We start from the raw sequence: 57,671 nt of genomic DNA, 5'->3' as shown, positions 1-57,671 counted from the left end.
ACCTGCTCCAGCAGATCTCCCTCGGCGTCAACCACCACGGTGACCCGGGAAATACCAGGAACTTCGGTGGGGCCTACAGCCAGCGAGTGGATATTGAAGGCGCGACGGGCGAAGAGTCCTGCCACGCGGGTCAAAACGCCCGGGACGTCTTCGACGAGTACGGAAAGAGTGTGACGTGCCATTGGATTCTTAGTCCTCTTCTTCCCACTCGGGCGTCATGCCGCGAGCAATCTGGATCTGGTCATTGCTCACGCCGGTGGGAACCATTGGCCACACCATTGAGTCTCGGGAGACAACAAAGTCAATGATCACCGGGCGGTCATTGATTTCCAATGCCTGCTTGATCGTTGCATCAATGTCTTCATCACGTTCGCAACGCAAGCCAACACAACCATAAGCGTCGGCGAGCTTTACAAAGTCAGGGACGCGCGCTGTGCCAGCACCGGTGTTCAAATCCGTGTTTGAGTAACGCGAATCGTAGAACAGGGTCTGCCACTGGCGGACCATACCCAGGGACGAGTTGTTGATGATGGCAACCTTGATGGGGATGTTATTGATGACGCAGGTAGCAAGCTCCTGGTTGGTCATCTGGAAACAACCATCTCCATCAATGGCCCACACGACGCGGTCGGGATTGCCGACCTTTGCGCCCATGGCAGCGGGTACCGAGTAGCCCATGGTGCCCAGGCCGCCGGAGTTCAGCCAGGCGTGCGGGCGTTCGTACTTGATGAACTGTGCTGCCCACATCTGGTGCTGGCCAACGCCCGCAACATAGACGGCTTCGGGACCGGTGAGTTCACCAATGCGCTGGATCACGTGCTGCGGGGCCGAAAGGCCGTCCTGGGTCGGGGTGAAACCAATCGGGTAAGTCTCACGCAAGCGTCCAATGGTGTTCCACCATTCGCTCAGATCCGGTGCCCCACCCTCGGCGAAGCGTGCACGGCAGGCCTCGGTGAGTTCAGGGATGATTTCCTTGACCGAACCAACAATCGGGATATCAGCTGTACGGTTCTTGGAAATCTCTGCCGGGTCAATATCCGCGTGGATGACCTTGGCGTTGGGTGCAAAGGTATGCAGCACCCCGGTGACGCGGTCATCGAAGCGAGCACCAAGGGTGATCAGCAAATCGGACTGCTGCAGCGCGGTAACCGCGGAAACCGAGCCGTGCATGCCCGGCATGCCCACGTGGAGTTCGTGGGAATCTGGGAATGCGCCACGCGCCTGCAGCGTGGTGACAACCGGTGCACCAACGAGCTCTGCGAATTCCTTGAGTTCGTGTGCCGCGTGCCCCTTGATGACGCCGCCGCCAACGTAGAACACCGGCTTGGTGGATGCGGCAATCAGCTTAGCGGCCTCGCGGACCTGCTTGTTATGTCCACGCACTACCGTCTTGTAACCGGGAAGATCAATCTTCGGCGGCCAGGAGAACATCATCTTGGACTGCTGTGCATCCTTGGTGATGTCGACAAGCACCGGGCCGGGACGACCGGTTGAGGCAATGTAGAAAGCGCTTGCGAGCATGCGCGGGATGTCCTCGGCCTTGGTGACAAGAAACGAGTGTTTGGTGATGGGCATGGTGATGCCAACAATGTCTGCCTCTTGGAAAGCATCGGAGCCAATGAAGGCACTGTGAACCTGTCCGGTGATGGCAACCATTGGCACCGAGTCCATATGCGCATCGGCAATGGAGGTAACAAGGTTTGTGGCACCCGGGCCGGAGGTTGCGATACAAACACCTACCTCGCCGGTGACCATGGCGTAGCCCTGTGCCGCGTGGCCTGAGCCCTGTTCGTGGCGGACCAAGATGTGGTTGATCTTGGTCGAATCCATGAGCGAGTCGTAGGTCGGCATGATTGCGCCGCCTGGCAACCCAAAGACGTCTTTGACGCCTAGTTCTTCCAGTGAACGGACGATGGCTTGTGAGCCAAGCATCTCGGTGGGAGCAATGATGTTATTCGGGCCCTGTACGAGGCTCGACGCTTCCACGACGGAAGAGACAGTGGCATCCTTGCTTCGGTTGGCGGGTTTTGCCACCAGCGGTGCGCCGGTGGGAGTTCCGTTACTCATGGGGATTATTCCTTCTCTATCTCTTCATACTCTGCACATAAAAAAACCCCAATGACACCTTGCGGCGAATGGGGTTTGCGCGTCACCGAAGCCCTCCTAGGTGTCGGAGGGACTCAAGCTCAGCGCTTGATAACTAGTAGTACTTCGGTGCGGATCTGCATAACTCCAGTTTGGTCGCCGCCGCAACCGGAGTCAAACAATCACACCACTTATCTCACAATGTGAGACAAGTGTCCGAGGGGTGGACGCTTTAGGGCATTCATCCCCTCGGTTGCGCAGTCAATTAGCCACAGTAGGCGCCGGTTGAAGCCGACTTAACCAACTTGGCATATTTCGCAAGAACACCCGTGGTGAACTTCGCCGGCAATGGCTCCCAGCCAACCTTGCGCGACTCAAGCTCCACGTCATCAACCAATAGATCAAAGGAGCGAGCGGCAATATCAACGCGGATCTTATCCCCGTCCTTCACAAACGCGATCGGACCGCCATCAACGGCTTCGGGGGCCACGTGACCAATGCACAGCCCCGTGGTTCCACCGGAGAAGCGGCCATCGGTAAGCAGCAAAACATCCTTGCCCAGACCTGCGCCCTTGATGGCACCGGTGATTGCGAGCATTTCACGCATACCCGGGCCACCCTTGGGGCCTTCGTAGCGGATGACCACTACATCGCCCGCCTTAATTTCACCGTTGTCCAATGCGGCTAGGGCACCTTGTTCGCGTTCAAACACGCGCGCGGTTCCCTCAAAGACATCGGCATCAAAGCCCGCTGACTTTACAACTGCTCCCTCGGGAGCCATCGAACCGTGAAGAATGGTAATGCCACCGGTCTTGTGGATCGGGTTATCCAGCGCGCGCAGGATCTTGCCATCAACATCCGGTGGATTGATTGCCTCGAGGTTTTCGGCAACCGTCTTGCCGGTTACCGTCAGGCAGTCCCCGTGCAGCAGGCCGGCATCCAACAATGCCTTCATGATTACCGGAACGCCGCCGATCTTATCCACGTCGGTCATGACGTAGCGGCCAAATGGCTTCAGATCCCCCAGGTGCGGGATCTTATCGCCAATGCGGTTGAAATCGGCAAGGGTGAGATCAACTTCTGCCTCACGAGCAATGGCCAGCAGGTGCAGCACCGCGTTGGTTGAACCACCAAAGGCCATGGTCACGGCAATTGCGTTCTCAAATGCCTTCTTGGTCATGATGTCGCGAGCCGTGATGCCCTTGCGCAGCAGGTTCACAACCGCTTCGCCGGACTTGCGTGCAAACTCATCGCGACGGCGGTCTGCAGAGGGTGGGGCAGCCGAGCCCGGAAGGCTCATGCCGAGGGCTTCGCCAATGCAAGCCATGGTGTTTGCCGTGTACATACCGCCACAGGCACCCTCACCGGGGCAGATTGCCTTTTCGATACGGGTGAGATCTTCCACGCTCATCTTGCCAGCGGCACACGCACCGACCGCTTCGAAGGCGTCAATCAGGGTTACTTCTTTTTCGCTTCCGTCTTCGAGCTTGACCCAGCCCGGCATGATGGAACCGGCGTAAAGGAATACCGAGGCAAGATCCAAACGGGCCGCTGCCATCAACATACCCGGCAGCGACTTGTCACAGCCGGCAAGCAATACCGAACCGTCAATGCGCTCGGCCTGCATCACTACCTCAACCGAGTCGGCAATGACTTCACGTGACACTAGTGAGAAGTGCATGCCTTCGTGGCCCATGGAAATTCCGTCGGAAACGGAAATGGTGCCAAATTGCATGGGGAATCCCCCGCCGGCATGCACGCCCTCCTTGGCACCCTGTGCCAAGCGGTTGAGCGAGAGGTTACATGGGGTGATTTCATTCCATGAGCTCGCGACGCCAATCTGTGGCTTGGCGAAATCATCATCGCCCATGCCTACGGCACGGAACATGCCACGCGCCGGAGCGGCGTGGATGCCGTCCGTAACTACCCGACTACGAGGTTTGATATCTGGAGTTGTGTCCTGGCTCATGCCCTTGATTCTAAGGCTGATAACTCTTGCCAACGAACCCGTGACGAGTTAATGACATATTTCGCCAAACGAATACAAGATATATCCCCGAAACATACACGGGCTAGTGTGGGAGGCATGGAGAGACCCCAAGTTGAATCCACCGACCAAAGCCTCAAAAAGCTTTTCCATGAGGCATTCGATTCCCAGATCCCAAATTATGGAAGCTACAACCTTGTTGCGGGTTCCGGGACTTCTGGATCCGCGGGACTAAAAGTCATTGGCTATCGGCGTGAGCCGGCAGAGCTAATCATTTGCCCGCTGAGCCCCAAAACATTGAAACCAACACAGCGCGGTGTTGCGGTGAACAATACAAACGTTTCCCATGTGGCCCTGGTCAGTGATGGCAGCTATGAGGTTGGAACCAGCACCGGGACCGTATATAGGTTCACCATCCCGGCGCACCCAACACTCGATATCCCCACCGAAGGGACCGCGGCCGCTCAGCGCGGCACCCTGCGCCAGGATCAAGACGCCGAAGACTTTGCCGATTTCATGAACAATTTCATGGATCAGCTAGATATGGCTCTTCGCGCCGCGGAAACAACGGAATAGTTCCGAGCTGCTCCGGATTGATTGCCGGAAATGGCTTGTGATTCCTATGGAAACGCACGCCATTTCCTTTTATGATCAGGCTTACCAACTACTTCGAGAGTCACCCCCCACCCCTCACTGTGATTCGAAGGCTGTTTAGTTGCCACAAGAACCGCCGCACCCCAGGTGATCAGTCGTCAGGAGACCATCCGTTTCAGGTTCATTTCATGGTCTCCACAACGCCAAAGCACCTGCAGCGAAAAATGATGGAAAGGCATGGATTTCAAATGTCTGACGATTTTCCAACTTCACACGAAGACGTTCCACAAGAGACTACTCCGCCATCCAATTCGTCTAGAAAAGCGAAAAATGAAGGCACTCGCGCGGCCATTGTTTGGACGTTCACGGTCGCTGCCGTCTTGGTTTTGATTCTGCTAGTCATATTCATGGTGCAAAACCAGGGCCAAGTCACAGTCTATTTTCTTGGCTTCCAAGGGCAATTGAGCTTAGGCATTTCAATGCTCATCGCCGCCGTCGCTGGAGCCGTAGTCGTAGCGATCTCTGGGGCAGTACGAATCATCCAATTGCGCAGTAGAAACCGGACTTCCATAAAGAATGCCGGTCACCCAAAGCCCTGAACTCTTTTCTCTTCCGAGATAAGGGGCGCAAATGCCGTCCCGCGAGAAACACGAGGGACGGCATTTGCGTCGGTCGTTGAGTAACGGTGATTCAAGACCCCGTACTCATCGTTCCAAGGCAATGGGCTAGCCACCAGGAGCTTTGAAAGCATGGGGCATCCGCGGAAAGAACGTCAACCAAAGAATTACTGAGGCGATCTCCGACCTGCACGTGGCCAATATGCCTCGACCCTCACCGACTCATAATTGCTTATTCCCCGGCCTTGAAAACCAGGTTCTCTGAACCTTCGCCGGCTGCCCAGGCAACGACCTGACGCTTGAGCAATGCACTCATGCGCGGCATGAACGCACCGGTGTTTCCACCATTGTGCGGAATGATCAACGCATTGGGAAGCTTCCAGATTGGATGGTCTGCGGGCAACGGCTCAGGGTCAAAAACGTCGGAGGCGCAACGAAGACGACCGGACTCAAGTTCTTTTACCAACGCGTCGGTGTCAACCACCGGACCACGGGCAACGTTGACGATTACCGCGTGATCCGGAAGTGCCGCGAGTAGCTCCGCATCCACCAGATGATGGGTTGAACCGTTGTGGGGCACGATTAGAATCAGCACCTCAATATCTTTTGCATGTGCCTGCAAATCTTGCACGGCAAGGATCTCACCGTGCGCATCGGTGCGTGCACGCGTGCCAAAGCGGCTCAGCTCCACTTCAAAAGGGACCAGACGCTTACGGATTTCTTCACCAATGCCGCCAACACCGACGATTGCTACCTTACGGTCAGCGAGCCCGGGCCACTGACTAGGGTTCCAGTTACTCATGGCTTGGTCTCTGACCGATTCACCAATTCCGCGTAGCGAAGCAATGGCCAGGCCAATGGCAAGTTCCGCCGTTGAGGCAGCATGAACACCGTGCGCGGTGGCTACCGAAACGTTTGGGCCAACCAATTCACGGATACCGTCAAAGCCGGTGGTCTGGGTTTGAACCAGTTTTAGATTTGGAGCACTAGTTACATCTTGCAGGTCGGAGAACTTGGCCATATAGGGAAGAACCGCAACTTCAATCTCCGCGAGCTCCACACCGACCGGAGGGGAAACGAAGTCCCAGAGACCCACCTTCATACCTTCGGGCAATGGGCTTGTTGCTTCAAGAAGTTCGACACTAGGAAACGTAACAACACTAAAAGGCTTCATGCATTCACCCTACGACCAGTCTCGCAACCCAACCCAAGAAATGAACTGGCTCACGTCATTGACTAGTCACATGCTCTTATGGGGTTAAAAACCTGCTCAAAACACCCAATTCAGGCCAATGCTTGTGACCTCAATCCCAAAGCTCCCTTTCGGTTTGCAATCCCCACTCAAGCTGGTAGAGTTTCATGTCGTTGCAGAGCGCAGGAGCCACAAACTCCGAGCAAAACAACAGATGCGCTTTTAGCTCAATTGGTAGAGCAACTGACTCTTAATCAGTAGGTTCCGGGTTCGAGTCCCGGAGGGCGCACAAAATATAAAGACCCGGTTGCCAAAGCGACCGGGTCTTTTGCTTTCTCCCGCACATTCAGCACCCCCCTGGCGTAGCCCGGCCCTATTCTCGAATAGGTTTATTTGCACCGGCAGGGCCAAGCTACCGGAGCCGGGAACGAAACTTACGCCAAGGCAATGCTCGACACCATCTGGCAAGAGCTTCGACATGTCGCCAAGTGTCCCTTGTCATCTAAGTTGAAGTATTCTCACCTAAAATGACGCATTAGACCATCAGGTGTGACTTCAGGTAACGCATCCTGCCTTTTGTTGTCACCATAGTTGAAGCATGGGCCACCAGCAGGCTCTATCCGAACTAGCGGTCGAGCGATCCGTTGTCGAGGGTACCCTGAGCTACAAGGCGCATTTATCGTATGCCATAGCCACCGGACTGCTCTCAGATTCCTGGGTGACCTCGTTTGAGGATTCTCTGCCGAACCGCAAGCTTTCGGCGTTCAAGGGGCAACGCAATTTTGTGGGCTTCTGGTGGTGCGCAACAAATCTTCGCCATGCTGGCCTCGAGTCCCGCCACGAACACAACCAGCTCTTTGGTTACATATCGCCCACCCGGCGCAGCGCGAGCGTTCCCTGAAACGGCTCAGTCAAGAAGCCACCGATGGCTGGATGCCACAGGGCGGTTCCGACTCACTACACCACTGACTGGAAGCTAAAGACGGGTCAGCACGTGCCGACACTGGCACCAATATTCCGCCCGAAAGGACCTGATCTAACCTCCGCAAAACGATGCTTCGGTCGGAAGTGAATTCGCGTCCCGCATAAGGCACTCGGGGCGTTTCCGGCCCTAGCCCTGGTGTCACTCAGAGTCGGTGCCATCGTCGCCGAATCCGTAGTCGTCTTCATCTTCATCAAGTTCCTCGGAGCCGGCTACTTGATCTACCTGGGAGTGCAGGCGATCCGCCAGCGCAACGAACACACCGAAACCGACACCTCACCACGGGCTCGACCGTCATCCTTCCGCCTCATCCGTGAGGGATTCTTGGTTGGAGTAACCAACCCCAAGACCATCGTGCTCTTCGTCGCCGTGCTCCCGCAGTTCGTCAGCTACGAAAACGGGGCCATCCCGCTGCAGATGGCAGCCCTCGGGATGATCTTCTTTGCCATTGGCGTGGCCAGTGACAGCGTGTGGGCACTCACGGCCGGCACCGCACGAACATGGTTCGCCCGTAACCCCAAACGCCTCTCACACATGGGTGCCGGTGGCGGCGTGGTGATGATCGGCCTTGACGGGGCTCTGGCACTCACCGGCAGCAAAAGCTAGTCTCTCATCGAACGAAGCTGCCTCATCGGGCGCGCCTCAGCCGACACCCACTTTCCGCAATCTACGGCTGCCGTGAATTGGGGTTGCCCATGGCGTCCAATGGTCCATCACACGTCCCGCAAGGTTCCCCTGGCGGGCTGTCCGGGTTGTGCAGATCTCTTGGTCTGAGCGATTTGGATGGGACTTCTGTAGTTGATGTTCTGGCGTGTGGGTGGGTGATCATAGTTGCTTGAGGAATGTTTGGTAGTCCTTTATGACACCCGGGGCCAGTAGTGCTCGGGGCCAAAAGACACCGGTGATGAGGCCAATGAGCTCAGAGTCTTCCATGATTGGTCGTGCCATCGAGTGCGCGGCGTTGAGTGTTGTCGTGGTGAACTGATCATCCAGGATTCCTTGGTAAACGCGGGCGGTTTCTGTCATATCGACGTTTCGATCGTGCTTGCCGGCCATGAGGTGCCAGGGGATCTGTCGCTGAGCTGCTGCACGTAGATCGTGTTCTGCATCGGAGCGGAAATTCCGAGAGACGAATGTCCAGCGCTCGCGCGTCATGGGGTCGGTTTCGTGAGCTGTGTCGCGATATTCTTCGTAGTTTGCACCTCGTTCAAGGAGCGCGTTTGTTCGGGCGCTTTCCTCTTTCGCGTTCCAGCGTTCGGTATCATCCGCGACCTTATGGTCAAGTTCTGCTTGGAGATTGTATTGGCCCTGGCGCAACCAGTTCACTGCAGTGCCAACGGCCACGACACCTGCGATGTCTTCGTTGTGGGCGACGATGGCGGGGAGCACCCACCCGGATTGGCTTGCTCCCCAGAGCACGATCCGCTGTGTCGGAATATCGGTGTATCCCCGGGCCCAGTTGACCACTTGTTCCGCCTCGGCGGCCCGATCTGCCATGGACTGTGCCAGCCAGTCGCCTGAGGAACTACCGACGCCGGGTTTGCTCCAGGACAGCGTCGCCCAGCCCGCTTCGGCCGCCCCCTCAAACCAGGGATTGTATAGCCCGCCATGGGTGGCGTCGATTGGGCCGTCTCCATGAAGCATGACTACCAAACCTTGCGCATCACCTCGCTCGGGTGTGGTCAGTACGCCTTCCAGCGTGCCGCCGTTACTGACCGGGATCGTCACCTCTCGCGCATCGAAGCGATAGTCGTTGCCAATGGCAGCAACACCAACGCTCGCTGCGACCAGGACCATGATTGCCAAGGATGCTATGGCCAGACGAATCAATACTCTCTTTTTCTTCACGATCGTATTGTATGCGATAGTTTTATATGAGTGAATTGCAGATCGAGGATGGTTTGATCGAGCAGGACCGGCCATGGGCCTCCTCGTTGTATTGGGAAGCGTTTCGTAGCAAGCTGCGGCCTGCTTTCGGCGGCGAAGACGTGGGTAAGGCAGTGGTCAGGACGTCGCTGCGACCAGATCGGATACTGGTCGCCCGAGTCAACGGATCGGTGGTCGGCGTCTGCGGCTACACCGCGGACGGTGTCAGTGCGGTCGACCTCTCATGGACCTCGCTGCGTTCTCACCTCTCTAGACGCGGCGCGACACGAGCCATCGCGATGCTCGCAATTCTGGCCCGCAGCTCGAGTCATGAAGCGCTCGTCCTCGACGGTATCTGCGTTGCTGGCAACCACAGAGGACTGGGTATCGGCACGTCCCTCCTCGATGCTGCGGGCTCCAGGGCTCGAGAGTTTGGGTTTCGGGCAATGCGGCTCACTGTCGTTGACACTAATCCGCGTGCGGAGGCCCTGTATCGACGCCTCGGCTTCGTGGCGGTGGGTGGCGGGTCGCTTGGGGTCCTGTCTGTCGTGTACGGTTTCGACCGGTACACCACAATGGAGAGGACCTTTGAGCGATGACCGCAACGATTGCACCTCGTACCATCATCGAGGCATTCCTGCCCGCTGCGGGCGCCGTTGAGCTTTCCACCATTTACGCTGCGGCGAATGCGCTCGGAATCGCAGATCAGCCGCTTCGATTGGCTCTTCGACGAATGATCATCAAGGGCCTCATTAGCCAGCACGGGCGTGGCCGCTCCGGGACCATCATGCTGACTGCCGAGGGGCGTGGACGGATTGAGCAAGACCGCCTCGGACTTCAGTTGGCCAGACTCCAAGACACCGGGGCCGTTCGGTGGGACGGGCAGTGGCGGCTTATCGCTATCAGCGTGCCAGAGCAACAACGATCCACCCGTGACGCGATCCGTCGAGGGCTGCTGGCCGCAGGCGCCGCGAATCTCGCGACCGCTCTTTTTGTTAGCCCGCATGACCTGACCCAGATGCTCGGAGAGTCGGCCCTTCCCCAACTCGTTACTGCTACAGCGACAGACCTGACGGTTCGTGGCCAAACCAAGGCCGCAGACATCGCTGAAGAGTTGTGGCCAACAGCTCCAATCAACGCCGGCTACGACATGCTTGAGCAAGCACTCGACGACGACGACACCGCCGAAACCTTTTCAATGCGCAAGATCCGTCTTGCTGACGCACTCGAACGCGCAATCCGTAACGATCCTCTCCTGCCGCCAGAGCTCCGTCCCGAACCTTGGCGACCCATGCGACTCCGCATCGCCTGGACGAAACTGTGGAACAGCATGCCGACCGATGGTGAGCGGCAACCATACGCCGGATGGCTGCCCTAACAGACAGTCCAATGCTCATCCGTCAGGTGGGTCTTGCAGTCAATGACCTACTTAGTGTCAGCAAGCCAACGACACTGTGAACCCTAAGATAAGGCGGTTGAGTCCCGTTCAAGGTTCCCCTTACGGAACTGTTTCCAAGGAGCGCAATATACGGCCTGAGCGCGAGCGAAGGCAACATTTAAGGATTTGGTGCAACTGTAATGACTGTGAGAACAAAACCGTTTCACTACAGTTGAACCAAAAGCCTAGATGTCGGGATTTTTGTGCTTCAACTCAAATGACAACGGACACCAAGTACCGTGCCAAATACCTCGAAACAACCAGCAACGATATCCGACCCCCTCCCGGCTCGTTACCTGGAAGAGATTCCCGTTACCAACCATTGCTACCACCCCACCTCAGCAAACCCAGCCTTTCCCACCCATCGCTGGATTCTCAGATCTAGCAAAACACTACGAATCACGAGTTCTTTTTCCGACACTCCCTTCACACCCCCTGTCAGCAAAGCGCCAAGATCACCCGGAATGACTTCCCGCATTAGTCCTGAATGAGGGAAATCTCAGAAGCACCGCCCCTGCCTTACCCCTTGGGTCATCGAATGGCAGCTAGCTATGAACTGTTTGCCGAACCAGAGATTAGCCCATTGCGATCATGCACCACTGCCCTAACACCAATTCGCGACCTTCATCTTCACGTAGAGGGCCAATCATCTGAGCCTGCAGGAAATTCTCGCGCATGGCATTGGAATGATCATCCGCCAGGAAACGAGCAGCACGGACTATCCACGCACTTTACTCGCGCGCACCTCCTCGCACGTTTCGCTTAGACACATTCCACACCCATTGCCTGTGTATGTGGAGGGCTCAAACCTTCCGACCAGTAAAGTCACCGAGTCGGTGTCATTTGTGAATCCAGAACGTCCGGAGATTCATCATCAGATTCAATTGCACACCATTTGGCATGCGTGGGCACCAGGCCTCTCCCACCCAGAAACCTTGAATATTTAGGAACCAGAACCCGAAACAATCCAATGTGCCCACGATCACAGAAGTAAATTTCTGGAAAACTCTGTCAAAACGCCTAGAAAACACTCCTAAAAGTCTCTGCATTCCTTGCAAATTCAGGGTTTTTGGCACACCCTGTGCGGACCTAATCGACGATTTTATTTCTAAGGCACTTTCTGGTTATGATTATCTGCGTCGCAAGGACGGGCTCCGCATGGAGCGCTGACCGACACGACATAAGCGCTTTTAGCTCAATTGGTAGAGCAACTGACTCTTAATCAGTAGGTTCCGGGTTCGAGTCCCGGAGGGCGCACAGTTCAAAAAGTCCCGGTTTGCGAAAGCAACCCGGGACTTTTGCGTTTGAGGAAAACGCACAGTCAGAAGAATCGCTGGCCAGCATCGGCAAACCGGGGTGCGGTGCCTGTTAGTCTCCATTTATGGATGAACAGCTGACCTCCTTCTTGAAGCACTTTGCCACGCTCTCCCGCCTTGCGAATGAATCGACCGAATCCAATGGCGGAACTCCGCTGATGCCGGTACTCACCGAGCATCTGGGCATAGACCCCGGGAGCATGCCGGTAGTTGTTGAACCCTTCGCACCACACCGCATGACAGATGTTGCACTCATTATGGAATCCCACATCCAAGCCGATCCACGTGCGCAAATTCTGGGGCTGGCCGGGCCCCAGCGCCACCACATGGATTTGGCAGATCTCATCTCCGTGCACGGCAGGCATGCAGCCTGGGTGGGTGAGCCCGATTATGAGACGGTTGCCGTGGGCCCGGATGCTGAAAGACGCGTTGTCAGTTTTGGCCTATACCTCTTCGGCTATCAAGAGACCGCTTTGGCAGTTCTGGTCAGGCAGGCAAACCAACAGTATGGCCGCGACCGGGCAACCCTTGAGGTTCTTGGCATGGACGCACAAACCGTCGATTCTTTCCTCAAGGAATTCAAGGCAGCACTACGTGAGAATAGTATTTTCCGTGGGCATGTTATTTCCTTCACTGCAAATGATTACTCATCTTCGGTTGCTGGAGTCACCTTCCACCGTCGCGCGAGCGCAAGCCCCGCCGAGGTGATTCTGCCCGAGGGCACCTTGACACGCATCGAGGCTCAAGTGCTCGGCGTGGGAGAACATCGCGAGCAGCTCCTTGCCCACGGCGCTCACCTCAAGCGCGGAGTACTGCTCTATGGTCCTCCGGGTACCGGTAAAACTCACACGGTGCGCTATCTAGCTTCCACTGCGGCAAAGCATACGGTGATCTTGCTTTCGGGCAATACGCTTAGCTACGTTAGTGAAGCGGCTCGGATGGCACGTGCGTTGCAGCCGGCGATAGTCGTGCTCGAAGACTGCGATCTGGTGGCCGAAGACCGTAGTTTTGGCCACGGACCGCAGCCACTGCTCTTTGAACTCCTCGATGCCATGGACGGCCTAGACACCGACGCAGACGTTGCCTTTCTCCTGACAACAAATCGCGTAGATCTGCTTGAGGAAGCGCTGGTACAGCGCCCCGGGCGCATCGACCTTGCCGTCGGCGTTCCTCGACCGGATCTGCCTGCTCGCCGCTCACTGCTCAAGCTGTACGGCGCCGAGCTATCACCCAGCCACGAGACCATCGAAGAGATTGCCAAGCTCATCGAGGGCACAACAGCTTCCTTCACCAAGGAGCTCACCCGGCGAGCCGTCCTACTGGCTGCCATGGCTAACGAAACGCCCACCGATGAGCACCTGTTGGCCGCCACAACTGAACTTATGTCCGACGCCGCAACCTTGACGCGCAGCCTATTGGGTGGGACAGGAGAAGAAGATACCGCCGCGAGTTCAGCTGGCGAAGAGGGCGACCGCTTTGGCCATGTTGCTGGTTACTCCCCCGGGCTGGCCACGGGCTATTCGTCGAGCATCGGTTTCGAAGAAGACTAACGCACCTACCAGCCACTATATTCTATCGCGGCACGAGTGCGTGCCGCTCGTGACCCCAGGCGATTTGTTGATCCGGTACGGTGAATACGCGCGCCTTGGTCATCGTGAGTACCGGCCGCCCCGGAGCCGGCAAATGCCACGCGTTGTGACACCAGTTCTTCCGGTAACGCGAAGCCCGCGTAATTCTTGACGCGCTTTCGTTTAGTCATGACAACACTTCCCCTCTTTAGTGATTGGTGTTATTCAATCACTAAAGGGGAGCGCTCGCAAACACCCGCGAAGCGGAACGGTGCGGAGCGCGCTAACACCGCCATCCACATTGTGAGACAGTCGCGTCCACTTCTTGACACACTTTTGTCTGTGAAAGCAAAGTTGAAGGTTGAAAACCACTTTGACTAGCTCCTTTTTGAAAACATCCAGATAGCTCGGCACTCCGCTATGAGTCCGATATCCGAACAATTCAAGAGTTGGATTACTGGCAGCCGCGGGCTCTTGCACTGCCACAAACATTGAAAGCACCACGTGATCGACCAAGCTCCAACATTGCAAGCGCATCCGTCTCTCGAGCAGAAAAGAAAGGATGCCCGCAAGGCTGTCGTTGCGGCCTCCATTGGCAATGGCCTTGAATGGTTCGACCTGATCGTCTATGGCTCCTTCGCCGTCACCATCTCCAAACTGTTCTTCCCCACCACCAATGAGAATTCCTCGTTGCTGCTGGCATTCGCATCATTCGGTGTCTCATTCCTCATGCGCCCCTTGGGTGCCGTCATCATTGGGCGCTACTCGGACCAGGCCGGCCGCAAGGCGGGACTCACCCTTTCCATAGTTCTAATGTTCCTGGGCACGCTCATGATTGCGGTAGCCCCCACGGCGCAGAGCATCGGAGCTTCGGCGGCAATCATCATTCTTGTCGCCCGGCTCATGCAGGGGTTCTCCGCCGGCGGTGAATTCGCCTCCGCAACCGCTTTCCTCATCGAGTACGCCCCCGAGCGTAAGGCCTTCTACGGCTCCTGGCAGGTAGCAACTCAGGGTGCAGCAATCCTGCTGGCCGGCCTCTTTGGGTTTGCCCTGAATACCTACCTCTCGACCCAATCGCTTGAGTCATGGGGCTGGCGCATTCCATTTATCTTTGCCCTGATGATTGGCCCGGTCGGTTGGTACATTCGCACCAAAATGGATGAAACTCCGGAATTTTTGGCTACCGAACCCTCAAAGGCTCCGCTGACAGAGGCATTTATTGCCAACCGCGGACGACTCTGGGCAGTGGTTGGCGTCGTTGCGCTCTGCTCGGTAGCAAATTATTTGGCTCTTTACATGCCCACCTACGCAATCGTGAACCTAAAAATGGATGGGGCTGCGGCATTTGTGGCAACGCTTGTTTATGGTGGAATGATGTTCGCAGGTGCACCCTTTGTTGGCGCCCTTGCCGATAAGTTTGGCCCGGCACGCATCATGACTTATGCAGCGATTGGTTCACTGATCGCGGCGCTCCCCATGTTCATGTTGCTTGTTGCATACCCTTCCGTTCTAATGCTCGCTGGCATCGAAGTGGTCTTTGGATTGTTGGCAACCGCCTATTTCGCACCGCTACCGGCGCTTTTGGCATCAATCTTCCCACCGCAAATCCGCACCACGGGAATGTCGCTTGGCTACAACATCGCCATGACAATCTTTGGTGGCTTCGCACCCTTCATCCTGACCTGGCTCATCACCACCACCGGCTCTCTACTTGCGCCAAGCTTCTACATGCTGGCAATAGCCTCACTTTCGGTCGCCAGCATTTTGGTGGTCCGCAGGAAATACAAGCAAGACTAAGACAAGCTCAAATGAAAGTGCTCGGCGTTATGGTGGCCCCACACAAAGGGGGGCTCGCCACAACGCCGAGCACTTCTGCCTAGGCACAGATTCCGACTTTATAAAACCAATCACCAACAGATCTCTCCCACGCCACGCGTACCCGCCGCGCTACAGCCCAATGGGGCATCGTCCTCAGGGAACGCAAGATACTTGACGTTCTTTTCCCGATATACCATCGGGCACCTTCACGGCTGATGACAGGCGCATTTTGCGGCCACAGGGGCCAACATAGGACGGGGATGAAGAATCAACCGACCGGCTTAGCTAGGCTTGAAGATAAGAAAAAATCCAACCACGCGTGGCGCACCACAAACCATGCGCCGCGTGAACCTACCCGGAAGCAAACCAAAACTCATGAGTGAAAACACCACCACCGAAGCCATCCGTCTAGCAGTTGGCGACACCGCACCGGATTTCATACTGCTCGATTCCAACGGCGAAGAACTGGCCCTGAGCTCACTGCGCGGCAAGAAGACCATCGTGTACTTCTACCCGGCAGCATCAACTCCCGGCTGCACCAAGCAAGCCTGCGACTTCCGCGATTCACTTGAATCACTGCAGGCCGCCGGTTACCAAGTTGTCGGTATCTCCCCCGACGCCCCAGCAAAGCTCGCCAAGTTTGTTGCCAAAGAATCACTCAGCTTCCCGCTACTCTCCGATGAGGACCACGCGGTTGCCGCGGCCTACGGAGCCTGGGGCGAGAAGAAAAATTACGGTCGAGTTTACGAAGGCTTGATTCGTTCAACTATTGTTTTGGGCGAAAACGGTGTCGTCGAAGTGGCCCAATACAACGTGCGCGCCACCGGTCACGTCGCTAAACTGCAACGTGATCTGGGTCTCGATTCCAAATAATTTTCGCCCACAGCCCAAAAGTGGGAAAAATGGCCTGCTGAATCCGCTACACTGATTCATGCTGAACCACGCAAGTGGTTACTGCCTTGCGAGCGTGGCGGAATTGGTAGACGCGCTGGATTTAGGTTCCAGTGTCTTCGGACGTGGGGGTTCAAGTCCCCCCGCTCGCACCACATGCCTGTAAACGGTATTAGTTACCACAGGCAATCAGGCAAGGCCCTCGGATTTTTCCGGGGGCCTTGTTTGTTAGTACCACCATGTAGCGGCATGCAGTTTTGGCGCAGCCTCTAACACCTCAAGGAGTCTTCGGTGCCCACGCAGCCACACATGAAAGTACCGACAGAATCCTCGCGGCGATCATTCCTTGCCGGCTCTCTGGGTCTTGCGGCTCTTTCGCTGACCGCTTGCGTCCCCCAGAAGAGCACACCGACACCCTCGGAAACCCCTGCCGAACAGCTCTTCACACTAGGCACCGCAGCCAACCCAGCAACGCTGGACCCGGCACTCTCCGGGGATAACGAAACTTTTCGTGTCACCCGACAAATCTATGAAGGATTAGTGGGTGTCGATCGGGAAACCGGTGCCGCCGTGCCGCTACTTGCCACCGATTGGATTTCAAGCCCCGATCGCTTGCAATACACCTTCATCCTGCGCAGAAACGTGAAGTTTCATGATGGAACCGACTTTAATGCCGAAGCAGTGGTACTGAACTTCCAACGCTGGGCAGCACTACCCCTGAGCGCACGCCAAGATTCCGATCAAGGCTTCACTCAGGTCTTCCGCTACAACGATTCACTGCCGAAACTTCCAGACTCCCTGCCCGAGCCCAAACCAGTCGAAGGACCAGACGGCACCGAGAGCATTGATCCGGCACTCGAGGCGCAGCACCAGAGCGCCATGGAAGAACTTGAAAAGCTGCGTGAAGATCTTCAAATCAATCCCTTCCTCGGGGCAAGCACCGGAGCCAGCGCCAACTACTTTGGCTCCATCAAGGCAGCAGACACCCATACGGTGGTCCTCACGCTGCGTAGACCCATCACCGGGCTGATTGAGGCCCTGACCCTGCCGGGCATGGCCATTGCTTCACCCAAGGCCCTAGCCACCGCACCCACGGACCCCAAGCAGCTCTCCTGGTTAGCCACACACCCGATGGGCACCGGACCCTATGCATTCTCCTCATGGGAAAACTCAACTGTCACGGTCAAACGATTTGATGGTTACTGGGACAGTGCAGATTTCACACAAAATCCGGATGCACCAACAATTATCAATTTCAAAGAAACAAGCACCCCCGCACGGCGATTAGGCGATCTACGGCGCAAAGAAATTGATGGCTTTGACATGGTGACGGTTAGCGGCCTGCGCGAGCTAGTTCGAGAGGGCAATCTGATAGTTGAGCGCGATCCATTCTCGGTCGCCTATCTGGGAATGAACCAAAAGAATAAATGGCTTGCCAATCTTAAGTTCCGTCAGGCCGTGGCACACAGCATTGATCGCACCAAAATCATCAATGAGTTTTATATCAAGGGAACCAAGGAGGCACGTAGTTTCTTACCCGCTTCCCTAGGCATTTCACCCTCGGATACCTATTACGGGCCCGACACCCAAAAGGCCAAGGATCTACTTGCCGAGTCCGGCTATGACGGCTCCCCCATTCCTTTCTTGTACCCACTGAATATCTCCCGGGCTTACCTTCCCTTGCCCGAACTTACCTATGCGGAAATTTCGCGTCAGCTTGCATCAAATGGAATTAACGTTCAGCCCATTCCCGTGGAATGGACTAATGGGTATGTAGCACGGGTGCGGGCGGGAGACTCACCAGGTTTCCACCTCTTGGGCTTCAATGGCGGCTACCGAGACCCCGATGATTTCCTAGGTGGGATTTTCTCCGAGACATCGAGCCAGTTCGGTTACAACTCCCCCATCTTGCAGGCACAGATCCTGCTGGCCCGCTCGCTTGAAGTTGGAGAGGAACGCTCAACGGCGTACCAGGAGATTTCTTCAACGCTCGCCCAAGATCTTCCGGCTTTGCCTCTGACATTCCCAATTTCTGGGCTCGCCTTCAATGACACGGTACGCAATTATCCTTCGTCTCCGGTGCTTGACGAGGTTTTTTCCGGCGTCAAACTAAACATCAAGTGACATACCAGTCATGACTCCAATTTCATAGAGCCAAGGCCTGCGGGCTATTCTTGCTACAGTCTAGAAGAACTTTCAACGGAGATACCCTGTGCCTTCTGAAGCCACCAGTCAATCATTTGACGTCGTCCTAATCGGCGCCGGTGTCATGAGCGCAACGCTCGGAACCCTCATCAAGCAGTTGGAGCCGGGGTGGAGCATTGGTCTTTTTGAAAACTTGGAACAGGCCGGCCTCGAGTCTTCGTCGCCATGGAACAACGCTGGAACCGGTCACTCGGCGCTTTGCGAACTGAACTACACCGCCGCTTCCGCCGATGGATCTGTAGATCCGTCCAAGGCCATCGGCATTAACGAGCAGTTCCAGATTTCGCGCCAGTTCTACGCACACCTCGTGAAGAACAAACACGTTGGTGACGCCAAGAGCTTCATCAACCCCCTGCCACATATGAGCTTCGTGCTCGGTGATGACCACGCTAACTACCTCAAGACCCGCTATGAGGCGCTGAAGCCTCACGAGCTATTCAAAGAGATCGAGCACACCGAAGACCTCGACACCATCAACTCATGGACTCCCTTGGTTGCCAAGGGCCGCGATGGTTCACAGCGTGTTGCAGCATCCCGCGTAGTCTCGGGCACGGATGTTGACTTTGGTTCACTGACCGGTCAAATGACCAAACACCTCGCAGCGTCCGGTGTTGAGGTTAACTTCGGTCACAAGGTTAGCGGCATCAAGCGCGAGGGTGCGGGCTGGGCCATCAAGGTCAAGAACAACGCAACCAAGGAAAAGCGCACCGTCAACGCCAAGTTCGTCTTCGTGGGCGCCGGCGGCGGTGCCCTGGGTCTGTTGCAGAAGGCAGGCATCGAGGAAATTAAGGGCTTTGGCGGCTTCCCGGTCTCCGGTCAGTTCCTGCGTTGCACCGATGAGACGATCATCGATCAGCACCACGCCAAGGTTTACGGTCAGGCCTCGGTGGGTGCCCCGCCCATGTCCGTCCCGCACCTTGATACCCGCTTTGTTGATGGCAAGCGCTCGCTGATGTTTGGCCCTTACGCCGGCTTCTCCACCAATTTCCTGAAGACCTCATCCTTGTGGGATCTTCCGGCTTCCCTGCGCCTGCACAACATCATCCCGATGCTTGCGGTGGGTAAGGACAACATGTCCTTGACCGCGTACCTGATCAAGGAAGTTCTGAAGTCACGCCACAAGAAGGATGACGCTCTGCGTGAATACTTCCCCGAGGCAGTGGGCGAAAACTGGGAATTGATCACCGCCGGACAGCGTGTCCAGGTCATCAAGAAGGATAAGAAGAAGGGCGGCGTGCTGCAGTTCGGCACCGAGGTCATCACCTCGGCCGATGGCACCATCTCCGGTCTGCTCGGCGCTTCCCCGGGAGCTTCCACGGCAACCCCGATCATGCTCAACCTTCTTGGCCGTTGTTTCCCTAAGCAATTTGCCGGGTGGGAATCCAAGCTCAAGGAGATCATCCCGTCCTACGGTGTGAAGCTGAACGAGAACCCCTCGCTCTACGCAGAGGTTCGCGCGGAGACCGATAAGGTGCTCAAGCTTTCCTAAGCAAAAAATATCTCACCGGCATCCGTTGCCGCAGAAGATGGAAGCCCGGTAGTTCTTCTCCTTCCCACATCGCGTGGAGGGGAAGAGCCGCCGGGCTTCTTCCGTCTCTAGTTCGGGCAACACGAGGGAACCAGGCACTTTCTGTTGCCTACGGAAGTGGGGCTTAGATCACCGGAACGGACCACGGGGGGCACTTTCCTTGGCACATTTCACTGCTTCTATTCCTGACCTCCGGCGTCCCTTCGAGCACAAGCGTGCATCGGTTGGTTTCTGTACCTCTTTACCCCTGCCCGGATTCAATCCATACTGAGTTCATTACTTGGGAAGTATGTACATCATGGGGATTATCTCCGGGTCTTGACTCCTCCCGGAGGTCGCTTTGCAACTTGGGGAGGTTGAACCGGCCGTGCCTAAATCTTGGGGAAATCGCGCTAAACCGCGCCATCATGGCATCGATCTAGAATCCATCGAATCGGATGCCGAAAAACCATTGATCTCACGCCGCACTTTGGGCATCACCATTGGGTCTGCTCTTGTCCTGGGAAGCGCCGGCATGACCGCCTTGGCAGTTGCCTTTGCCGGATCAGGTCCCTTGGGGACCACCACTATTCGTACCTGCTTTGGACAGGCACGGATTTCTAAGGCTGAGCGTCAGGCACGCCTGCCTTCCAGTAATGCGGCACCGGCCGGCCATGCCGAACACCAGCCCGCCGTGGGTGGTGAACGCCAACCAGTAAACATGACATTCGGCGATCATCTGCTGCTTCAGCTCGAAGTCTTCAATGATAGCGAGCAGGAGCAGATGTTTTCGCCCGGGCAATTACGGGTGAGGGGAAACAGCCAGCCGTGGCTTGTGGTCAACCGCTGGAACAATTACCCGCCGGGTCTTTTGCTTCCCGGAGCCCGAATCATGGCCAACATCAGTTTCTTGGTTCCCTCGGACGCCACGGAATTCACCGCCGTGTTTGATGACATCACCAATCCGGGCACCGAACTGCTAGAACTGCCACTGCCTGCTGTGAGTTGGCGTCCCGGATTCTTGGAGGAAGCTCATGTCTAGCGAAAATACGCCTGCCATAACACCCAGCTCTGTCTCCGATACCGATAGTGCGTTGCACCCTGTCGAACCCGGGATCAACAGATCCACACTCCTAAAATTTGGGGCGGCTACCGCTTGGGGGACCGCCGTGGCCATGGGAGCGGCGGTTTCTCCGGTCTCGGCCGCCGGAGTGCCGCGGGCCCATGGACGATTTACCGCCTCCGCGGTGCCGCTTCCCGGGGTGCTCGACCTCTATATCAACGAGGGGTATACCAAAATGGTCGATGACTCTTTGGTCTATCAACGTGGCTTCGGTGACCGGCCTACCGCGCTACGGGACGCGAGGCCATCCCTGCGGGTCGTCCCCAAAATCTTCACGCGCGAAGGGCAGGTTGTCGAATCCAGAACCTATCCATTAGGGGCCGCAATACCACCCAACGGAACGCCCGCACCGGCAGGAGCGGATCCGGCAAACCCGGGCCAATTCTTTATCAGGCGCAACCACTGGGCCAGCTTCTTCCCGCAACGCACCATCATTGTCGAAAGTGGCGCAACGGTGCGGCTACGTGTGTTCAACGGGCTTGCCGGAACTCACCAACTCACAGTCGCCCAGGCGGCGCACGGCCGCAGCGATCTGAGCACCGGCCCCATAGCCCCGGGCGGGCAGGCATTACTTGAATTTGATGCTCCCTACGCCGGAACCTACATCTACTACGATCCAACAAATGCCCCGGTACAACGCGCGCTGGGGCTCTTTGGCACAATTCTTGTGATGGATCCGGATGATCCCTGGCGGGTAGCCCCGAACCAAATGGCATTCGAAAGGCAATGGCTATGGATGACCCACGCCATCGACACCACATGGGCACGCATCGAGGCGGCCGGCGGAACCGTCAATCCGCTGACCGACCCCGCGGTGCCCCGCTATTTCATGCTCAACGACCGCAGCGGGTATGAGGCACTTGGCCACTCACCAAACCGAGAACTCAATCGTCTGGCCCACGAGGAATCACTCATTTCCGGCTACCCGCGGCAGGTAGATATCCGGAACTTCGGTGAGGATCTGGCGCTGGGTACCCTGCGCGGCGGCCAAGCCGTAAGAATGGTTAATCCGGGGATTGCCAGCCACCAAATGCACTTCCACGGAAACCACCTGTGGACGGTGCGGCGCAACAATGTTGAATGGCCGCGCGAATTTGGCCACGTCGACGCGGACGGGCACGTGGTGCTGCAGCAATGGGAAGACGTCATCGAGCTCCCACCCATGGATCGTAAGGACTGCATCATTCCTTTGAAGCGACCACCGGATGCCACAGACAAGGTTTGGTACAACAGGACCGAAGACTGGAAATATCCCATGCACTGCCACGCCGAAATGTCACAAACAGCTGCAGGCGGTATGTACCCCGGCGGGCTTGTCGCCCACTGGGAACTCAAATCACAGGTGAATGGAGGCTAGGACCATGCGACTACGAGGTTGGGCCGCACCAAGCGCGACCGTGGTTTCGGAAGGCAAACGGCGTTCGGACGACGATGATAAGAAAAAATCCTCCACCAAGCGTAGGGATGACAAGTCGCCCGGACCCCGGGAGCGGCAGAAACCAAAACCTTCACCCAGCAAGAGCCCACGTCCACAGCCTTCTCGCTCCGCGACCCCCAGCTCCCAGCCCTCAGCAACGCGCTCGGCGACGCCGAGCCCAACGCCCGCACCGGGCACAACGGGGCCAACTCCCACCCGGTCGAGCACACCAACACCACGGCCAACTCGACCATCACCATCATCGGATGACGACGGCGAGGAACGCGAGTATGACTCGCAAGCCGACTTTGCATCACACCAGATGCAGCAGGATGCCCCCGAGACGCACTTCCTAGAAACGCCGCAGCTATCTGTCGATTTGGATCTATCCAGTCGCGATCTGCGTTTCCCAGACGGCGCAAAGTTCAAGATGTGGGTATTCCACCAAGACAGCTCGGGACGCGGATTTCCCGGGCCTACCCTGCGTCCGACGGAAAAGGGTATTTTCCATGCCCGGGTGGAGCCCAGCATGGGCCCACACAGTATTCACTGGCATGGCATGGAACCGGACCCGCGAAATGACGGCGTGGGACACACCTCATTTGAGATCGATGACCACTACACCTACCAGTGGCAGCCCGAACCTGGTCGGACACACGACCCGAATTATGGTGCGGCCGGAACATACTTCTACCACTGCCACGTCAATACCCCGCTCCACGCCCAGATGGGACTACTTGGCCCCTTAATCATCGATCCGATCGAACTGCCGGGTTTCCCGGTCGCCCCGGGCAACCGGCGTGCCTTTGCGGACGGGCCCGAATACGATATCGCCACCGAGTCACTGATCATGCCGTTTTCCATTGATCCGCGCTGGCACAAGATGGGACATGCGGCAGGGCTTTCCGGCGAAGACGTCGGGTTGAACCGTTTCGAACCAACCCACTTCTACATCACCGGAGGCCTCTTGGCCCAACGCCGGGAAACGGGCGAGGAAGTCTGGGCCCCCACCCAACTGCCAATCAACGTCTCGGGCCATGGAAAGGCGCCAAGCCTGATGCGCTTCCTGGACGGTAACTACCTACCGAATAAGATCACCTTCGTGAATCCCGACGGGACACCCGCGCGCATCGCCGAACTGGTCTCCCACGATGGGCGGCCTTACCGGCACACCGCAACCCCCGGAGCCCCGGCAATCCCCACCAGCATGCATCCGGACCCCAGCGCCCACTTATTCACCCATACCCTTTCCATGGGTTCGGCCGAACGCTACGATTTGCTCTTACATCCTCCGACTGCCGGAACTTACACACTGAGGATTGAATGGAGAGACTGGATCACCGGGCACAAACTTGCCCACCGGGAGCTGCCGCTGCTCGCATCGTGCGTCCTCAAGGGGCCGGGGAATCAGACCTACACGCGTCTAGGGCCGCAGCTTGGATAAGACGATACTCGTACCTATGGTCCTTGATGCGTCAAAATGGGTCCCGGGGGCCAAAACCGCGCCGCACTATTGCTTGGCTTCACCCGTGATGCTTTGCTGAAGGTGGAAGCCTTAGGATCATCCAGTTGTCTGCCTTCCCGGCCTCCATGAGCGTCCTAAGCTGGATTCCGGCAAGGAGAAATCTGTCATGCAAGGTCACGGCTATCTAAATGCCCTCAAAAATGCCAAGACCGCCGTCTACGGACCCGACTCTCACAAGATCGGGATCCTGGGCAATATTTATATGGATCGCGGAAGCGGTGACGCCGATTTTGTCACCGTCCATCTTGGCCTCTTTGGCTCCGAGGAATGCGTGGTTTCACTTGTCGGTGCCGAAATCAGCAAGGGGCATCTTCACGTCGCATTCCCCAAAGATGTCATAAAGCATGCACCGAATATTGATCCGCTGGCCGAGCTTGATGATGAAACTAAAAAGAACCTCGATGAGTACTACGCCCACTTCGGTCCGGAACCACTGGACTAGAAACATTTCATATCTTCCGGGGAACGGCTCAAGAGCATTTGGCCTGTCATCAATCCTGTGAATTAGCGTTCAGTGGCGGCACTTCGGCGGCAGGAATCTTCGCCTATGAGCATCGTTGACTAGAGTGGTAGAAGCGCAAAACCATACACAACGAATCTCCTAGGATGGCAGATGCATCGCCTGGCCGTACTTTCTTTAGGCAATCGTGCCCTGATCGCACTCATTACGGTGTTTGTTGCGATCTTCGGCGTGATTACCATGGGACAGCTCAAGCAGGAACTCATTCCTTCACTTGAGTTCCCACAAATTTCGGTTATCGCGGCCCAGCCAGGTGCCTCCCCCGAAGTGATCGACAAGCAGGTAGCCCAACCACTCGAAGGTGCCTTACAGGCCGTCGAAGGCTTGGAATCTTCCTCCTCGACGTCCCAAACAAACTTCACAACCGTCTCGCTATCCTTTGTGTACGGCACAGACCTTGACCGGGCCCGCGCCCAGGTAGACAAGGCAATCTCGAATGCCAAGGCAACACTGCCTAAGGACGTTGAGCCAACTGCATTTGCCGGTTCCATCTCCGATTTCCCCATTGTTTATATGGCGGTTTCCGGCGGTCAAGACCTCAATGCCCTGCGCTCGGATGTTGAACGACTGGTTTTGCCCAAACTTTCCAAAATTGAGGGGGTTCGCACCGCTGATGTTTCCGGTGGCACCTCCCAACACATTGCTGTCCTGCCCGATCAAGCAAAACTCGCTGCCGAAGGGCTAAGCGTTAGCGATCTGAAGACCGTCCTCGAGGAGAGTTCGGGTCTCATGCCTGTGGGTCGTGTTGAAACCGAAGGACTTGATCTTCCGGTCACCAGCGGCTCACAAATCGATTCGCTCGAGGCAGTGAAGGCAACCCCGATCAAGGGCGCCAGCGGTGTTCATAAACTCTCCGAGCTTGCGAAAGTTGAGCTCAAGAACGACACAGCCACCTCTATCACGCGCACCAATGGTGTCGAGACGCTCGCCGTTTCGGTTACCAAAAAGCCCGATGGAGATACCGTGGGAATTTCCCATGCGGTCAGCGCACTAGTTCCGGAGCTTGCCACTCAGCTTGGTGACGGTGCCAAGTTCACCACCGTCTTTGATCAGGCACCCTTCATTGAACAATCTATCCATGATCTAACGGTTGAGGGGTTATTGGGTCTTGGCTTTGCGGTAATTGTCATCCTGATCTTCCTGCTCTCGGTCCGCTCAACACTTGTCACAGCGATCTCCATTCCGCTTTCTCTCCTGGTCACGTTCATTGGATTGCGTATGGGTGGCTATTCACTGAATATGCTCACCCTTGGTGCCTTGACGATCTCCATTGGGCGCGTTGTTGATGACTCGATTGTTGTTATTGAAAACATCAAGCGTCACCTCACCTACGGTGAGGATAAGAAGACTGCAATTCTCACGGCAGTGCGCGAAGTTGCAACGGCTGTTACTGCGGCGACGCTGACCACTGTTGCTGTGTTCTTGCCCGTTGCCTTGGTTGGTGGCATGGCAGGAGAACTCTTCCGCCCATTCGCACTGACCGTCACCATTGCCTTGCTTGCCTCACTGTTGGTCTCACTGACCATCGTTCCGGTGCTTGCATACTGGTTCCTTGGACACACCCAGCCGGGTGCAGCAGATCTTGACACTGCACGGCTCAAGGCCGAGGCCAAGGAAAAGAACTCTTGGTTGCAGCGCGGCTACTCCCCGATCCTGCGCGGCACCCAGAAGCACCCGGTGATTACTCTGCTGGCTTCGGTAGCAATTCTTGCCGGTACGGTTCTGATGGTTCCGCTGGTACCCACCAACCTTTTGGGTGGGACAGGACAGAATACGTTCTCCGTCTCCCAGAAAATGCCTGCCGGTTCTTCACTTGAAACAACGCTTGAGGCAGCAACGCCCGTCGAAGAAGCACTGCGCAAGGTAACGGGTGTGCAAGATGTACAGATGACCGTTGGTTCACCCTCGGGTGGATTTGCATCCTTCCTTGCCGGCGGGTCCGATCAGGCAAGCTTCACCGTGATGACGGATGCCGAGGCCGATCAGAAAGCGATCCTTGAGGCTGCTCGTGCAGCAGTTGAACCCTGGGGTAAGGATTCGGAGATCACCGTCTCCAGCTCCGAGGGCGGCATGGGTGGTTCCTCGGCGGTAACAGTCAAGGTTGGTGCGCCAACACCGGAGCTACTCACCGAGGCAACTGCCACAACGCAAAAGGCAATGACCGGCATCGAAGGTGCCACAGATGTTAGCGACAACCTCTCTGCTGCACGGCCGCAGGTCTCCGTAGAGATTGACCGAGTCAAGGCCGCCAAGGCTGGCCTGACCGAAGCACAAATTGGTGGCATCACGGCAGCTACACTCTCACCGGTTCCTGCCGGTACGGTGCGCCTTGGCTACACCGATTTCCCGATCAGTATCGGTGAAGGGACAGATCTGACCGATCTTGACCAGTTGCGTAATCTCGCACTGCCCACCGCGTCCGGCATGGTGAAGCTCGGTGATGTTGCAAAGGTTGAGCGAACCGAATCTCCTGCAACCATCACTTCTTCCAATGGGGATCGCATCGCGACGGTGTCGATCACCCCTGGTGAGAATGATCTTGGTTCGGTCTCCGCGGAGGTCACCAAGCGCCTTGACGCGTTGGAGCTTCCTGCTGGCGCAACAGCGGAACTGGGTGGTGCAGCAACCGAGCAGGCTGATGCCTTTGCCCAGCTCTACCTCGCGCTTCTTGCGGCTGTTGCAATTGTCTATGTGGTCATGGTTGCCACGTTCAAATCACTAGTTCAGCCGCTGATCTTGTTGGTGTCGATTCCATTTGCAGCAACTGGCGCCATTGGGCTGCTGCTACTGACGGGAGTACCACTGGGGCTGCCATCCTTGATTGGCATGCTGATGCTCGTGGGTATTGTTGTCACTAATGCAATTGTGCTCATCGACCTGATCAACCAGTACCGTTTACCGTTGGGCCACCGGCCTGCGATGAACTTGCAGGATGCCATTTATCATGGTGCCCGCCAGCGTCTGCGCCCGATCCTCATGACCGCTCTGGCAACCATCTTCGCGTTGGTTCCTATGGCCATGGGGCTCACCGGTGGTGGTGGATTTATTTCACAGCCATTGGCAGTTGTTGTCATCGGTGGTCTTGTATCTTCAACGGCCTTGACCCTGATCCTGGTTCCGGTGCTTTACCACCTGGTTGAAGGTGCCAAGGAACGTGGGGCCGCGCGACGCGCTACAAAGTACAAAAGATCGGATTTGAGCGCACCAACCACCTCAACAAACGATCTGGTCCGCGCCATGGCCGCAGCTACTGGCGCAGCCTTAACCACCGATTCGGCTCCGATTCCTGCCACCGGGGATCCGACCAAGTCCGCGGCAAAGGATCCGGTTAAAAACTACCCACCGGGAACCTTGATCAACCCGGCAACCGGTTCAATTCCGCTCACGCGGCGCGAACGCAAGGATGTTGAAGAAGGGAAATTCAAGCCGAAGGGTTCCTAGGCTAAAACTCTCTAGAAAACGTGAAGGAAGCTGTTGTCCGCGCCGAAATGGCGCGTACAACAGCTTCCTTTCTTATTCATTATTCGTACCAACGGATTGCCGTTATATCTCTGGCCATCTAGGTTCCTTCCACGTACGCTCAAATCATGGATGAGAAGCAGACTCGAACGGATGTTGAAAACCTCGAAACCCACCAATGCCTAGAGCTTTTACGCACCATCTCGCTAGGCCACTTGGCGGTCACGCTCAACGATGCCCCGCAACTTTTCCCCATCAACTTCACGGTTGACCACGGAACTGTAGTGTTCCGCAGTGGTGAAGGCAGCAAACTCAAGACAATGCGTGCCCAGCCGCGTGTCGCATTTCAGGCAGATGGAATCGACTCTGCCACCGGTATCGCGTGGTCGGTGATGGTTCAGGGCAACGCCGAGTTCTTTGCCGGAATCGAAGAAACCCTCGATTCGTTTAACCTCATGCTCTTCCCTTGGGATTCGGGACCTAAGGACCAATTCGTACGCATCGTGCCCACTTCCATGACCGGACGTCGGTTCAAGGTAGCTGACCCGTTGACGTGGTGGAAACACATGCGTCACGGGTAGTGTTCGGTGTTGCACCGCATGAGAAATATTAGGCGTCCCTGCGCTTGAATACCCAGATTCCGGAGCCTAAGAGTACTAATGTCCAAAGCACTAAGACTAGTACGGCTACTGTTGCGCCGTAAGGTTCGGTCTGTCCGGTACCGAGTATCTGACCGGCATTTGTCGGTAGGTAAAAAGCGAGATCCTGAAGCCACTGAATATTGAACAACGGAAGAATCTGCGGGAGCCCAAAAATCAGCACAAAAGCACTGGTAATGGCACCGGCTGTACTGCGTAGTAGTACGCCAACGCCGAGCATCATCATCGACAGCGCTCCCAAATAGAACCCGCCACCGAACAAAGCGATCAATAGTTCATCGGCGCCAAAGGCACCATAGTGGCCAGCCGCCGGGGCAGCAAGTAGTGTTCCCGCACCGATCAACAGCAAACCAAAAACGAATCCCAAGATTCCGATCACTGCAGCTTTGGCACCCAACAGTCGGGCCCGTAGCGGGACCGCCTGCAATGATGAAAAGATTGTTCCATTTGAGTATTCGCTGGTGATCGATAATGCTGCAAGTGCTGCAACGAACAACTGCGCCAGTTGCAACGATGCCAACGACATATACGGAGCCGGCATGAATGACTCATAGCCATTATCACCACTGGCCTTGGCAGAAAAGGCGAGTAGCCACGAAAGCCCAATATGAGCTATCAATGCGCTTGCAAGGGTTATCCGAGTCGAGCGCACTGCCCATAGTTTGGTAGCTTCAAAAAACATGGCTGCCCCAAAACTTGGCCTTGCTCCGGAACTCCGTGACAGCGTAGCGTTCCTCTCAATACTGCTATCAACAACATTTTTATGGCTCATGATTCCTCCACAATTCCCGTTGGCACGTAGTCAAGGCTTTGTGCAGTAAGTTCCGTGTATGCCTGTTCTAGGGAAGCTCGCTGCAAGCTCAGTTCATTGATCCGAAGCCCCAATTCATGGGCGATTCCGCCCACTAGAGTTGGGGTGGCTGCGGTGACTTGCAAGGATTCAATACCACTCATAGCCACGGTAAACCCGGCCTTTTCCAGTGCGCCGGCCAAGATCCCAATGTGCGGAGAGGAAACTACCACCGAGTTTTGTGCACTTGAGGCAAGCACGTGATCCATCGAATCATGAGCGAGCAGTTTCCCGCGACCAATCACCACTAGTTGATCAGCCGTCGATTGCATCTCACTCATGAGATGGCTGGAGACAAATACGGTTGCTCCGGCTGCAGCCTTGGCTCGCATCAATCCACGGATCCAGGCAACCCCGTCTGCATCCAATCCATTCACCGGTTCATCAAAGATCAAAATTTCGGGGTCTCCCAAAAGCGCCGCTGCTATTCCCAAACGTTGACGCATGCCCAGTGAAAAGGTACCAATGCGCCGCTTCCCGGTATCCCCTAGTCCAACCTCCTCAAGCACCTGTTGCACTCGCACCACCGGTATCTTGTTGCTTCGTGCTAGACCCGTCAAATGAGAATCTGCGCGTTGTCCGCGGTGACCTGTGCGGGGTTCCAACAATGCACCGACGGTACGTAGCGGAGCCAGGAGCTGGGCATAGCCGACACCATTGATCGTGGCACTACCCCGACTTGGACTATCTAGACCTAGCAACATCCGCATGGTCGTAGTTTTCCCGGCCCCGTTGGGTCCCAGAAAACCTGTCACTTTCCCCGGCATAACACTAAGACTCAGTGAATCCACGGCACGGACTGATCCGTAATCCTTGCCTAAATCCTGAAATATAATCATACTTTTCCCTTCCTTCAAGCTTTTGGAATCCTCGGGGCTAGGCGAGGGCGATAGCTTCGAAGATCTCGTGTGGTTCGGTTTCAACGCTATTCCGGTCGCAGGATCAAACCCAGCAGAATCCGTAGGGGTCCGCCCCGAGGCATCCCTGATTTATCCCCGAGTAGCGCGGTTTCCCAACCCTGAGTTCCGGGCGACGAGCTAGTCAACGAGCCATCCTACGAGGGTGTTCCAGCACTATCAGGAGCTGTAGTTCTTGAGCTCACATCCGTCCATGAAGTCTTGGCAAACTCTTGATGAACTGCTAGAGCCCTACAGCTTCGCTGCACACAAAGCGAGGTATTCTCAGTCCCATCCAATGCTAGGAAATGAAGTTTCTGCGATATGAATCCATGCTTACATTTCTTGGACACGGTGCTGCGCAATGCTGGCAGAACCATGTAAAGCACACGTACCTCCTAACGCTTCAAAGGCAGTATCTCCCCCAGTGACTAATCCCCCGCTTATGCTTCGCCGACTCGGTACGTTCGATGCTTCCCTCATCGGTATTGGTTCCATGGTCGGCGCCGGTGTTTTTGTTGCTTTCAGTCCTGCGGCACAGGTAGCCGGCTCGGGGCTTTTAGTTGGATTGCTCATTGCTGCGTTCGTGGCGTTCTGCAATGCGACATCATCGGCGCAATTGGCAGCCGCATATCCAGCCTCCGGTGGCACCTACGTCTATGGGCGCGAACGGCTCGGACCTTGGCCGGGTTTCATTGCCGGCTGGGGTTTTGTCATTGGTAAAACAGCGAGTGCGGCTGCCATGGCCATGACGTTTGCAGCATATGTTGCACCGTCCGGTTGGGAGCGACCGCTGGCCATGGCTGCGGTCGTCGTCCTGGCAATAGTGAATTATCACGGCGTCACGCGTACCGCTGCGCTGACGCGATTGCTGGTGATTTTGGTACTCGCCGGTCTCGCTGTGCTTATCGCGGCGGCATGGGGGTTGGCCTCACCCGAACCTTCTAAGGTTCTAGGTGTTGGGCTCTTTGCACACGGTTGGTATGGCATCCTGCAATCAAGTGGATTGTTATTCTTTGCTTTTGCCGGTTATGCACGCATTGCGACAATGGGCGAGGAGGTCAGCAATCCGCGCCGCACTATTCCTCGGGCCATTGGCATTGCGCTGAGCATTGCGATAGTTATCTACGGCGCCGTAGCTTTCACGCTTTTGGCTGTCTTGGGTCCTGAGCAAGTCGCCTCCACTCAAGCACCATTACGTGCCCTGGCCGAGGCGACTTCTACACGCTGGACTGTATCAATTGTTCAGGTAGCCGCGGCACTGGCCGCGCTAGGTGCCTTGCTGGCGCTCATTACGGGCCTTGGACGTACCACGCTGGCCATGGCCCGAGAGCATGATCTGCCGCATTGGTTATCAGCTATTCACCCAAAATATAGGGTTCCACATCGGGCCGAGCTCACACTAGCCGTACTGATCTGCGTGGTCATCGCCATGGCAGATGTACGCGGTGCCATCGGCTTCTCATCGTTTGGTGTGCTGATCTATTACTTGGTTGCAAACATTGCTGCCTACACTCAGCCACATTCCGATCGTCGCTTCCCCAGGTTTCTGCAAATATTGGGGGCCATGGCCTGTGTACTTCTCATAGTTACGTTGCCATACATGTCTATCGCGGTTGGCTTAGGAGTCTTGGCATTAGGAATAGTTCTACGGATGATCCGTATACGTAGGGACAAACCGGTGTCTTCCTGAGCACAACAGTCTTGATCCCCCCTGAGACTTATCAGGGGGAAACCACGACCGCGTCATGACGTGGCAGAAAAATATTTGTCGTTTCAATCCCAGCATGGTGTCTGCAAAGATTTCTGATTCCGTCTCTACTCCACGGTTACCGGTGCGTCATCCAGGGCCCCGCGTGGAACCGCGAGTAGTGCCAGCGCGCAGATCATGGCGGCACCGCCACAGATGGCCCACACAATCATGTAGCCGGTTAATGGAGCAGCGAAACTCTCGCTAGTGCCCTCCGCTGCTGCTCCCACGGCCTGTCCAATGAGTGCCAAACCGAACACCGCCGAGGCAAACGAACCACCAATCGTTTTCACCGCATTGGTGAGACCGGTGGCCATACCGGTTCGGTGGAATGGAGCGGCAGCTGCTGCGGCCGCGGGAAGTGCCGCAACCAGAGCGCCCGAACCCAAACCGGCAATAATCATGTTGGTCAATGTTTGGGTTAAATTCTCATGCAACGGCAGAAAGAGCAGATACCCGATTCCCACGAGGCTGCTGGCGGCTACCAATGACATCCGCATTCCTACCCAGCGCGCCACCGTAGGGAAGGCCAATGCACCTAGCAGCATGGAGAGCACATAAGCACCAATGATGACCGAAACCCCGGAGGCACTGAGCCCCAGCCCATAGCCATTGATGCTGGGATCGGTACGGGCAAAGGTACTCATGGGAATTTGCGCGCCAAGCACGGAAATTCCAAAGAGTCCCGCGGTGAGCTGAAGCGGCCACATGGAGCGGGCGAAAAGCACCTTGAAGTCAATCAGCGGGTCCTCTTGTTTGTTTTCATGCCGGTAGAACACGTAGAGCATGAGCAGCCCGGCAACTAGCGAACCCCAGACCAGAGGACTTGCCGGGCCGTTGATGCGTAGGAAGCTCAATCCGCTGGTCAACAGAAGCAAACCAATGGCCAGGTAGATAAATCCGCCACCATCGATCTTGGCGCCGCTGCGATCCCCGTCATCGGGTACGCCGAAGCCAACGGCAAAGACACATAAGGTGGTGGCGATCGCGGGGATCGTCATGGTCAAGGCAAGGTTTCCACCGAAAACACTGATTAATGCACCGCCCGCAAGCGCACCTACGATGACACCAAATTCAAGGGCTCCCACCAAGATTCCTGCGGCCCGTCGGGTGATGGGTCCCGGTGTTCCTAGTTTTCTGGCTCGCGAAAAGATCAGGGCAATTTCAAGGGGAAGCCACACGGCGTAGAAGCCCTGGAATGCCCAGGCAATCAAGAAAGTTGTAAAAGATCCCGAAAATACTACTGCCCAGGAGGCAACCGCCGTAACGATTGCCGAGAGCAGCAGCATCTTCTTGTGTCCAAAGATATCGCCCATAGAAGCCAGCAGCGGGACGGCCAAGGCAGAGACCATGAGTTGGGCCGCTTCAAACCAGTTGACATCAGCATCATGGATGCCCAGATGCCGCGCAATATCGGTCATGAGCGGCGTGTAGTAGCCCTGCAAGATTCCGCTGGTAATTTCGACAACCGCCAAGAATCCAACAATTGCGCCCACAGCCTTCCACGGCACGGGAACGTGTGCTGGTACTTGCTCGCGGGGAGAAGTCATTGGGTCCATAGCCGGACTATATCGCGATGCACGCCCTGACGTGAGGTGCTTCACAGGAGCAGTTGGAATATTTCCACTGACGACAGCGCTATTACATGCAAACGCATACAAATGTGGCACAATATAAGCCAGACCATTCACGGAGGAATCTCTCATGCAGTTCGGCATTTTCTCGGTCAGCGACATCACCCGCGACCCAACCACCGGCAACACCCCTAGCGAAAAACAGCGCATCGATGACATCGTTGCCATCGCCAAGAAGACCGAAGAAGTTGGCATGGACGTCTTCGCCATTGGCGAGCACCACAACCGCCCGTTCTTCTCCTCGTCCCCCACCACCACGCTGGCTTACATTGCGGCGCAGACCGAGAAACTGATCCTCTCCACGGCCACCACGCTGATCACCACCAACGACCCGGTGAAGATCGCCGAGGACTTCGCCATGCTACAGAACCTCTCCGGAGGCCGCGTGGATTTGGTACTGGGCCGCGGCAACACCGCCCCGGTCTACCCGTGGTTCGGTAAAAACATGCAGGACTCGGTGAACCTGACCGTGGAAAACTACAACCTGCTGCGCCGCCTCTGGGACGAGGACGTCGTGAACTGGGAAGGCAAGTACCGCACCCCGCTGCAAAACTTCACCTCCACCCCGCGCCCGCTGGATGATGTTGCTCCATTTGTCTGGCACGGTTCAATCCGCACCCCGCAGGTCGCCGAGATCGCCGCCTACTACGGCGACGGCTTCTTCGCCAACAACATCTTCTGGCCCAAGGAGCACTACCAGCAGCTGATCGATCTCTACCGCGAACGCTACGAGCACTACGGCCACGGCCGCGCGGACCAGGCAATCGTGGGCCTGGGCGGCCAGTTCTTCATCCGCAAGAACTCCCAGGACGCCAAGAACGAGTTCCGCCCGTACTTCAACAACGCGCCGGTCTACGGCCACGGGCCCTCCATGGAAGACTTCATGGAGCAGACTCCGCTGACTGTTGGTTCGCCACAGGAAATGATCGAAAAGACCCTCACGTTCCAGGAGGCCTTCGGCAACTATCACCGCCAGCTCTTCTTGGTGGATCACGCAGGCTTGCCGGTCAAGACCGTGCTGGAACAGCTTGATCTCTTCGGCGAGTATGTGCTGCCGGAACTCCGCAAGGAACTGGACTCACGCAAGCCAGCGGATCACCCCGAGGCGCCAACCCACGCAAACCGTGTTGCGGCACGCGATGCAAAGCTTGCCGTCGGGAAGACCAATGCCTAATCCAGCGTCATTACGTGACTCAAATACAGCCTGGGAGTCGCTCTTCCGCGCGCAGGTCTCGGTCATGCGCCGGTTGCAGAAGCTACCCGAGTTCAAGGAATTAAGCACTCGCGAGTATGACGTGCTCTTCAACCTCTCGAGGTGCCCCTCGGGTTCTTCCCGGCTCTCGGACTTGAATCAGCACTTGCTGATCTCTCAGCCAAGCCTCAGCCGCATGGCAGATCGGCTGGAACAGAAGGGTTTAGTCTCGCGAGCTGCGGATCCCACTGATCAGCGAGCAGTACTCTTCACGCTGACCGAAAAAGGGGCCAAGCTCCAAAAGGCAATTGGCCGCGAACACGTCAAGGGTATCCATCAGCTCATTGGTGGCGCGCTTTCCGAGGAAGAGTTCAAGACCCTTCTTGAGCTCACCACCAAGCTGCGCAACTATGTGGATGGCTAAGAAATAGCCCAAGGAAAACGCCATGGGCCGGGATGACTCCTTACTGAGAACTCCCGGCCCATGGCGTTTAGCGGATTAACTTCACGGTCTCCCAAATCGGGCAACCCGTTTTCGGTGACGGCTTCCCGATACCGCTACACCCCAAATGGTGCTGCGTAGATAAACTTCCCTTGTGGAAGCTCCTTATCGCCCAGTTGTAGCGCCATGAAGTGGTCTCCCCATGAAACGTCTGAGGGAATGATGCCAGCAGGAATCGCAGGAACGTAACCAAACCGCGGGTAATACGTCGTATGCCCCAACAAAATAATGCCCCGTTCTCCTGCAGCGATCGCCCGGTCGCGGATCTCATTAAGCAACGCACCACCGATCCCCTTGCCCTGAAATTCTGGATCTACCGCGATGGGACCCAAACCCAAAAGCGGGACATCACCATCTAACCAACCGCGAGTTGCTATAACGTGGCCAACAATCTGATCTTCAACGAGTGCCACAACCGAGAACTGCTGAATGTATTCATCGCACGCATAAAGCTGCTCCAAAAGAGCAACTTCACCCGGTTCCCCCCCTTTTGCTTGGTCGGCAAAGGCTCTAGCTACTAGTTTGCTAATCGCGGGACGGTCTTCAAGTTCTTCGGTTCGTAGCAACATATTATGAACCTTATCGCGGTAATCGCCACGTGCTTTGTTTCTGCTTCGCGGCACACTCGGCGTATACGTCAATTTCTCGGCTCGCTTCCGCGCAGATGCTTCCCCAGCATCCCCTGAGAAGGAAGTTCTCAATTCCCCATACAAGGTCTGGATAATTGAGATTAGCTCCGAAGCACTCATATAAAACCACAATGCACCACGCACTTATGGTCGCTGACTATTCACTATTTCGACTAAAAGCGCCACATTGACCGTCTCGCACATGGATGTGGGACCCGGTCTCACCGGATCCCACATCGTCAATTTCCTACTTGGGCACTGCATGGAGGATTCACACTATTAGTGTGAACCTACCGCATGATGCTCGTGGTAAACCTTCATTGCTGGCTGAATTGCCAAGGCCGAAGCAGCAAGTGCTACAACACCTGGTACCCAGGTATTCCAAGCGACTCCCGGTGTGCCGGAGGCGAAGCTTCCCATCCAAGGGGCTGCAACGACTGCCAGAGCTACGATCACTTGAACCCATTCAGCAATCGGCTGACCCGTTGCCACCAGGTTAATTGCGCCAATGACGATCAGGGCGATACCGCCGCTGGTCATATAGGCGTTAGAGGAACCCACCGCATTGGTCCATGTCATGGCGAGCAGCGTGTAAACACCGGCTGCCACCACTAGCCAGTTCTGCCATTCAGTAAACCGCTTCATGGTCTAGATCTCCTTGCCTTTCATCATGTTCCCCGGTCCATTCGCATGCTGCTGGCACGTGATGCGGGAGGAACTCGCATGTGTACGCTCCTAGAATTTTCCTTGGTCTTGCGCGAATCGTAACCCGCTAGTTTCCGTGGTGGTTCTTTCGGCGTAATTTCATCTTGCTCCTGCGTGGCACGTGTCGCTAGGGTACAAAGTCACTCTCACCACACCAACTAGAAAACTTGCCTTCTTGCCGGCTTTCTCTTGTGACAGAAAGTCGATTGTGTTCGGATTGGATCATGAGCGAAGCGGCTAAAGGCCCCAGATCCTATTTCCCCTCCATCGAAGCAAAATATGGCCACCCCATTGGACACTGGATGAGCTTGCTCGATACTGTCACCGAAGCTAAACACCTTGAACAAGTGAATTGGCTGAAAACCGAGCACGGTATTGGCCACGGACACGCAAACGCAATGGTGCACGTGTACCGGGCAGAACACAACACCTAGCATCGCGAGCCCGTGCCACAACACCCTGATTCGACTGGTCAATCAGCACCACGTTCCACCAAACCTCGGTGGCTCGCGGCGCTATTATTCCTTGCTGCAATTGCGCTACCTCCAGCGCTCTACTATGTGTTGCGCGCCTTCGGCTTATCGATTTATCTAAGCTTGGTGATCGTCGCTGTCGCAACTGGGGTTCCGGCAATCTGGAGTTTGGTTCGCAGGCGCACAGGTGCCTCGATTATCACCACGTACTTTTCATTGGTGTCCTTGGCCGCAACGTTGCTGGCATTCATTCCCGGTTCACCACAATTCCTGATGGCAAGGGATGCAGCAATCACCGCGGGAACCGGGGCATGGTTCATATACTCAATACGCACCGAACGGCCCATCGTTTATACCTTCACTAGACCCCTGATTGAGGGTCGCATGCACTGGCCCGGCAATTGGGAAGTGCATTGGAAAGCTGCCCCACGGTTTCGACGCATGTGGAGGATCTCGACTGTGGTGTGGGGGCTAGGGTTTTTTCTTGATGCGGGACTACGTAGCTTCTTCGCCTACACCATTAATCCGGACATCGTCCCTGCACTGACAACAGCCATGTATCTTGGCACCAACATCGCCTTGATCATTATCAGCAATATCTTTTACATCTCCAGTGGGATCTTCAACCCACATTCAGCGCTATTTGCTACCGAAAGTGGCTAGGATACTTCCTAACGCCCCGGCTCCACCGATGATTGCGTATGGGGGTATTTGAACGAACTGGAAGTGAGAACTACATGCGTAAGGAACTACGTTTATCGGCACTCTTGGCCACAGCGTTGCTGACGGTATCGCTTTCTTTCACTTCTGGTTCGGCACTTGCGCTGAGCACACCATCAACAAGCGTCCAACTGGTTGACTCCGTTTTGGTTTCCCAGAGCCAACAGCTTGCCAACAAAAAACCGGTTCCACGCGACCCGGCCAAGATCAACGTGCTGGTTAACAAGAAATATCCGTTGATTCCCAAGAACTACAAACCAAAAACGTCAACGATTTCAGGTACCGGAATCGAACTTCAAATTCAGACGGCAACCGCCTACCGAAAGTTGGCTAAGGCCGCGAAGAAGGACGGTGTGAATATCAAGCTCACCTCCGGCTACCGGTCGTATGCGACGCAGAGCTACCTCATGGACAAATATACTCGGCAATATGGCTCCGCCTACGCCCAACGAATTGCCGCCAAACCAGGTACCTCGGAGCACCAAACCGGACTAACGGTTGATGTTGGAAACTACAACCGTAAATGCGCCTTGCAGGCATGCTTCGAATCCACTCAGGTGGGTAGATGGATGGCTAAGAATGCCTCCAAGCATGGTTTTATTCTGCGCTACCCCAAGGGGCAGGAGAAAGTCACCGGCTACAACTACGAGCCTTGGCATTTCCGCTATGTTGGTACTGAACAGGCCAAAGACATGGCCAAAAAGAAATCAAAGACCCTCGAGCACTACTACGGTGTTGCTTCTTCACCCAAGCCCGCACCCACCAAAACTTCCCCGAAAAACTCATCCAGCAGCTCCACCAAGGTAACCACCGCCAATCTGAACCTACGCAAGTCTGCCAATACTTCCTCGGCCGTCTTGCTCACCGCTAAAAAGGGAACCAAGGTCTCGCTTACCGGCAAGAAATCGGGAACCTGGGTTCAAGTAAAGATTGGTACGCGAACCGGATGGATGAGCTCGGCCTACCTACGCTAGCTAGTTGCCTGTGCCCCAGTTCACCAGTGGTCGGGCGCGGCAGTGTGAACTGTCTAAACTAGTTTCATGACTGCAACACTCGTGGCCAAGGATCTTGCCGGTGGCCACGCCCACCGAACCCTCTTCTCCGCACTGAGCTTTACCGTAACTCCGGGAGACGTCATCGGCGTGGTGGGTGCCAACGGTGCCGGTAAATCCACGCTCCTGCGCCTACTTGCAGGTGTTGATGAGCCACTGGGTGGCAGTGTCTCAAGCGCACCCGATGGCGCGTTCATTGGCTGGCTACCCCAGGAACACGAACGCATCATTGGTGAAACCATTGAGGGCTATCTTGCGCGCCGCACCGGGTGTGCAGCGGCAACCACTGCCATGGAATCTACTGCCGAGGCACTGGGTTCTGGCGCACCGGGTGCCGATGATGCCTACGCGCTCGCCTTTGATCACTGGATGGCTTCGGGGGCCATGGATCTTGAGGACCGCGCACCGGGGATCCTTGCCGAGCTCGGTTTTGATCTGCCGACCGATACGCTCATGACCGCGCTTTCCGGTGGCCAGGTTGCCCGCGTTGCTTTGGCCGCGTTGCTGCTCTCCCGCTTTGATCTTGTGTTGCTTGATGAGCCGACAAATGATCTTGATCTGGCCGGGCTCGAACGTCTTGAATCCTTTGTTTCCTCACTGCGAACCGGTGTGGTGTTGGTTTCCCACGACCGTGAATTCTTGGCCCGCTGCGTCACGCGCATCGTTGAATTAGATCTGGCGCAGAACTCGGTTGCCGTGTACGACGGTGGCTACGACTCCTACCTTGAAGAACGTGCCATCAATCGTCGCCATGCTCGCGAGGCCTATGATGAGTTCGCCGACAAGAAAGCCGATCTTGTTTCTCGTGCCCGCACCCAACGTGAATGGTCTTCGGCAGGTGTCCGCAATGCAATGAAAAAGGCACCGGATAATGACAAAATTCGGCGCAAGGCAAACTCCGAGTCTTCGGAAAAGCAGGCGCAAAAGGTCCGTCAAATGGAATCACGCATTGCCCGCCTGGATGAGGTTGCCGAGCCTCGCAAGGAATGGGTTTTGCAATTTGAGATTGCCTCGGCCCCGCGTGGTTCAACGGTTGTTTCAACGCTCAATGATGTTTCGATCACCCGTGGGGATTTCACCCTCGGTCCGGTCTCTGCCCAGGTAAGCGCCGGAGATCGCATCGGTATCACCGGCCCCAATGGTGCAGGAAAATCAACACTGCTGAATCTGCTGTTGGGTCATCTTGCCCCGGATACGGGTTCGGCGTCATTGGGTTCCTCGGTGGCCATTGGCGAGATTGATCAGGCGCGTAGTTACCTGGGCGAAGACGTGGCGCTGGGCGAAGCTTTCGAGTTGGCGGTTCCGGAAATGTCGCCCGCCGATGCCCGTACCTTGCTCGCCAAGTTTGGGCTCAAGGCACACCAGACGGCTTCCTTGGTACGGGATTTGTCCCCGGGCGAGCGTACCCGTTCGGGTCTCGCGCTACTTCAGGCTCGTGGGGTCAACCTGCTGGTGCTTGATGAGCCAACCAACCACCTTGATCTACCGGCCATCGAACAACTCGAAGAGGCACTCGAGGCCTACGATGGTGCACTTCTTTTGGTCACGCACGACCGTCGTTTACTAGATAATGTCAGGCTCGATCAGCGCTGGATGGTCGAAAACGGCAAGGTACGCATCGGGATTAATTCCTAGTTGGCTGGGTTTACAGACGTGTAAAGGCGAGTTCAAGGATTTTGGGCCCACCCCAATTGGCACCAGCACGAATGCTGAACGGATGATTTAGTCTGGCCATCAGGTTTGAGTGCTGTAACCCAGTCATTCTTGGTCCAGCTGCAAAGGAAAGTCTGGTTATGAGTCCGCTTCCGCCAATTTTCCGAGCTCATTCCAAAGTTGGGGCGTGAGCAGTTAGCTCACGCAGTATACTTGCTCAGCTCCAGCTTTTTCTTCAATAGCTGTATCACTCCGCGGGTTTAATTCCCGATCCGCTGCAGAGGAAGTTCGAGAAATAGTCGATCGATTGAAGGCTCGGGCCACATATAGCCGAAAACTTACTAAACTCAAAGACTTTGGACTACTTGTAGTTCAGGGGCGTTCGGCTCCCCTACCCCTGCAGAGACCAGGACGAGGGGGTTTCGTTCTGTCTTTGGTACGTGAGCAACGTCTGTACGCCGTGCAAGAACGAACTCTACTGGACAATGCCTTGGAACTCGCAGCACCTATGAATCATGGCTCAATTGCTACGGCAATTTCCGGAGGATGGTCGGCGACGGAGGCTTTGTTACTGCGTGGCGATGACGAGAGCGAGGAAGGTCGTGGCGTACTTGCAGCAGACCGGATGGCAGCGTTGACCGCATGCTCGTGGCCTCGTCCAGAACTCACAACACTTTCTTACGCACATGCTCCAGAGGAAACTGACGTCCTTTCAAAAAAGATGGCTAATCTCGGCGAGGAATCTACTAACCGGGATCGTGCACAGTTAGTCGCAGGATGGATTCATTCCGGGAACTCTCTAGTTCTCCCAAATGCATCTGATCGCGCTGCAGAGGAACGCGTGAAACGTTTGCTGACAAACCCGTCAGGTACTTTAATGGAAGCAAAAAAGCATATGGTCTCAGCAATGCGTCGGCTGTATCGGCATCGAAATCTTGTTCTGCATGGTGGTGCGACTCATCTCGAAACGCTTTCCATGACACTTAGAACAGTAACCCCGTTGCTTGGCGCGGGCTTAGATCGGATTGCGCACGCCGCGATCGTGCAGGGTCAACCCCTGCAGAACTCGCGACAAAGGCCGAATTACGTCTGAATCTGCTTCGGTCCGCTGACAGTCGACCCGCTCTAGTTGATCTATTGGAGTAGAAATAGATCTCCAGCTGCTAAGAACAACCAGCCACGTAACAAAGCTGACAGCCGGTCAGAAATGCTTACAACCGCCCGATCTGGAGGTTATATATATCGAGCGTGGCAGCTGGGTGCACACTGATACATGAGCATCTTGCTACGCACCGAGCGGTTGATGTTGCGTGAATTCACCATGGCAGATCTTGAGGTGCTCGTGGAACTGGATTCGGATCCACAAGTCATGCATTTCATTACCAATGGTGTCCCGACGCCACGAGAAGAAATGCGGGACGAGGTTCTTCCCGCATTTCTGGATTACTATCGGCACACCCCGGGCTTCGGCTTTTGGGCCGCCGAGTCTACCAAGACTGGCGACTTCATGGGCTGGTTTCATCTACGCCCAGAACCCGGCGCATCCCCCACGGAACCCGAACTCGGCTACCGTCTTGCTCAGCGTTATTGGGGTTTGGGTTTGGCCACCGAAGGATCACGGGCACTTATTTCCCATGCCTTTAGCTTTCCGCACATCGAACGGGTCATCGCCAACACCATGGCCGTTCACGTAGCTTCACGCAAGGTGATGGAAAATTCCGGCATGAGATTGGTACGAACCTTACAGGCCGATTGGCCGGTGCATATTCCCGGTGATGAGCAGGGAGACGTGCAATACGCGATCACCCGTGCACAGTGGCTGGCGCTCAAAGATACGGCTTCCTGGATGTGATTAGGTGCGCTGTGCCCTTACGCTGAAGGTATTAGAGCGATTCACTTGCTGCGCATGCTGCCTAGTAACGGAAGGTTGGGGGTTCAAATGAGTGCCACCCGCATTTTTACCATCGGGCATTCAACGCATGAGCTCGAGGAATTCATTGACGTCTTGCGCACACACGGCATCAAACAGCTGGTGGACATCCGCACGATCCCGCGCTCCCGGCACAACCCACAATTCGATGGCGAAGATTTAGCACTCACCCTTCCAAAATCGGCAATTGCCTATCAGCGGCTCACAGAGCTCGGAGGGCTACGGCCCACCCACAAGGATTCAATCAATACTGGCTGGCACAACGAATCGTTCCGTGGTTATGCAGACTACATGCAAACCCAGCCCTTTCTCGAAGGCATCGATCGGCTCATAAGCCTTGCCGAATCAAATGATCTGGCCATCATGTGTGCCGAGGTTCTGCCCTGGCGTTGCCACCCCTCACTGATTGGAGACGCGCTGCTGATCCGCGGCATCGAAGTCCTCGATATTTTCTCCGCTACCAAGGTCAGCGCCCACACACTCACATCATTTGCACGCGTGGACGGACCGAATATCTCCTATCCGCCGGAGCAGAGAACCACCTAAATCAGCTCGTTGCGCCATTTGTCTTATGCTCTCGCTAAGCTCAAAGGGCAGGTTACCAACGTCCGGAAGGCAGATCATGAGCCAGCAAAGTTATCTACAGATTGCACAAGATATCGCGTGTAACGCACACCTTGGTCAGACGGATAAGGCCGGAGCGGACTATATCCTGCATCCCGAACGCGTGGCCGCGACCGTACGCGGGCTGGGTGGCGATGATTGCGCAGTTGCCGCGGCATGGCTTCACGACGTCCTGGAGGATTGCGACGTCACCGCCGAAGATCTAACGGCAGCGGAAATCCCTGCCCAGGTTATTACCGCAGTGCAGGCGGTGACCAAACGTTCTGGCGAACCACTCGATGACTATTGCGCTCGCGTAGCAGCGAACCCCACCGCATTGCTCGTTAAGCGCGGTGATTTGGCGGATAACACAGACCCGGCCCGCACCGCCCTTTTGCCGCAGGATGTACAAGAACGACTTGCGCGCAAGTATGACCGGGTCAGGACCCTGCTGGGTCTGCAGGCGTAATCCTCGATAACTCTCGTGGCAGGCTGGTACTTTTCCACGTCGGGTCTTTGGCCCCTTGCCCAGAGACCATGCCGCGGCCAAGAATTGAAATACTAGGTGAAACCTCAAACTCTTCGGGATCGGAAGTGGCGGACATGGACGACGCAACGGCAGCAGGTTCCCCCGCACTCCCCCCGGCAGAAGAACCCGCAACGGCTCCCATTCGCGTATTTATCCTTGATGATCACGAACTTGTACGCCGCGGGCTTGCCGAGTTACTCGAGGGTGAAGGATTCGAAGTGGTTGGCACTTCTGGCAGCGCCAAGGATGCCCGCAAACAAATCCCGGCCCTACGCCCAGATGTTTCGGTACTCGATGCACGGCTCCCCGACGGGACAGGAATCGAGGTGTGCCGCGATGTACGTTCCATCGATGGAACATTAAACTGCCTGATCCTGACCAGCTACGACGATGAACAAGCACTGCGCGGAGCGGTTCTTGCCGGTGCCGTGGGCTACGTTCTCAAACAAATTGCCGGCAACGATCTGATCGGCGCGCTACGCAGGGCAGCACGCGGAGAATCATTATTCACCCCCGGGCTCAAACAACGCATCATCTCCGGACTTTTCACCCACGACAATCCGGACCCACGCATGCGACTACTCACGGCTCAGGAACGTCGAGTTCTTGAACTTGTGGGTGAGGGCATGAGCAATAGACAAATCGGCGAGCGCATGCGTTTGGCGGAGAAGACGGTGAAGAATTACGTCTCTTCAATGCTGGCGAAATTGGGGTTTGAATCGCGTACGCAGGCTGCTGTTTTTGTTACTCATCCGCCCGCTGGGCCACATGATGGCGGGACCTGAGCGGGTTGCAGCTTGTACGGTCGCTGGTTGGTTTAGTTGGCCGGGAGCGGGATTGCCCAGGTGAGGAGCGTGCCTTCGCTGGGATCGGTGTTGATGGTGAGGTTTCCGCCGAGTTCGCTGGCGCGTTGGCGCATATTTGCTATTCCGCTTTCCGAGTTTGGTGTGCTGATTCCCATTCCGTCATCGTTCACCGTGAGTTCGAGGCTTTGCTTCTTGATTCTTACATCGATAGACAGGGTGTGTGCGTGGGCGTGGCGCACCACGTTGGTGATTGATTCGGTGATGACCGCTTGCAGGTGGGCGAGCAGGGTTTCATCGTTTAGCGTGTCCAGCCCATCTCCCAGGTGCACTCGCGGGGTGAAGGTGAGCGATTCGCTGGCGAGTTTGATGGTGCGCAGGATTCGACTGCTGGGTTGTTCATGGTCTTCGGTGCCGGTGCGTAGCGAGTAGATGGTGGCACGTAGCTCGGCGATGGTGGTGTCGAGTTCTTGGGCAATGCTTTGGGCGCGTTCGCGGGTTTTGTCAGTGGGTAGGTGTTTGGCCAGTGCGCTGATGCTTAGTCCTGCCGCGAAGATGCGTTGGATGACTATGTCATGTAGGTCCCTGGCGATGCGTTCGCGTTCTAGGTAGAGGCGTACCTCCTCGTGTAGGTGATGTGCTTGGACTAAGCCGATGCCTTGGGCGGTATTGGATGCGAAGATTTGGGCCATTTGGGTTTCGATGGGCCGATAACTTGGTTGTCCCAATTCCCTGATCATGAGCAAGATTCCGTAATGAGTGTTTCGGGCATGGAGTTCGGTGAGCAGGGTATGTCCGCCATCGGCAATTTCGCCCAGGGGTAGTACGGGTTCGGGTCTCATGAGGAGCAGTGTGCCGGTGTCATCACGCGGTTTGGGCCATTCAGTGGCGTTCTTGGTGATAATGCGACCGGCGAGGCTTGGGTGAACGTTCTGGCTAATCCCCGCGATGCGGTAGGAATGTTTCTGCGTTTCGCTTTCTCCCAAGGGAGTGAGGATGAATGAGTATTTTGCTCTCGCTTCTTGGCGGGCTAGCTCTGCAACATTGTCCAGTCCCCGGGTTTGTTGCTTATCCCCGCCCAGAAGTGATCCGATGGTGGCAGTAGCTTCGAGCCAGCGGACCCGATCCGAGGTGTCTTGGTAGAGTTGGGCATTTTCTAGGGCCACTCCGGCGGCTCCGGCGAGCGCTGAGGCGAGTTCCTTATCGTATTTGGAGTAACGGTCTTTGCCGTTCTTGGGCCCTAGGGTTAGTTTGCCTAGGCGTTCTCCACGGGTTTTGAGCTCTATGCGTAGGCGTTTGGGTTCTTCGTGGTGTGAGATGTCAATAAGTTCTAGGGCATCTTTGCCTTTAGCGATTTGTCCTTGGGCCTGAGTGGCGCCGGTGAGTTCGAGTAGTCCGGCGGTCGCGCCGAAGGTATTCATTGCTTCAATGACTAATTGGTGGGCTATGACATCGACACTGAGGTCTGCGGTGACATTTGCCATGGAGGCTAGGAGTTCGCGGACTCGTGCGTCGCTTCGTTTAGACATGTTCGCTTAAGCTCGTTTCCCTCGCCTGGTCTTCCACTAGCTGCCACCTATGCGCCACGATACTCGTATCTATAGCCATGGGGCAGGTGCGCTTCACTCGCACCCCATGGCTTTTGCCTTCAGGATGTGGCAATGGGCAGAATGGCGCATGAGTGCCACAAACAAACAGCTAGAACGTATGTTCTAGTAAGGTTTTTTGATTCACTGTTCGCTACTCCTATCCGACGCGTGACATGCTTAGTCTGAGATTATTGAGCGTCGCTGGGAGATAGCACATGAATAAGACCGAGAAGCAGTTCAAAGCCATTACCGATCAACTTGCCCACTGGGCCAAGAAAACAAAGGTCGAGTACCCGCAACATCTTGAAGACTCTCTTCGATCTGCCCTCGACAAGCTTGATGTCCAGGCGTTCTCCACAGCATCGAAAGATGTTCTTTCAACACTCGAGGGCCGGAAGAGGCATGCCAAGCAGGCCGGCAAGTCCATCGGCAAGTCCGCGGCTACCCTGCAGCGTACTTATATGAAATCTACCCAGGACTCGGTGACACCCAAGGGTTCCGGCGCGCTCTATGGTCTAGGGGCTACTGCGCTGATCATTGCCGCATGCTTGGCCGCCATGTGGCGAGCAACCCGTTCAAATAACGCTTAGGCACGTTCCGCGGCGCCGATACATCCCTTACCCCCCTCCAGCATTTACAGTGCCTTGAGTAGTTTCGAGTAAAACTGCACGCCCTTGGCCAATTCTTCGATGGCAACCGATTCATTGGTTCCGTGAATGGCACCACGCTGTTGTTTGTCCATAGCCAGCGGGGCAAAGCGGTAGACATGCTCACTTATGCCGGTAAAGAACCGTGAGTCGGTTGCGGCCATCATGAGGTACGGAACGGGCAGTGCTTCGGGGTGAGAGTCCTTCATACAGGATTCAATAAGCGCGAACTGATCGCTGTCCACGGGTGAAATGGGTGAGGGCTCCGAGGCGGTAAGTACCGTGTGCTTGATCTGAGGATCGGAAATGCGTTTTCGGATCCCCTCCACGGTTGAGGCAACCGATTCGGTGACCGAAATACGGATATTCAGCGTGACCGCAGCACGGCGCGCCAGCACGTTGGTGCCATCACTTCCTTCAAGCTCCGTTGCCGCAACCGTGGTACGAACCATGGCTGCAGGTTCCGCGCCAACCCGCGCCAACAGCTCACCCGGAAGCCGTCCGGGTCTGGCAATGGTTTTCAAGACCGTACCAGTAACACCGGGAGTGTTCTCCCCTAGGCGTTTGAACATTGCTTCGGTTACCGGATGAATGATTGCCGGGAATGGCTTGCGTTGCAATCTGGTAATAGCTCGTGCAATTCGCTGCACAGCGCCAAAGTTTGGTGGTGCCGACGCGTGTCCACCCGAGTCTTGTGCCTCAAGTAGGAGGTCCATGATCCCCTTTTCACTCACACCAATGACTCCCACCGGAATCTTCACCCCCGGGAATGCTTCATGAGCGATTGCCCCGCCTTCATCGATGACCATCCACGGCGTGATACCTCGGTTGCGCAAAAATTCAACAGCCTCGGTGGCCGTTGGACCGGCAATTTCCTCGCAATCCCCAAAGAAGAAGTAGACGTCTTGCCTCGGGGTGAAATCGATCTGGGCGAGTTCTTCGGCGGCCTGCAGGATGCAGGTGAGGTCGCCCTTGTCATCGAGAACTCCGCGGCCGTGGATCCACCCATTGGCAATAATTCCCTCAAAGGGAGCGAATTCCCAGTCCGCTTCGCTTTCCACCGGGACCACATCTTGGTGCGCCATCAAGACAAGTGGCTTTGCATCGGATTGCCCTTTCCAGTGCCACAGTTGTCCGGTGATCCCCACGGTATGCTGCTCAACGACATCGGCGATAGCCGGGAAGAGCTGATTCAGCAGTTCCACATGACGGGTGAACTCAGCACGGTCTTCTTCATCGCGGTCCGGGTGCGAGACCGTACGGCATTGAATGAGCTGCGCAAGCTTTTCGGCAATTTGTATTGGGCTTACCTGTGACGCAAAAGATGAGGTGGCGGTCATATTCGCCAGTCTATGCCGGGCTCACCGCTACTTGTCTATGCTTCCATCAAATAGTGGGCACCCTTAATTTCTGAACCGCTACCGTATTTCACTGCCTGCATTCCCAGGCGTCCGAGAATCCCAGATCTCCTGCAGATACTCGAGCGTAAATTCAAGGACTCCTATCAGCGAGGAAGCATTCGTTTGTTCGCGGTCGAAACTGGCCGAAGCCTGCAGGCGGAATGCCTTGTCCCGATTAAAACCCGGATTAAGCCCTCCAAAATGATCTTCGAAGCGACTAGTCCCATCCCATGAATTCAGTGCGGCTTCCCAATCGCCCTTGGCCGCAGGCCGACCCGATTTGTGAAGATTCACTCCTGCAAATAGTTCCAGCTGACCTTTTGCCTCAACGTATTCTTTGAGCGCGTCACAACGTAATCCTGCATCAATCGAGTTTGCAGCTTTCCACACGTGGATTCCATCCCAAGGACCGTCCAGCCCAAATCGCAGAACCGCCCGGTTAGCACTAAAGCGTGCCTCGGCGATGAAAAATAGGTCCTCAGTTTCGGCGATTGGTAGCCACGTTTGAATAATGGCATTTCCACCCCCAAGCGTGACATCCGCATGAGCCTGAATATCTTGCTTCTTGAAGTTTTCACGAATTGTACGGGTAATGATTCGCATTTCATCTGCAGTTCGGACCTCAGAAAATTGTCGAGAACCTGGTTCGCCAGGACCAAGAAACACTCCTGCAACGAGTTTTTGCCGCTTGTTAAATACCTCGAAAATATCCGCTGCCAATTTACGGGCAAGGAGTACTTCCGAAGATTTCCAACGGCCAAATAGATCATCCAGCCGGACTATCTCCCAAAGGTTAGAAGGCCGCTCATTGTCGGGGTCGAGAGATACTAAGAATAGGCTGGCATTTCTCGAGTCGGCCCAACCTTCGTATTTTGCTTGTTGCTCTACACTTATCTGATGCCCTAATTTGAGCTCAATTGCCACAAGTTCAGAATCCGGCCCCGTCAGAAGCAGGTCCCCACTCCCCTTGTGGTTTTTACTCAGCAATGAGAACTCGCGGTGGGCTTCAAAAGGCTCAAACCCTACTAATTCGACCCATGGACTGGCATCGAGAATAGTAAGGTACTGCAACAGATCAGATACATTCGTCTCACGATTCAATAGGCGTTCTATGCCTTCGGATCCGTTGAGTCGACTAGCAGCTTTGGGCTCCGAATAAGTTTCCGCACTATTACTCATAGTGCAATCCAATCAGCTCGAGGCAAAAAACCTAACGATGACATGGTCTTTTGATCAAATGATTCTCTTGTTGGACGGCTAGTCCCCGGCAATCGCCTTCACGGCTGCGACAGCCGCCCGTGCTGCGGTTGCTATCTCGGCTTCTTTCACATTGCGGGTAAAGCTCAGGCGTACGGCTGTGTGCGCAATTTCCTCGTCGTAGCCCAGAGCCAACAACACATGCGAAGCATCCGTAGACCCTGCGGCGCATGCAGAGCCGGAGGAGCAGACAACTCCGCGTCGTTCGAGTTCCAGCAGCACGGTCTCTCCCCCGGTTTCCGGGAAGATGAAAGACACGATGCCCGGCACGCGCTGGATCCGATCTCCGGTGAGGATTGCGCGAGTGCGTCCCTCGGTGTTCAGCCCAGTGAGCACCGTATTGATGAAATACTCACCATAGCTTTGTGCGGTGCCAGCTGCATTACTTTGCGCGGCATGTACCATCGCAGTTGCCGTGGAAACGGCTCCCGCAACGTTTTCGGTACCCGAGCGCCGTTCACGTTCCTGCCCACCACCGTGAACCAAGGGTTCAAGCGCAAGCTTGCCGCGAACCATGAGCAACCCGGCTCCTTTGAGCCCACCGATCTTGTGCCCGGAAATACTGAGCGCGTCAACATTTCTAGCGATTTCTGCCATATCCAACCAGCCAGCGGCCTGTACCCCATCACAATGAACTAAGGCACCCACAGCGCGAGCAGCAGCGGAAACTTCTCCGATGGGCTGAATGGTCCCCACCTCATTGTTGACCGCCATGACAGAAACCAACGTTGTGTCGGGACGCAATAAGTTTTCCAGCGCCGTCAGATCAACTAGTCCATTTGAAGTCACTGGAACTACATCCACACTAAATCCGTGATGCTTTTCAAGATAGTGAGCGGCCTCGGTGACCGAGGGATGCTCGATCGCCGAGATCAGCACATGCCTACCGCGCGGGTTAGCCAGCGCGAGACCCTTGAGCGCCAGGTTATTTGACTCGGTGCCGCCGGAGGTAAAAACAATGTCCCCGCTACGCACTCCCAAGACCTTTGCGGCGGCGGTGCGTGCATAGTCAAGGGCTCGAGCAGCGCTTTGGCCCATTTCATGGGTGCTTGACGGGTTCCCGTAGTCGCTGGTCAACAACGGGATAATGACGTCGAGCACCTCCTGGCGGACCGGAGTGGTGGCAGCTGCGTCAAGGTAGATCATGGTGTGGGTGTTTCAATCCTGATATCTAGGCCAAGGTCGAGGGCACGTACCGAGTGGGTGAGTGCGCCGGAGGAAATCACGTCAACTCCGGTGGCTGCGATTGACGCAACGGTGTCCAGTTTGACGTTGCCGGAGGCCTCAACGAGGGCCGTCCCGTTGATCCGGGCAACACCTGTGGCAAGGTCTTCGAGCGTGAAGTTATCCAACATGATGGTATCTATTCCGGCGGCCAGAACCGCATCGAGTTGGGTGAGCGAATCAATTTCCACCTCGAAGTGGGTGGTATGTCCCAGCTGGGCGCGGGCGGCGAGCAGCGCCGCGGTCAGCTCCTCGCCGGTGCCCAGCAGCGCTAGGTGGTTGTCCTTGGCCATCACCGCGTCGGAGAGGTTATCTCGGTGGTTGTGTCCGCCACCGCAACGCACGGCATAACGTTCAAGGGCACGTAATCCCGGGGTGGTTTTTCGGGTGTCAACAATGCGTGCCTTGGTTCCGGCGGCTTCCTTGACGAACGCCGCGGTAGCCGTGGCAATGCCCGAGAGGCGCTGCAACAAGTTGAGGCCCACACGTTCCCCGGCCAGCAGGCCGCGGGCCGGACCGGTCACGGTGATCAGGGTATCGCCCTTCGCAAAAGCGTCACCATCGGCGAGCGCCGCGACCAGTTCCAGCGCCGGGTCGGTGAGTTTCATCGCGGCAATGAAGGTTTCTAGACCCGCACAGATACCGGGTTCACGGGCGATCACCGCTGCCGTGGCCTGGATGTGGGCCGGGATCAGCACATTGCCGGTGAGATCGCCGCGTGGGTTATCTTCGGCGAGCGCCGCTGTGACGATCTGGTTGATCACCCGCTGTGGGACCGGCAGCGGGGTGAGGGATGTGGGTGTGCTGGTGAGTGTTTGCTGCATTATGGGTTTATCCAATTCTCAATATTTGTTGATCTAGCTGCGCTGTCATGCCAGCTTCCATGGACTCGGTGACAACGGGTGCACATTTGAATCCGTAGCGAGTGAGCTTGCCACGCTCGGATTCCGGGAGTGCTGGTGCATCAGTGCGGTAGTGAGCACCGATTGAGCTTGTACGATTCAGTGCCGCACGCCCGATGACTGTGGCGAGGCTGAGCAGGTTGCGTAGTTCGTGTGCTTCCCGGTCCGTTCCACTGACCTGGTAGGAAGACAGTGTTTCTAGCGCTGCGTAAAGTCCTGCCGCGGTGCGTTCGACGCCCAAGTAAGTGGTTGCCACATCCTGCAATGTCTCAAGGTTGAGTTCTCTAACCGGTTCATTGGAATGAGGCGAGGTACTTGGGTGGGTGATGATCACGCTGATGTCAGCATCTTTAGTTTGCACGTTGGCGGACGTCTCGAGGGACGCAACCGTATTCCAGGCAAAGGTCAGTGCCTCGAGAAGCGAGTTTGATGCCAACCGATTCGCTCCGTGCACACCGGTGCACGCTGTTTCTCCTGCCGCGTAAAGCCCCGGCAGGGTGCTTTGTCCCTGTTCGTTGGTCAGCACCCCGCCCATCCAATAGTGCGCGGCCTCGCTAACCGGGACCGGTGCCACCGCAAGGTCATAACCAAGGGCGGCAAGGGAGGTGGTGATACTTGGGAAGCGTCGAGCCAAGAACCCTCCTCCGTGTTGTGTTTCAACTGCTGTAGCATCCAGGAATGCTTGATTTCCGGTGGCGTCGATTGCATGAATGGCGCGAGCCACCACATCACGTGGGGCAAGTTCCGCATCCGGATGAACGCTAAGCATGAATCGCTCACCGTGTTGATCAATAAGGATGGCTCCCTCACCACGGACGGCCTCGGAGATCATGAAATCGCCGGGGGTCACCAAGGTCGGGTGAAATTGGACGAACTCGATATCGGCAAGCACCGCCCCGGCACGGTAGGCAAGAGCAGCACCGTCCCCCGTGGCTCCGTCTGGGTTAGTCGTTGCCGCATAAAGCCGACCGATACCACCTGTAGCAAGTAGCACCGCGGCTGAGCGTAGAACTTCAACTCTTCCGTGCTGATTGAGCACCCGAATGCCGGTAACCCGCTCCGGATCATGCTGTGCATCTTGAAGTAGATCGGTGACAAATACATGTTCACGGATAGTGAGACGGCCCGCGGCTTCTTCCTTCAGGCAGGCGGTGATCAGTGCACCGGCCATGACCTTCCCTGTGGCGTCTCCCCCTGCATGCAAAATCCGTGGATGGGCATGGGCCGCTTCTAAACCCAGCGCAAATTCACCAGACGCGTTCTTATCAAATTCGGTGCCCGCAGCGACCAGCGCTTCGACGTGCGTCCAGGCCGATTCACACATGGAGGCAACCGCGCTCACGTCATTGAGTTGTGCCCCGGCAATCAGGGTGTCGGCAATATGGCTTGCTACCGAATCCCCGCGAGCAAGACCCACCGGGCCCACAGCGGTCAGACCGCCCTGGGCATACCAAGAATTAGAATTCTCCAACGCATCCTTGGTCACCAAGCTCACGCGCAGCCCACGGGTTGCCGCGCTCAGGGCCGCATAGAGCCCGGCAACCCCGGAGCCAACAACAATCAGATCGGTGTCCCCGGTATTCACGGGCGGGCCGCCAACATCCGTTCCAACGCGATCTTCGCGTTGACCGAAACGTCCTGATCCACGGTAATACGGTTGAGCACTTCGCCCTTGATTAGCGATTCAAGTACCCAAGCAATGTAGCTGGGGTGGATGCGGTACATGGTCGAGCACGGGCAGATCACCGGATCCAGACAGAAGATGGTGTGTTCCGGGTGTTCTGCGGCCAAACGATTGACCATATTGATTTCCGTGGCAATGCCAAAGACCGAACCGGCCGGAGCCGCGGCAACTGCCTTTTGGATGTAGTCGGTGGAACCAGCCTCATCTGAGGCATCGACCACGGGCATCGGGCATTCGGGGTGAGCCAGGATGCGCACGCCCGGGTGTTCGGCGCGTGCCTTCTGGATCTGTGCCACGGTGAATCGCTTGTGCACCGAGCAGAACCCGTGCCACAAGATCACCTTGGCATCGATCAGCGTCTGCGCGTCCGATCCACCCAGCACCTTGCGCGGATTCCACATCGGCATCTGCTCCAAGCCGATACCCATGGCCTTGGCTGTATTGCGCCCCAGGTGCTGATCCGGGAAGAAGAGTACGCGGCGGCCACGCTCAAACGCCCACTCAAGCACCGTTGCGGCATTCGAGGAGGTACATACGATTCCGCCGTGTTTGCCCACAAACGACTTCAGCGCGGCAGAAGAGTTCATGTAGGTCACCGGGATGACAGATGCTTTCCCATCCGTGGTGTCCTCATCGGCGTACAGGTCCATGAGCTGTTCCCAGCATTCCTCAACGCTTGATTCATCTGCCATGTCCGCCATCGAACAGCCCGCGGCAAGGTTAGGCAGAATCACTGCCTGTTCATCGGTGGAAAGAATATCCGCGGTCTCGGCCATGAAGTGCACACCGCAGAAGACAATGTATTTGGCCTTTTCGCGGGTGAGCGCGGCATTGGCAAGCTGGAAGGAATCGCCCACAAAGTCGGCAAACTCAACTACTTCATCACGCTGGTAGTGGTGGCCCAAGATCACCAGTTCCTCGCCCAAGGTTTTCTTGGCCGCAAGGATTCGTTCACGCAGCTCCTGGTCGCTGGCTTCCTTGTACTCATCAGGGATTTGCCCCTGACGCGGGGTGCTGGCCGGAGCAATATCGTTCTCGGAGGAGCCCGGACCATAGGAGGCTGAGCCATCGTCAAAGGCCCACGGGCTCTTGACCAAGTCTGTATTACACGTTGATTCCGGGGAGAGCAGGGTCAGCGTGGCAATTGAGGGGGTAGTTGTGGTGCTCATGAGATATTCTCGCTCTCAAGTGGGTGGGTTGGGGAGCCGGTGTAGCGATAAAGACGTGGGGGGCGGTGTTTACCGCCGGCGAGGAACTCATCGGTTTCCTCGATATCCGCAGCGTTACGTAACTGGCGGCGGAAGTTCGCCGGATCAAGCGACTTATTAAGCACCGCCTCATAGACCTCACGGACTTGGGCTAGGGTGAAGCGCTCGCCGAGTAGTCGGTGGGCTATCGATCCGTATTCGACCTTGTTGCGTAGTCGCCAGAGTGCGTATTCGATGATCTGCTGGTGGTCGAAGGCCATATTTTGTAGCACTTGCTCATCATCGGCGCGGAACCAGGCAACGTTGGGGTCATCGAGCAGTACCGAGGTTGCAGCGGTATCGGTGTGTGGGGCATCATCTTCGCGGACCAGCGCCCAGTACACCACCGAGACGACGCGTCTAGTCGGTGAGCGTTCCAGGTCTCCGAATGCGTAGAGCTGTTCGAGATAGCGCGGAATGAGCCCGGTGGTTTCTCGCAGGTTGGCCGCTGCCGCATCGACCAGTGAATCGCGGGCACCGAGGGGTCCCCCCGGTAGTGCCCATTGACCACGGTAGGGATCTCGGGTGCGGCGCACTAGCGGAAGCCAGAGGCTCTTGCGACCCGAACGCTCATCATCACGTAGCGAGAAAATGACTGTAGAAACCGCCAGGATTGGGGGTTGCTCACGTCGTTCGGCAACGTTTGCGAATGGAATCTGACTCAACATCCTTAGTTAATGTCACTTTGACCTTAACTAAGGGTACAGCCCGGACCATCCGCGGGCAAGAGCATGACGCGCCACCGGACACTCCCTTAATTACCGACACGTTACCCGCCCATGATCGCCCCTTGACTCCCGCTGGGGGCAGGTGTCTACTGGCTGGACACTCGCTCGGATCCCCGACAACCGCCAGGGGGTCAACATGCCTATGACGGCAGTAAGAGAAACGAGAATTCAATGTCCCAGGAGTCAAGCCCGGGCCAAGGCCCGGGCTCCATGAGATTGATCTTCGAATACGACGGGGATGAGATTCACCTGATTTCGCGCCAATTAGTGGATATGGCACTCACCGGCGCACAGACCCCCCTTGAAGACCACGTCGGAAAGGTGGCCGAGGTACGCGATGCATCCAACAAGGCCCTGGCCAGTGTTCCAGTGACCGGCATGCAGACAACTGCCGAGGTGTTCCCCGAAAACCCCGGCGATCCGATCATGCGCGTTGCCCTTGAACACCCGCAGGGCGCATTTACCGTTGTGGTCCCCGCTCCCAAGGCTGCGGCAAGCGTGGCACTGCTGGATATTGTCCCGGCATCGGCAGACCGTGAGGCACTCCCCGGCCCGGCAGGGCCACCCGAGCGCCGCATTTTAGGTGTCTTCCCGCTGACCGAAGAAGGGAGTACGCCATGAGCACCGCCGATGGAACCGTCATCGGAACCACCCGAGTCAGCGGCACCGCGCCGGTGAACCAGGCATTCAACATTGTGCTACTTGCCGAGGGGTTCCAGACCGGGCAACAAAACGCCTTCAACACCGCCGTCTCGGCCTTCGCGACGGCGTTGCTGGGCACAGCCCCCTTCAACGATCTAGCACCGGCCATCAATATTTTCCGTGTCAATGTTTCATCGACCGACGCGGGTGCCGATGACCCGGTTTCCGGAGGTGGTACCGGGGCCAGCGTGCGTACCTATTTCGATGCGAGCTTTGGGGGCAATGGCATCCGGCGCCTGCTGGTGTGTAACGCAACAACCGTCCTGACGGTCGCCGCGGCGCAGGTTCCACAGTTTAGCCTCGCGCTGCTAGTGGTTAATTCCACTATCTACGGGGGCTCGGGCGGCTCGGTGGGTACCTTCTCACTGGCCGGCGGCGCAAGTGAGATAGCCATCCACGAAGCCGGGCACACCGCCTTCAGGCTTGCCGATGAATATCCGTATTACGCAGGTGGAAACGAAACCGGGCACGATCACCACCCGGCCACGGAACCACAAGAGCCCAACGTGACAATCAATACCACCAGGGCCACGCTGAAATGGGGTTGGGCGGTAGCCGCGGCGACGGCGCTTCCCACGATGTCAAACCCCAATTGTGCAAGTATCGATTCACGGCCCAGCACGGTGCCCGGCGGAACCGTGGGAACCTTCGAGGGAGCCCACTACTACCATTGTGGCGCTTACCGTCCCGAACACGACTGCAAGATGCGTAATCTCGGGGTTCCATTTTGCCGGGTCTGCCGCCAGGTAATTTTCAACCGTATTGGGCCGCTGGCAACGCTCAATGCCCGGGCACGCACACCAATCTCCGTGGTCTCGCGTTACCCGGAACATCTTGACGTTTTTGATGTTGCCTCCGATGGGCGCACCATGACCGATTGGTGGGATGCTTCCACGGGCTGGGGTGGCTGGTTCCAGCTCGCCGGCGGTATTGCCTCTCCCGGTGGCACCGGCTCCCCGGTCACGGCGATTTCACGCTACGCACGTCACCTCGATGTATTCACCGTAGGCACGGATAACCGTGTCTATAGTGCTTGGTGGGACGCCTCGGGTGGCTGGTCAAACTGGTTTGTGCTCGCCGGTGGGCTGCAGGTTCGCCCGGGTTCTACCGTGAACGTGGTCAGCCGCTACACCGGACACCTCGATGTGTTCACCACCGCTGCCGACGGACGAATCATGTCCTGTTGGTGGGATGTCTCCAGCGGTTGGTCCGGATGGTTCCACGTCTCCGGCGGCGTTGCAGCAAATGGCGCAACCGTCACGGCGATCGCCCGCTACCCGTTCCATTTGGACTTGTTCACGGTGGGAACCGACAACCGGGTGTGGAGTTGCTGGTGGGATGAGCGCAGCGGCTGGTCAACGTGGTTCAGGATCGGTAATCAGGCGGTGCGCAGCGATTCGGCGGTCAATGTGGTGGCACGCCACCGTGACCAATTGGATCTTTTCACCATCGCCAGCGATCAGAGAATCGTTAGCACCTGGTGGAACGCACTGGGTGGCTGGGGAAGCTGGTTCCAGGTTTCTGGAGGTGCGGCTTCCCCTGGATCACAGGTCACTGCCGTGGCCCGGTATTCAAACCAGCTGGATCTGTTCACCGTGGGA

51 protein-coding genes and 3 tRNA genes (2 of these 54 cut by a window edge) are annotated in these 57,671 nt (G+C 56.3%); 35 read left to right on the top strand and 19 right to left on the bottom strand.

What is annotated here, in order from left to right; all coding sequences use genetic code 11:
* The 3 genes from ilvN to ilvD form a co-directional block, all read right to left on the bottom strand.
* Positions 1-182, bottom strand: partial view of an acetolactate synthase small subunit gene (ilvN, locus tag CQ018_RS11940; protein WP_105550232.1) — the 5' portion only. It extends 337 nt beyond the left edge of the window; 182 of the gene's 519 nt are visible here — the first part of the coding sequence; the start codon lies at positions 180-182; its stop codon lies beyond the left edge, outside the window.
* 7 nt (positions 183-189) lie between these two features.
* Entirely contained in the window at positions 190-2,067 is a 1,878-nt protein-coding gene (locus tag CQ018_RS11935) for an acetolactate synthase large subunit (RefSeq protein ID WP_105550231.1), read from the bottom strand.
* A gap of 283 nt (positions 2,068-2,350) precedes the next feature.
* Positions 2,351-4,054, bottom strand: coding sequence for a dihydroxy-acid dehydratase (gene ilvD, locus CQ018_RS11930; protein WP_105550230.1), 1,704 nt, complete (start codon positions 4,052-4,054; stop codon positions 2,351-2,353).
* A 117-nt stretch (positions 4,055-4,171) separates the two neighbouring features.
* On the opposite strand from ilvD, the gene CQ018_RS11925 reads away from it, so the two are divergent.
* Both CQ018_RS11925 and CQ018_RS20715 read left to right on the top strand, forming a co-directional pair.
* On the top strand, positions 4,172-4,648 hold the full coding sequence (locus CQ018_RS11925; protein WP_105550229.1) for a hypothetical protein: 477 nt from the start codon (positions 4,172-4,174) through the stop codon (positions 4,646-4,648).
* Between the two features lie 71 nt (positions 4,649-4,719).
* Positions 4,720-5,265: a lipopolysaccharide assembly protein LapA domain-containing protein gene (locus CQ018_RS20715; RefSeq protein ID WP_308729156.1), complete on the top strand. Its 546-nt coding sequence runs from the start codon at positions 4,720-4,722 to the stop codon at positions 5,263-5,265.
* A 250-nt stretch (positions 5,266-5,515) separates the two neighbouring features.
* On the opposite strand, the gene CQ018_RS11915 is transcribed toward CQ018_RS20715, so the two are convergent.
* Positions 5,516-6,457 (bottom strand): 2-hydroxyacid dehydrogenase, encoded by a 942-nt coding sequence (locus tag CQ018_RS11915; RefSeq protein WP_105550228.1) that lies wholly within the window; start codon positions 6,455-6,457, stop codon positions 5,516-5,518.
* 234 nt (positions 6,458-6,691) lie between these two features.
* On the opposite strand from CQ018_RS11915, the gene CQ018_RS11910 reads away from it, so the two are divergent.
* The 3 genes from CQ018_RS11910 to CQ018_RS11900 all read left to right on the top strand — a co-directional run bounded on the left by CQ018_RS11910 (position 6,692) and on the right by CQ018_RS11900 (position 8,063).
* Positions 6,692-6,764: transfer RNA gene (locus CQ018_RS11910), tRNA-Lys, on the top strand.
* A 309-nt stretch (positions 6,765-7,073) separates the two neighbouring features.
* A complete protein-coding gene (locus CQ018_RS11905; protein WP_105550227.1) occupies positions 7,074-7,376 on the top strand; it encodes a hypothetical protein in 303 nt (100 codons plus the stop codon).
* Between the two features lie 219 nt (positions 7,377-7,595).
* Complete coding sequence (locus CQ018_RS11900; protein WP_258142582.1) at positions 7,596-8,063, top strand: LysE family translocator; 468 nt, start codon at positions 7,596-7,598, stop codon at positions 8,061-8,063.
* A gap of 219 nt (positions 8,064-8,282) precedes the next feature.
* Here CQ018_RS11900 and CQ018_RS11895 read toward each other — a convergent pair whose 3' ends face one another.
* Complete coding sequence (locus CQ018_RS11895; protein ID WP_258142581.1) at positions 8,283-9,305, bottom strand: S9 family peptidase; 1,023 nt, start codon at positions 9,303-9,305, stop codon at positions 8,283-8,285.
* A 26-nt stretch (positions 9,306-9,331) separates the two neighbouring features.
* Here CQ018_RS11895 and CQ018_RS11890 point away from each other — a divergent pair, with 26 nt between their 5' ends.
* From CQ018_RS11890 to CQ018_RS11870, 4 genes are all read left to right on the top strand, one after another.
* Positions 9,332-9,922, top strand: coding sequence for a GNAT family N-acetyltransferase (locus CQ018_RS11890; RefSeq protein ID WP_105550225.1), 591 nt, complete (start codon positions 9,332-9,334; stop codon positions 9,920-9,922).
* Entirely contained in the window at positions 9,919-10,701 is a 783-nt protein-coding gene (locus CQ018_RS11885; RefSeq protein ID WP_181149860.1) for a PaaX family transcriptional regulator, read from the top strand. Before CQ018_RS11890 ends, CQ018_RS11885 begins: the two co-directional genes overlap by 4 nt.
* A 1,244-nt stretch (positions 10,702-11,945) precedes the next feature.
* Positions 11,946-12,018, top strand: a tRNA-Lys gene (locus tag CQ018_RS11875).
* A gap of 124 nt (positions 12,019-12,142) precedes the next feature.
* Entirely contained in the window at positions 12,143-13,627 is a 1,485-nt protein-coding gene (locus CQ018_RS11870) for an ATP-binding protein (RefSeq protein ID WP_105550223.1), read from the top strand.
* A 5-nt stretch (positions 13,628-13,632) separates the two neighbouring features.
* Here CQ018_RS11870 and CQ018_RS11865 read toward each other — a convergent pair whose 3' ends face one another.
* Complete coding sequence (locus CQ018_RS11865) at positions 13,633-13,836, bottom strand: hypothetical protein (protein ID WP_105550222.1); 204 nt, start codon at positions 13,834-13,836, stop codon at positions 13,633-13,635.
* 313 nt (positions 13,837-14,149) lie between these two features.
* Between CQ018_RS11865 and CQ018_RS11860 the strand changes: the two genes are divergently transcribed.
* From CQ018_RS11860 to CQ018_RS11805, 11 genes are all read left to right on the top strand, one after another.
* Entirely contained in the window at positions 14,150-15,442 is a 1,293-nt protein-coding gene (locus CQ018_RS11860) for an MFS transporter (protein WP_258142580.1), read from the top strand.
* Between the two features lie 396 nt (positions 15,443-15,838).
* Positions 15,839-16,336 carry a thioredoxin-dependent thiol peroxidase gene (gene bcp, locus CQ018_RS11855; RefSeq protein WP_105550398.1) on the top strand — a complete coding sequence of 166 codons (498 nt, stop codon included), beginning with the start codon at positions 15,839-15,841 and terminating at the stop codon, positions 16,334-16,336.
* A gap of 88 nt (positions 16,337-16,424) precedes the next feature.
* Positions 16,425-16,509 (top strand) — tRNA-Leu (locus CQ018_RS11850).
* Between the two features lie 136 nt (positions 16,510-16,645).
* Positions 16,646-18,478, top strand: coding sequence for an ABC transporter substrate-binding protein (locus tag CQ018_RS11845; protein WP_146111888.1), 1,833 nt, complete (start codon positions 16,646-16,648; stop codon positions 18,476-18,478).
* A gap of 88 nt (positions 18,479-18,566) precedes the next feature.
* A complete protein-coding gene (locus tag CQ018_RS11840) occupies positions 18,567-20,048 on the top strand; it encodes a malate:quinone oxidoreductase (RefSeq protein WP_105550220.1) in 1,482 nt (493 codons plus the stop codon).
* A 406-nt stretch (positions 20,049-20,454) separates the two neighbouring features.
* The gene (locus CQ018_RS11835) at positions 20,455-21,108 is read left to right on the top strand and encodes a hypothetical protein (protein ID WP_146111887.1); all 654 of its coding nucleotides are present in this window, start codon (positions 20,455-20,457) and stop codon (positions 21,106-21,108) included.
* Complete coding sequence (locus tag CQ018_RS11830) at positions 21,101-22,546, top strand: multicopper oxidase domain-containing protein (protein WP_258142579.1); 1,446 nt, start codon at positions 21,101-21,103, stop codon at positions 22,544-22,546. The genes CQ018_RS11835 and CQ018_RS11830 overlap by 8 nt, the downstream gene beginning before the upstream one ends.
* A gap of 382 nt (positions 22,547-22,928) precedes the next feature.
* Positions 22,929-24,050, top strand: a complete 1,122-nt coding sequence (locus CQ018_RS11820) for a multicopper oxidase domain-containing protein (RefSeq protein ID WP_258142578.1) — start codon at positions 22,929-22,931, stop codon at positions 24,048-24,050.
* Positions 24,051-24,237: 187 nt separating this feature from the next.
* A complete protein-coding gene (locus tag CQ018_RS11815) occupies positions 24,238-24,573 on the top strand; it encodes a hypothetical protein (protein ID WP_105550217.1) in 336 nt (111 codons plus the stop codon).
* Positions 24,574-24,744: 171 nt separating this feature from the next.
* Complete coding sequence (locus CQ018_RS11810) at positions 24,745-28,092, top strand: efflux RND transporter permease subunit (protein WP_105550216.1); 3,348 nt, start codon at positions 24,745-24,747, stop codon at positions 28,090-28,092.
* Positions 28,093-28,238: 146 nt separating this feature from the next.
* Positions 28,239-28,691, top strand: a complete 453-nt coding sequence (locus CQ018_RS11805) for a pyridoxamine 5'-phosphate oxidase family protein (RefSeq protein ID WP_105550215.1) — start codon at positions 28,239-28,241, stop codon at positions 28,689-28,691.
* A gap of 28 nt (positions 28,692-28,719) precedes the next feature.
* Here the strand turns inward: CQ018_RS11805 and CQ018_RS11800 are convergent, their stop codons facing one another.
* Together CQ018_RS11800 and CQ018_RS11795 are read right to left on the bottom strand one after the other, a co-directional pair.
* Positions 28,720-29,451: an ABC transporter permease subunit gene (locus CQ018_RS11800; protein ID WP_181149859.1), complete on the bottom strand. Its 732-nt coding sequence runs from the start codon at positions 29,449-29,451 to the stop codon at positions 28,720-28,722.
* 86 nt (positions 29,452-29,537) lie between these two features.
* Positions 29,538-30,458 (bottom strand): ATP-binding cassette domain-containing protein, encoded by a 921-nt coding sequence (locus CQ018_RS11795; RefSeq protein WP_105550213.1) that lies wholly within the window; start codon positions 30,456-30,458, stop codon positions 29,538-29,540.
* A 502-nt stretch (positions 30,459-30,960) separates the two neighbouring features.
* Here CQ018_RS11795 and CQ018_RS11790 point away from each other — a divergent pair.
* Positions 30,961-32,208: an APC family permease gene (locus tag CQ018_RS11790; RefSeq protein WP_374954201.1), complete on the top strand. Its 1,248-nt coding sequence runs from the start codon at positions 30,961-30,963 to the stop codon at positions 32,206-32,208.
* A 125-nt stretch (positions 32,209-32,333) separates the two neighbouring features.
* Here the strand turns inward: CQ018_RS11790 and CQ018_RS11785 are convergent, their stop codons facing one another.
* Positions 32,334-33,824, bottom strand: coding sequence for an MFS transporter (locus tag CQ018_RS11785; protein WP_105550211.1), 1,491 nt, complete (start codon positions 33,822-33,824; stop codon positions 32,334-32,336).
* Positions 33,825-33,969: 145 nt separating this feature from the next.
* Between CQ018_RS11785 and CQ018_RS11780 the strand changes: the two genes are divergently transcribed.
* The gene (locus CQ018_RS11780; protein ID WP_105550210.1) at positions 33,970-35,073 is read left to right on the top strand and encodes an LLM class flavin-dependent oxidoreductase; all 1,104 of its coding nucleotides are present in this window, start codon (positions 33,970-33,972) and stop codon (positions 35,071-35,073) included.
* Complete coding sequence (locus CQ018_RS11775; protein ID WP_105550209.1) at positions 35,066-35,515, top strand: MarR family winged helix-turn-helix transcriptional regulator; 450 nt, start codon at positions 35,066-35,068, stop codon at positions 35,513-35,515. The genes CQ018_RS11780 and CQ018_RS11775 overlap by 8 nt, the downstream gene beginning before the upstream one ends.
* A 134-nt stretch (positions 35,516-35,649) precedes the next feature.
* Here the strand turns inward: CQ018_RS11775 and CQ018_RS11770 are convergent, their stop codons facing one another.
* Both CQ018_RS11770 and CQ018_RS11765 read right to left on the bottom strand, forming a co-directional pair.
* The gene (locus tag CQ018_RS11770; RefSeq protein WP_146111886.1) at positions 35,650-36,366 is read right to left on the bottom strand and encodes a GNAT family N-acetyltransferase; all 717 of its coding nucleotides are present in this window, start codon (positions 36,364-36,366) and stop codon (positions 35,650-35,652) included.
* Positions 36,367-36,501: 135 nt separating this feature from the next.
* Positions 36,502-36,867, bottom strand: coding sequence for a hypothetical protein (locus CQ018_RS11765; protein ID WP_105550207.1), 366 nt, complete (start codon positions 36,865-36,867; stop codon positions 36,502-36,504).
* A 284-nt stretch (positions 36,868-37,151) separates the two neighbouring features.
* On the opposite strand from CQ018_RS11765, the gene CQ018_RS11760 reads away from it, so the two are divergent.
* The 9 genes from CQ018_RS11760 to CQ018_RS11715 all read left to right on the top strand — a co-directional run bounded on the left by CQ018_RS11760 (position 37,152) and on the right by CQ018_RS11715 (position 44,672).
* A complete protein-coding gene (locus CQ018_RS11760; RefSeq protein WP_105550206.1) occupies positions 37,152-37,361 on the top strand; it encodes a DUF4287 domain-containing protein in 210 nt (69 codons plus the stop codon).
* A 12-nt stretch (positions 37,362-37,373) separates the two neighbouring features.
* On the top strand, positions 37,374-38,063 hold the full coding sequence (locus tag CQ018_RS19865; protein ID WP_146111885.1) for a VC0807 family protein: 690 nt from the start codon (positions 37,374-37,376) through the stop codon (positions 38,061-38,063).
* Positions 38,064-38,137: 74 nt separating this feature from the next.
* Positions 38,138-39,094 carry a D-alanyl-D-alanine carboxypeptidase family protein gene (locus CQ018_RS11745; protein ID WP_181149857.1) on the top strand — a complete coding sequence of 319 codons (957 nt, stop codon included), beginning with the start codon at positions 38,138-38,140 and terminating at the stop codon, positions 39,092-39,094.
* Positions 39,095-39,160: 66 nt separating this feature from the next.
* A complete protein-coding gene (locus tag CQ018_RS11740; protein WP_105550202.1) occupies positions 39,161-40,807 on the top strand; it encodes an ABC-F family ATP-binding cassette domain-containing protein in 1,647 nt (548 codons plus the stop codon).
* 508 nt (positions 40,808-41,315) lie between these two features.
* Positions 41,316-41,918 carry a hypothetical protein gene (locus CQ018_RS11735; RefSeq protein ID WP_146111884.1) on the top strand — a complete coding sequence of 201 codons (603 nt, stop codon included), beginning with the start codon at positions 41,316-41,318 and terminating at the stop codon, positions 41,916-41,918.
* Positions 41,919-42,098: 180 nt separating this feature from the next.
* On the top strand, positions 42,099-42,677 hold the full coding sequence (locus CQ018_RS11730; RefSeq protein ID WP_105550200.1) for a GNAT family N-acetyltransferase: 579 nt from the start codon (positions 42,099-42,101) through the stop codon (positions 42,675-42,677).
* An 87-nt stretch (positions 42,678-42,764) separates the two neighbouring features.
* Positions 42,765-43,301, top strand: coding sequence for a DUF488 family protein (locus CQ018_RS11725; RefSeq protein ID WP_105550199.1), 537 nt, complete (start codon positions 42,765-42,767; stop codon positions 43,299-43,301).
* Positions 43,302-43,377: 76 nt separating this feature from the next.
* The gene (locus CQ018_RS11720; protein WP_105550198.1) at positions 43,378-43,827 is read left to right on the top strand and encodes an HD domain-containing protein; all 450 of its coding nucleotides are present in this window, start codon (positions 43,378-43,380) and stop codon (positions 43,825-43,827) included.
* Between the two features lie 134 nt (positions 43,828-43,961).
* Positions 43,962-44,672: a response regulator transcription factor gene (locus CQ018_RS11715; protein ID WP_258142574.1), complete on the top strand. Its 711-nt coding sequence runs from the start codon at positions 43,962-43,964 to the stop codon at positions 44,670-44,672.
* 32 nt (positions 44,673-44,704) lie between these two features.
* Here CQ018_RS11715 and CQ018_RS11710 read toward each other — a convergent pair whose 3' ends face one another.
* Entirely contained in the window at positions 44,705-46,219 is a 1,515-nt protein-coding gene (locus CQ018_RS11710; protein ID WP_105550197.1) for a sensor histidine kinase, read from the bottom strand.
* 275 nt (positions 46,220-46,494) lie between these two features.
* Between CQ018_RS11710 and CQ018_RS11705 the strand changes: the two genes are divergently transcribed.
* Entirely contained in the window at positions 46,495-46,869 is a 375-nt protein-coding gene (locus CQ018_RS11705; protein ID WP_105550196.1) for a hypothetical protein, read from the top strand.
* Positions 46,870-46,913: 44 nt separating this feature from the next.
* On the opposite strand, the gene CQ018_RS11700 is transcribed toward CQ018_RS11705, so the two are convergent.
* The 7 genes from CQ018_RS11700 to CQ018_RS11670 form a co-directional block, all read right to left on the bottom strand.
* On the bottom strand, positions 46,914-48,266 hold the full coding sequence (locus tag CQ018_RS11700; RefSeq protein WP_105550195.1) for a M20/M25/M40 family metallo-hydrolase: 1,353 nt from the start codon (positions 48,264-48,266) through the stop codon (positions 46,914-46,916).
* A gap of 78 nt (positions 48,267-48,344) precedes the next feature.
* The gene (locus CQ018_RS11695; protein ID WP_105550194.1) at positions 48,345-49,505 is read right to left on the bottom strand and encodes a hypothetical protein; all 1,161 of its coding nucleotides are present in this window, start codon (positions 49,503-49,505) and stop codon (positions 48,345-48,347) included.
* A 78-nt stretch (positions 49,506-49,583) separates the two neighbouring features.
* The gene (locus CQ018_RS11690) at positions 49,584-50,729 is read right to left on the bottom strand and encodes a cysteine desulfurase family protein (protein ID WP_105550193.1); all 1,146 of its coding nucleotides are present in this window, start codon (positions 50,727-50,729) and stop codon (positions 49,584-49,586) included.
* Entirely contained in the window at positions 50,726-51,631 is a 906-nt protein-coding gene (gene nadC, locus CQ018_RS11685) for a carboxylating nicotinate-nucleotide diphosphorylase (RefSeq protein WP_105550192.1), read from the bottom strand. Before nadC ends, CQ018_RS11690 begins: the two co-directional genes overlap by 4 nt.
* A 7-nt stretch (positions 51,632-51,638) precedes the next feature.
* Complete coding sequence (gene nadB, locus CQ018_RS11680; RefSeq protein WP_105550191.1) at positions 51,639-53,294, bottom strand: L-aspartate oxidase; 1,656 nt, start codon at positions 53,292-53,294, stop codon at positions 51,639-51,641.
* Positions 53,291-54,562, bottom strand: coding sequence for a quinolinate synthase NadA (gene nadA, locus CQ018_RS11675; protein ID WP_105550190.1), 1,272 nt, complete (start codon positions 54,560-54,562; stop codon positions 53,291-53,293). Before nadA ends, nadB begins: the two co-directional genes overlap by 4 nt.
* Positions 54,559-55,305 carry an NUDIX hydrolase gene (locus tag CQ018_RS11670; protein ID WP_258142573.1) on the bottom strand — a complete coding sequence of 249 codons (747 nt, stop codon included), beginning with the start codon at positions 55,303-55,305 and terminating at the stop codon, positions 54,559-54,561. Before CQ018_RS11670 ends, nadA begins: the two co-directional genes overlap by 4 nt.
* Before the next feature lie 273 nt (positions 55,306-55,578).
* On the opposite strand from CQ018_RS11670, the gene CQ018_RS11665 reads away from it, so the two are divergent.
* Together CQ018_RS11665 and CQ018_RS11660 are read left to right on the top strand one after the other, a co-directional pair.
* Positions 55,579-55,989 carry a hypothetical protein gene (locus CQ018_RS11665; RefSeq protein ID WP_105550188.1) on the top strand — a complete coding sequence of 137 codons (411 nt, stop codon included), beginning with the start codon at positions 55,579-55,581 and terminating at the stop codon, positions 55,987-55,989.
* Positions 55,986-57,671, top strand: partial view of a M64 family metallopeptidase gene (locus CQ018_RS11660; protein ID WP_105550187.1) — the 5' portion only. Its footprint extends 225 nt past the window's final position; 1,686 of the gene's 1,911 nt are visible here — the first part of the coding sequence; it begins with the start codon at positions 55,986-55,988; its stop codon lies off the right edge, out of view. Before CQ018_RS11665 ends, CQ018_RS11660 begins: the two co-directional genes overlap by 4 nt.

The sequence above is a fragment of the Arthrobacter sp. MYb227 genome (assembly GCF_002975435.1).
GTDB lineage: Bacteria > Actinomycetota > Actinomycetes > Actinomycetales > Micrococcaceae > Paeniglutamicibacter.
Note: the sequence above shows the minus strand (reverse complement) of the source record. Positions and strands in the feature narration are given on the sequence as shown.

Excerpts from the sequence above, each read along its gene's own strand:
- CQ018_RS11695 (WP_105550194.1), bottom strand. The coding sequence starts at position 49,505 with ATGAGTAATAGTGCGGAAACTTATTCGGAGCCCAAAGCTGCTAGTCGA.
- CQ018_RS11775 (WP_105550209.1), top strand. The coding sequence starts at position 35,066 with ATGCCTAATCCAGCGTCATTACGTGACTCAAATACAGCCTGGGAGTCG.
- CQ018_RS11705 (WP_105550196.1), top strand. The coding sequence starts at position 46,495 with ATGAATAAGACCGAGAAGCAGTTCAAAGCCATTACCGATCAACTTGCC.
- CQ018_RS11760 (WP_105550206.1), top strand. The coding sequence starts at position 37,152 with ATGAGCGAAGCGGCTAAAGGCCCCAGATCCTATTTCCCCTCCATCGAA.
- bcp (WP_105550398.1), top strand. The coding sequence starts at position 15,839 with ATGAGTGAAAACACCACCACCGAAGCCATCCGTCTAGCAGTTGGCGAC.
- CQ018_RS11915 (WP_105550228.1), bottom strand. The coding sequence starts at position 6,457 with ATGAAGCCTTTTAGTGTTGTTACGTTTCCTAGTGTCGAACTTCTTGAA.
- CQ018_RS11780 (WP_105550210.1), top strand. The coding sequence starts at position 33,970 with ATGCAGTTCGGCATTTTCTCGGTCAGCGACATCACCCGCGACCCAACC.
- CQ018_RS11790 (WP_374954201.1), top strand. The coding sequence starts at position 30,961 with ATGCTTCGCCGACTCGGTACGTTCGATGCTTCCCTCATCGGTATTGGT.
- CQ018_RS11665 (WP_105550188.1), top strand. The coding sequence starts at position 55,579 with ATGAGATTGATCTTCGAATACGACGGGGATGAGATTCACCTGATTTCG.
- CQ018_RS11925 (WP_105550229.1), top strand. The coding sequence starts at position 4,172 with ATGGAGAGACCCCAAGTTGAATCCACCGACCAAAGCCTCAAAAAGCTT.
- CQ018_RS11890 (WP_105550225.1), top strand. The coding sequence starts at position 9,332 with ATGAGTGAATTGCAGATCGAGGATGGTTTGATCGAGCAGGACCGGCCA.
- CQ018_RS11800 (WP_181149859.1), bottom strand. The coding sequence starts at position 29,451 with ATGTTTTTTGAAGCTACCAAACTATGGGCAGTGCGCTCGACTCGGATA.
- CQ018_RS11795 (WP_105550213.1), bottom strand. The coding sequence starts at position 30,458 with ATGATTATATTTCAGGATTTAGGCAAGGATTACGGATCAGTCCGTGCC.
- CQ018_RS11700 (WP_105550195.1), bottom strand. The coding sequence starts at position 48,266 with ATGACCGCCACCTCATCTTTTGCGTCACAGGTAAGCCCAATACAAATT.
- nadC (WP_105550192.1), bottom strand. The coding sequence starts at position 51,631 with ATGCAGCAAACACTCACCAGCACACCCACATCCCTCACCCCGCTGCCG.
- CQ018_RS11710 (WP_105550197.1), bottom strand. The coding sequence starts at position 46,219 with ATGTCTAAACGAAGCGACGCACGAGTCCGCGAACTCCTAGCCTCCATG.
- ilvD (WP_105550230.1), bottom strand. The coding sequence starts at position 4,054 with ATGAGCCAGGACACAACTCCAGATATCAAACCTCGTAGTCGGGTAGTT.
- CQ018_RS11730 (WP_105550200.1), top strand. The coding sequence starts at position 42,099 with ATGAGCATCTTGCTACGCACCGAGCGGTTGATGTTGCGTGAATTCACC.
- CQ018_RS11830 (WP_258142579.1), top strand. The coding sequence starts at position 21,101 with ATGTCTAGCGAAAATACGCCTGCCATAACACCCAGCTCTGTCTCCGAT.
- CQ018_RS11810 (WP_105550216.1), top strand. The coding sequence starts at position 24,745 with ATGCATCGCCTGGCCGTACTTTCTTTAGGCAATCGTGCCCTGATCGCA.
- CQ018_RS20715 (WP_308729156.1), top strand. The coding sequence starts at position 4,720 with ATGATCAGGCTTACCAACTACTTCGAGAGTCACCCCCCACCCCTCACT.
- CQ018_RS11870 (WP_105550223.1), top strand. The coding sequence starts at position 12,143 with ATGGATGAACAGCTGACCTCCTTCTTGAAGCACTTTGCCACGCTCTCC.
- CQ018_RS11820 (WP_258142578.1), top strand. The coding sequence starts at position 22,929 with ATGCAGCAGGATGCCCCCGAGACGCACTTCCTAGAAACGCCGCAGCTA.
- CQ018_RS11815 (WP_105550217.1), top strand. The coding sequence starts at position 24,238 with ATGCAAGGTCACGGCTATCTAAATGCCCTCAAAAATGCCAAGACCGCC.
- CQ018_RS11935 (WP_105550231.1), bottom strand. The coding sequence starts at position 2,067 with ATGAGTAACGGAACTCCCACCGGCGCACCGCTGGTGGCAAAACCCGCC.
- CQ018_RS11785 (WP_105550211.1), bottom strand. The coding sequence starts at position 33,824 with ATGGACCCAATGACTTCTCCCCGCGAGCAAGTACCAGCACACGTTCCC.
- CQ018_RS11745 (WP_181149857.1), top strand. The coding sequence starts at position 38,138 with ATGCGTAAGGAACTACGTTTATCGGCACTCTTGGCCACAGCGTTGCTG.
- CQ018_RS11740 (WP_105550202.1), top strand. The coding sequence starts at position 39,161 with ATGACTGCAACACTCGTGGCCAAGGATCTTGCCGGTGGCCACGCCCAC.
- CQ018_RS11885 (WP_181149860.1), top strand. The coding sequence starts at position 9,919 with ATGACCGCAACGATTGCACCTCGTACCATCATCGAGGCATTCCTGCCC.
- CQ018_RS11805 (WP_105550215.1), top strand. The coding sequence starts at position 28,239 with ATGGATGAGAAGCAGACTCGAACGGATGTTGAAAACCTCGAAACCCAC.
- CQ018_RS11690 (WP_105550193.1), bottom strand. The coding sequence starts at position 50,729 with ATGATCTACCTTGACGCAGCTGCCACCACTCCGGTCCGCCAGGAGGTG.
- CQ018_RS11725 (WP_105550199.1), top strand. The coding sequence starts at position 42,765 with ATGAGTGCCACCCGCATTTTTACCATCGGGCATTCAACGCATGAGCTC.
- CQ018_RS11720 (WP_105550198.1), top strand. The coding sequence starts at position 43,378 with ATGAGCCAGCAAAGTTATCTACAGATTGCACAAGATATCGCGTGTAAC.
- CQ018_RS11765 (WP_105550207.1), bottom strand. The coding sequence starts at position 36,867 with ATGAAGCGGTTTACTGAATGGCAGAACTGGCTAGTGGTGGCAGCCGGT.
- CQ018_RS11865 (WP_105550222.1), bottom strand. The coding sequence starts at position 13,836 with ATGACTAAACGAAAGCGCGTCAAGAATTACGCGGGCTTCGCGTTACCG.
- CQ018_RS11905 (WP_105550227.1), top strand. The coding sequence starts at position 7,074 with ATGGGCCACCAGCAGGCTCTATCCGAACTAGCGGTCGAGCGATCCGTT.
- nadA (WP_105550190.1), bottom strand. The coding sequence starts at position 54,562 with ATGAGCACCACAACTACCCCCTCAATTGCCACGCTGACCCTGCTCTCC.
- CQ018_RS11715 (WP_258142574.1), top strand. The coding sequence starts at position 43,962 with ATGGACGACGCAACGGCAGCAGGTTCCCCCGCACTCCCCCCGGCAGAA.